General features: G+C 67.6%; 52 protein-coding genes (2 of these 52 running past the window's edge). 28 read left to right on the top strand and 24 right to left on the bottom strand.

The annotated features are described in order from the left end of the window. Positions 1 to 2,639, bottom strand: the 5' portion of a protein-coding gene (carB, locus tag C4N9_RS15120) for a carbamoyl-phosphate synthase large subunit (RefSeq protein WP_109534181.1). 691 nt of this gene lie to the left of the window's left edge; only the first 2,639 of its 3,330 coding nucleotides appear in the window; it begins with the start codon at positions 2,637 to 2,639; its stop codon lies beyond the left edge, outside the window. Between the two features lie 243 nt (positions 2,640 to 2,882). Here carB and C4N9_RS15125 point away from each other — a divergent pair, with 243 nt between their 5' ends. Both C4N9_RS15125 and C4N9_RS15130 read left to right on the top strand, forming a co-directional pair. Then, on the top strand, positions 2,883 to 4,016 hold the full coding sequence (locus C4N9_RS15125) for an aminodeoxychorismate synthase component I (protein WP_109534182.1): 1,134 nt from the start codon (positions 2,883 to 2,885) through the stop codon (positions 4,014 to 4,016). Beyond that, positions 3,977 to 4,582 (top strand): aminotransferase class IV, encoded by a 606-nt coding sequence (locus C4N9_RS15130; RefSeq protein ID WP_245902579.1) that lies wholly within the window; start codon positions 3,977 to 3,979, stop codon positions 4,580 to 4,582. Before C4N9_RS15125 ends, C4N9_RS15130 begins: the two co-directional genes overlap by 40 nt. A gap of 270 nt (positions 4,583 to 4,852) precedes the next feature. Here the strand turns inward: C4N9_RS15130 and C4N9_RS15135 are convergent, their stop codons facing one another. The 4 genes from C4N9_RS15135 to C4N9_RS15150 all read right to left on the bottom strand — a co-directional run bounded on the left by C4N9_RS15135 (position 4,853) and on the right by C4N9_RS15150 (position 9,217). After that, entirely contained in the window at positions 4,853 to 6,007 is a 1,155-nt protein-coding gene (locus tag C4N9_RS15135) for an iron-containing alcohol dehydrogenase (RefSeq protein ID WP_109534184.1), read from the bottom strand. A gap of 130 nt (positions 6,008 to 6,137) precedes the next feature. Next, on the bottom strand, positions 6,138 to 7,505 hold the full coding sequence (locus C4N9_RS15140) for a glutamine synthetase family protein (RefSeq protein ID WP_109534185.1): 1,368 nt from the start codon (positions 7,503 to 7,505) through the stop codon (positions 6,138 to 6,140). A gap of 9 nt (positions 7,506 to 7,514) precedes the next feature. Beyond that, entirely contained in the window at positions 7,515 to 8,348 is an 834-nt protein-coding gene (locus C4N9_RS15145) for an N-formylglutamate amidohydrolase (protein WP_109534186.1), read from the bottom strand. Between the two features lie 104 nt (positions 8,349 to 8,452). After that, a complete protein-coding gene (locus tag C4N9_RS15150; protein ID WP_109534187.1) occupies positions 8,453 to 9,217 on the bottom strand; it encodes a prepilin peptidase in 765 nt (254 codons plus the stop codon). An 83-nt stretch (positions 9,218 to 9,300) separates the two neighbouring features. Here C4N9_RS15150 and gspG point away from each other — a divergent pair, with 83 nt between their 5' ends. From gspG to C4N9_RS15190, 8 genes are read left to right on the top strand one after another with little or no spacing between them, the layout of a single operon-like run. Next, positions 9,301 to 9,795, top strand: coding sequence for a type II secretion system major pseudopilin GspG (gene gspG / locus C4N9_RS15155; protein ID WP_109534188.1), 495 nt, complete (start codon positions 9,301 to 9,303; stop codon positions 9,793 to 9,795). Then, entirely contained in the window at positions 9,764 to 10,279 is a 516-nt protein-coding gene (locus tag C4N9_RS15160) for a GspH/FimT family pseudopilin (protein ID WP_168192255.1), read from the top strand. The genes gspG and C4N9_RS15160 overlap by 32 nt, the downstream gene beginning before the upstream one ends. Continuing rightward, positions 10,264 to 10,644, top strand: coding sequence for a type II secretion system minor pseudopilin GspI (gspI, locus tag C4N9_RS15165; RefSeq protein WP_109534190.1), 381 nt, complete (start codon positions 10,264 to 10,266; stop codon positions 10,642 to 10,644). The genes C4N9_RS15160 and gspI overlap by 16 nt, the downstream gene beginning before the upstream one ends. After that, the gene (locus C4N9_RS15170; protein ID WP_109534191.1) at positions 10,641 to 11,186 is read left to right on the top strand and encodes a PulJ/GspJ family protein; all 546 of its coding nucleotides are present in this window, start codon (positions 10,641 to 10,643) and stop codon (positions 11,184 to 11,186) included. Before gspI ends, C4N9_RS15170 begins: the two co-directional genes overlap by 4 nt. Beyond that, positions 11,183 to 12,049 (top strand): type II secretion system protein GspK, encoded by an 867-nt coding sequence (locus C4N9_RS15175; RefSeq protein ID WP_109534192.1) that lies wholly within the window; start codon positions 11,183 to 11,185, stop codon positions 12,047 to 12,049. The genes C4N9_RS15170 and C4N9_RS15175 overlap by 4 nt, the downstream gene beginning before the upstream one ends. 3 nt (positions 12,050 to 12,052) lie before the next feature. Further along, a complete protein-coding gene (locus C4N9_RS15180) occupies positions 12,053 to 13,222 on the top strand; it encodes a type II secretion system protein L (protein ID WP_109534193.1) in 1,170 nt (389 codons plus the stop codon). After that, positions 13,219 to 13,719, top strand: coding sequence for a type II secretion system protein GspM (gspM, locus tag C4N9_RS15185; protein WP_109534194.1), 501 nt, complete (start codon positions 13,219 to 13,221; stop codon positions 13,717 to 13,719). The genes C4N9_RS15180 and gspM overlap by 4 nt, the downstream gene beginning before the upstream one ends. After that, entirely contained in the window at positions 13,716 to 14,198 is a 483-nt protein-coding gene (locus C4N9_RS15190; protein ID WP_109534195.1) for a hypothetical protein, read from the top strand. Before gspM ends, C4N9_RS15190 begins: the two co-directional genes overlap by 4 nt. 6 nt (positions 14,199 to 14,204) lie before the next feature. Here the strand turns inward: C4N9_RS15190 and C4N9_RS15195 are convergent, their stop codons facing one another. From C4N9_RS15195 to C4N9_RS15210, 4 genes are all read right to left on the bottom strand, one after another. After that, complete coding sequence (locus C4N9_RS15195; RefSeq protein WP_109534196.1) at positions 14,205 to 15,413, bottom strand: type II secretion system F family protein; 1,209 nt, start codon at positions 15,411 to 15,413, stop codon at positions 14,205 to 14,207. Position 15,414: 1 nt separating this feature from the next. Continuing rightward, positions 15,415 to 16,851 (bottom strand): GspE/PulE family protein, encoded by a 1,437-nt coding sequence (locus C4N9_RS15200; protein ID WP_109534197.1) that lies wholly within the window; start codon positions 16,849 to 16,851, stop codon positions 15,415 to 15,417. Further along, complete coding sequence (locus C4N9_RS15205; RefSeq protein ID WP_109534198.1) at positions 16,848 to 18,779, bottom strand: secretin N-terminal domain-containing protein; 1,932 nt, start codon at positions 18,777 to 18,779, stop codon at positions 16,848 to 16,850. The genes C4N9_RS15200 and C4N9_RS15205 overlap by 4 nt, the downstream gene beginning before the upstream one ends. A 61-nt stretch (positions 18,780 to 18,840) precedes the next feature. Continuing rightward, complete coding sequence (locus C4N9_RS15210) at positions 18,841 to 19,818, bottom strand: hypothetical protein (RefSeq protein ID WP_109534199.1); 978 nt, start codon at positions 19,816 to 19,818, stop codon at positions 18,841 to 18,843. Positions 19,819 to 19,986: 168 nt separating this feature from the next. On the opposite strand from C4N9_RS15210, the gene C4N9_RS15215 reads away from it, so the two are divergent. The 3 genes from C4N9_RS15215 (at position 19,987) to C4N9_RS15225 (ending at position 21,702) form a co-directional block, all read left to right on the top strand. Beyond that, entirely contained in the window at positions 19,987 to 20,511 is a 525-nt protein-coding gene (locus C4N9_RS15215) for an outer membrane protein assembly factor BamD (protein ID WP_146195173.1), read from the top strand. 158 nt (positions 20,512 to 20,669) lie between these two features. Further along, entirely contained in the window at positions 20,670 to 21,173 is a 504-nt protein-coding gene (locus C4N9_RS15220; RefSeq protein ID WP_146195174.1) for a hypothetical protein, read from the top strand. 22 nt (positions 21,174 to 21,195) lie between these two features. After that, a complete protein-coding gene (locus tag C4N9_RS15225) occupies positions 21,196 to 21,702 on the top strand; it encodes a hypothetical protein (protein ID WP_109534202.1) in 507 nt (168 codons plus the stop codon). A 61-nt stretch (positions 21,703 to 21,763) separates the two neighbouring features. Here C4N9_RS15225 and C4N9_RS15230 read toward each other — a convergent pair whose 3' ends face one another. The 6 genes from C4N9_RS15230 to C4N9_RS15255 all read right to left on the bottom strand — a co-directional run bounded on the left by C4N9_RS15230 (position 21,764) and on the right by C4N9_RS15255 (position 28,760). Continuing rightward, the gene (locus C4N9_RS15230) at positions 21,764 to 21,985 is read right to left on the bottom strand and encodes a formate dehydrogenase subunit delta (protein ID WP_109534203.1); all 222 of its coding nucleotides are present in this window, start codon (positions 21,983 to 21,985) and stop codon (positions 21,764 to 21,766) included. Then, positions 21,975 to 22,784 (bottom strand): formate dehydrogenase accessory sulfurtransferase FdhD, encoded by an 810-nt coding sequence (gene fdhD, locus C4N9_RS15235; protein ID WP_109534204.1) that lies wholly within the window; start codon positions 22,782 to 22,784, stop codon positions 21,975 to 21,977. The genes C4N9_RS15230 and fdhD overlap by 11 nt, the downstream gene beginning before the upstream one ends. Before the next feature lie 4 nt (positions 22,785 to 22,788). Further along, entirely contained in the window at positions 22,789 to 25,671 is a 2,883-nt protein-coding gene (fdhF, locus tag C4N9_RS15240; RefSeq protein ID WP_109534205.1) for a formate dehydrogenase subunit alpha, read from the bottom strand. Between the two features lie 94 nt (positions 25,672 to 25,765). After that, positions 25,766 to 27,292 (bottom strand): formate dehydrogenase beta subunit, encoded by a 1,527-nt coding sequence (locus C4N9_RS15245; RefSeq protein ID WP_109534206.1) that lies wholly within the window; start codon positions 27,290 to 27,292, stop codon positions 25,766 to 25,768. After that, positions 27,292 to 27,771: a formate dehydrogenase subunit gamma gene (locus C4N9_RS15250; RefSeq protein WP_109534207.1), complete on the bottom strand. Its 480-nt coding sequence runs from the start codon at positions 27,769 to 27,771 to the stop codon at positions 27,292 to 27,294. Before C4N9_RS15250 ends, C4N9_RS15245 begins: the two co-directional genes overlap by 1 nt. 110 nt (positions 27,772 to 27,881) lie before the next feature. Beyond that, positions 27,882 to 28,760, bottom strand: a complete 879-nt coding sequence (locus C4N9_RS15255) for a LysR family transcriptional regulator (RefSeq protein WP_109534208.1) — start codon at positions 28,758 to 28,760, stop codon at positions 27,882 to 27,884. Positions 28,761 to 28,874: 114 nt separating this feature from the next. Here C4N9_RS15255 and C4N9_RS15260 point away from each other — a divergent pair, with 114 nt between their 5' ends. Then, on the top strand, positions 28,875 to 30,020 hold the full coding sequence (locus C4N9_RS15260; protein ID WP_109534209.1) for an aminotransferase: 1,146 nt from the start codon (positions 28,875 to 28,877) through the stop codon (positions 30,018 to 30,020). Positions 30,021 to 30,056: 36 nt separating this feature from the next. On the opposite strand, the gene C4N9_RS15265 is transcribed toward C4N9_RS15260, so the two are convergent. Next, complete coding sequence (locus C4N9_RS15265) at positions 30,057 to 31,247, bottom strand: multidrug effflux MFS transporter (protein WP_109534210.1); 1,191 nt, start codon at positions 31,245 to 31,247, stop codon at positions 30,057 to 30,059. A 158-nt stretch (positions 31,248 to 31,405) separates the two neighbouring features. Continuing rightward, on the bottom strand, positions 31,406 to 33,019 hold the full coding sequence (locus C4N9_RS15270) for a GMC family oxidoreductase (RefSeq protein ID WP_210404050.1): 1,614 nt from the start codon (positions 33,017 to 33,019) through the stop codon (positions 31,406 to 31,408). 162 nt (positions 33,020 to 33,181) lie between these two features. On the opposite strand from C4N9_RS15270, the gene C4N9_RS15275 reads away from it, so the two are divergent. From C4N9_RS15275 to C4N9_RS15315, 9 genes are all read left to right on the top strand, one after another. After that, positions 33,182 to 34,681 carry an AfsR/SARP family transcriptional regulator gene (locus C4N9_RS15275; protein WP_109534212.1) on the top strand — a complete coding sequence of 500 codons (1,500 nt, stop codon included), beginning with the start codon at positions 33,182 to 33,184 and terminating at the stop codon, positions 34,679 to 34,681. A gap of 62 nt (positions 34,682 to 34,743) precedes the next feature. Then, a complete protein-coding gene (locus C4N9_RS15280) occupies positions 34,744 to 35,994 on the top strand; it encodes a cytochrome P450 (protein WP_109534288.1) in 1,251 nt (416 codons plus the stop codon). Further along, positions 35,991 to 37,061, top strand: a complete 1,071-nt coding sequence (locus C4N9_RS15285) for a PEP/pyruvate-binding domain-containing protein (protein ID WP_109534213.1) — start codon at positions 35,991 to 35,993, stop codon at positions 37,059 to 37,061. Before C4N9_RS15280 ends, C4N9_RS15285 begins: the two co-directional genes overlap by 4 nt. A 48-nt stretch (positions 37,062 to 37,109) precedes the next feature. Further along, positions 37,110 to 38,921: a PEP-utilizing enzyme gene (locus C4N9_RS15290; RefSeq protein ID WP_109534214.1), complete on the top strand. Its 1,812-nt coding sequence runs from the start codon at positions 37,110 to 37,112 to the stop codon at positions 38,919 to 38,921. Positions 38,922 to 38,975: 54 nt separating this feature from the next. Continuing rightward, the gene (locus C4N9_RS15295; protein ID WP_109534215.1) at positions 38,976 to 39,572 is read left to right on the top strand and encodes an HD domain-containing protein; all 597 of its coding nucleotides are present in this window, start codon (positions 38,976 to 38,978) and stop codon (positions 39,570 to 39,572) included. Between the two features lie 10 nt (positions 39,573 to 39,582). Further along, positions 39,583 to 41,019, top strand: coding sequence for an aldehyde dehydrogenase family protein (locus tag C4N9_RS15300; RefSeq protein ID WP_210404051.1), 1,437 nt, complete (start codon positions 39,583 to 39,585; stop codon positions 41,017 to 41,019). Further along, a complete protein-coding gene (locus C4N9_RS15305; RefSeq protein ID WP_109534216.1) occupies positions 41,016 to 41,672 on the top strand; it encodes an HD domain-containing protein in 657 nt (218 codons plus the stop codon). The genes C4N9_RS15300 and C4N9_RS15305 overlap by 4 nt, the downstream gene beginning before the upstream one ends. Next, on the top strand, positions 41,669 to 42,430 hold the full coding sequence (locus C4N9_RS15310; RefSeq protein WP_109534217.1) for an SDR family NAD(P)-dependent oxidoreductase: 762 nt from the start codon (positions 41,669 to 41,671) through the stop codon (positions 42,428 to 42,430). The genes C4N9_RS15305 and C4N9_RS15310 overlap by 4 nt, the downstream gene beginning before the upstream one ends. A 9-nt stretch (positions 42,431 to 42,439) precedes the next feature. Then, positions 42,440 to 42,760, top strand: coding sequence for a 2Fe-2S iron-sulfur cluster-binding protein (locus C4N9_RS15315; RefSeq protein WP_109534218.1), 321 nt, complete (start codon positions 42,440 to 42,442; stop codon positions 42,758 to 42,760). A 147-nt stretch (positions 42,761 to 42,907) separates the two neighbouring features. Here C4N9_RS15315 and C4N9_RS15320 read toward each other — a convergent pair whose 3' ends face one another. The 6 genes from C4N9_RS15320 to C4N9_RS15345 all read right to left on the bottom strand — a co-directional run bounded on the left by C4N9_RS15320 (position 42,908) and on the right by C4N9_RS15345 (position 49,927). Continuing rightward, complete coding sequence (locus C4N9_RS15320) at positions 42,908 to 44,905, bottom strand: acetoacetate--CoA ligase (protein ID WP_210404052.1); 1,998 nt, start codon at positions 44,903 to 44,905, stop codon at positions 42,908 to 42,910. Continuing rightward, on the bottom strand, positions 44,902 to 45,756 hold the full coding sequence (locus C4N9_RS15325; protein WP_109534219.1) for an HAD-IIA family hydrolase: 855 nt from the start codon (positions 45,754 to 45,756) through the stop codon (positions 44,902 to 44,904). The genes C4N9_RS15320 and C4N9_RS15325 overlap by 4 nt, the downstream gene beginning before the upstream one ends. After that, on the bottom strand, positions 45,756 to 47,219 hold the full coding sequence (locus C4N9_RS15330) for a biotin carboxyl carrier protein (RefSeq protein WP_109534220.1): 1,464 nt from the start codon (positions 47,217 to 47,219) through the stop codon (positions 45,756 to 45,758). The genes C4N9_RS15325 and C4N9_RS15330 overlap by 1 nt, the downstream gene beginning before the upstream one ends. Continuing rightward, positions 47,216 to 48,574 carry an acetyl-CoA carboxylase biotin carboxylase subunit gene (locus tag C4N9_RS15335; RefSeq protein ID WP_109534221.1) on the bottom strand — a complete coding sequence of 453 codons (1,359 nt, stop codon included), beginning with the start codon at positions 48,572 to 48,574 and terminating at the stop codon, positions 47,216 to 47,218. The genes C4N9_RS15330 and C4N9_RS15335 overlap by 4 nt, the downstream gene beginning before the upstream one ends. A gap of 4 nt (positions 48,575 to 48,578) precedes the next feature. Further along, positions 48,579 to 49,031, bottom strand: a complete 453-nt coding sequence (accB, locus tag C4N9_RS15340; RefSeq protein ID WP_109534222.1) for an acetyl-CoA carboxylase biotin carboxyl carrier protein — start codon at positions 49,029 to 49,031, stop codon at positions 48,579 to 48,581. An 86-nt stretch (positions 49,032 to 49,117) separates the two neighbouring features. Next, positions 49,118 to 49,927, bottom strand: a complete 810-nt coding sequence (locus C4N9_RS15345; RefSeq protein ID WP_168192249.1) for a helix-turn-helix domain-containing protein — start codon at positions 49,925 to 49,927, stop codon at positions 49,118 to 49,120. Between the two features lie 109 nt (positions 49,928 to 50,036). On the opposite strand from C4N9_RS15345, the gene C4N9_RS15350 reads away from it, so the two are divergent. From C4N9_RS15350 to C4N9_RS15365, 5 genes are all read left to right on the top strand, one after another. After that, positions 50,037 to 50,504 (top strand): GFA family protein, encoded by a 468-nt coding sequence (locus C4N9_RS15350; RefSeq protein WP_109534224.1) that lies wholly within the window; start codon positions 50,037 to 50,039, stop codon positions 50,502 to 50,504. 576 nt (positions 50,505 to 51,080) lie between these two features. Next, positions 51,081 to 52,667, top strand: coding sequence for an OpgD/OpgG family glucan biosynthesis protein (locus C4N9_RS15355; protein ID WP_109534225.1), 1,587 nt, complete (start codon positions 51,081 to 51,083; stop codon positions 52,665 to 52,667). Next, entirely contained in the window at positions 52,664 to 52,837 is a 174-nt protein-coding gene (locus C4N9_RS21945) for a hypothetical protein (RefSeq protein ID WP_168192250.1), read from the top strand. Before C4N9_RS15355 ends, C4N9_RS21945 begins: the two co-directional genes overlap by 4 nt. Before the next feature lie 11 nt (positions 52,838 to 52,848). Next, the gene (mdoH, locus tag C4N9_RS15360) at positions 52,849 to 54,642 is read left to right on the top strand and encodes a glucans biosynthesis glucosyltransferase MdoH (protein WP_109534226.1); all 1,794 of its coding nucleotides are present in this window, start codon (positions 52,849 to 52,851) and stop codon (positions 54,640 to 54,642) included. Next, positions 54,629 to 55,882, top strand: coding sequence for an OpgC family protein (locus C4N9_RS15365; protein WP_109534227.1), 1,254 nt, complete (start codon positions 54,629 to 54,631; stop codon positions 55,880 to 55,882). Before mdoH ends, C4N9_RS15365 begins: the two co-directional genes overlap by 14 nt. A 3-nt stretch (positions 55,883 to 55,885) precedes the next feature. Here C4N9_RS15365 and C4N9_RS15370 read toward each other — a convergent pair whose 3' ends face one another. Next, positions 55,886 to 56,217: the end of an ABC transporter ATP-binding protein gene (locus C4N9_RS15370; RefSeq protein WP_109534228.1), read on the bottom strand. Its footprint extends 427 nt past the window's final position; only the last 332 of its 759 coding nucleotides appear in the window; its start codon lies beyond the right edge, outside the window; its stop codon occupies positions 55,886 to 55,888.

The following is a 56,217-nucleotide window of genomic DNA, read 5'->3' on the forward strand; positions in this document are numbered from 1 at the left end:
ATGGCCGAATCGGTCGCCTTGGCCACGAAAGGCACCGTGCGCGAGGCGCGCGGGTTCACTTCCAGGACGTAGATCACCCCGTCCTTGATCGCGAACTGCACGTTCATCAGGCCCACGACGCCAAGTTTCAGCGCCATCTTCGTCGCCTGATCCTTCATCTCGTCGACCAGAGCGGGGGACAGCGAATGCGGCGGCAGGCAGCAGGCGGAATCGCCCGAATGGACGCCCGCTTCCTCGATATGCTCCATGATGCCCGCGACATGCACGGTCTTGCCGTCCGACAGCGCGTCGACATCGACCTCGATGGCGCCGGCCAGATAGCTGTCCAGCAGAACCGGGTTCTTGCCCGAGACGTCCACCGCCGTCCGGATGTAGCGCTTGAGCTGGTCCATGTCGCGCACGATCTCCATCGCGCGCCCGCCCAGCACGTAAGACGGCCGGATCACCAGCGGGAAGCCGATTTTCTCGGCGATGGCAATGGCTTGCTCGTCGGACGAGGCGATGCCGTTGATCGGTTGCTTCAGCCCCAGCTCGTTGAGCATCTGCTGGAACCGCTCGCGGTCCTCGGCCAGGTCGATCGCGTCGGGCGAGGTGCCCAGGATCGGGATCCCTTCGGCGGCCAGTTCGTTGGCCAGCTTCAGCGGCGTCTGGCCGCCGAACTGCACGATCACGCCGTGCAGCGTACCGTTGGTCTGCTCGACCCGCAGGATCTCCATCACATGCTCGATGGTCAGCGGCTCGAAATACAGCCGGTCCGAGGTGTCGTAATCGGTCGAGACCGTCTCGGGGTTGCAATTGACCATGATGGTCTCATAGCCCGCATCCGTCAGCGCGTAGCAGGCATGGCAGCAGCAATAATCGAACTCGATCCCCTGGCCGATCCGGTTGGGGCCGCCGCCCAGGATGACGACCTTCTTGCGGTCCGAGGGGCGCGCTTCGCATTCCACGTCGCCCATCGCGGGGACTTCGTAGGTCGAGTACATGTAGGGCGTCTGCGCTTCGAACTCGGCGGCGCAGGTATCGATGCGCTTGAAGACCGCGTTGACCCCGGCCGAATGCCGGGCCGAGCGGATCTCGACCTCGGGCTTGCCGGTCAGCGTGGCGAGACGGGCATCGGTGAAGCCCATCATCTTGAGCTGCCGCAGCCCGTCGGCGTCACCGGGCAGGCCGTCCTTGCGCACGGCCTCTTCGGCCTCGACGATCTCGCGGATGCGGGCCAGGAACCACGGATCGAATTCGGTGACGTGCTGGATATCGTCATCCGACATGCCGTGGCGCATCGCCTGGGCGATCACGCGCAGCCGGTCGGGGGTCTTCTCGCTCAGCGCCTTCGACAGCACCGCCTTGTCGGGCGCGCCGGGGATATCGATCTCGTCGAAGCCCGACAGCCCGGTTTCCAGCGAGGCCAGCGCCTTTTGCAGCGATTCGTGGATCGTCCGGCCAATCGCCATCGCCTCGCCCACCGATTTCATCGCGGTGGTCAGCTCGGGCGTGGAGCCGGGGAATTTCTCGAAGGCGAAACGCGGGATCTTGGTGACGACATAATCGATGGTCGGCTCGAACGAGGCGGGCGTGACCTTGGTGATGTCGTTGTCAAGCTCATCCAGCGTGTAGCCCACCGCCAGCTTCGCGGCGATCTTGGCGATCGGGAAGCCGGTGGCCTTGGAGGCCAGCGCCGAGGACCGCGACACGCGCGGGTTCATCTCGATCACGACCATGCGGCCGTCTTTCGGGTTGATCGCCCATTGCACGTTCGAGCCGCCGGTCTCGACCCCGATCTCGCGCAGCACGGCGATCGAGCCGTTGCGCATGATTTGGTATTCCTTGTCGGTCAGGGTCAGCGCGGGTGCCACGGTGATCGAATCGCCGGTATGCACGCCCATCGGATCGACGTTCTCGATCGAGCAGACGATGATCGCGTTGTCCGCCTTGTCGCGGACAACCTCCATTTCGTATTCCTTCCAGCCCAGCAGGCTTTCATCCACCAGGACCTGCGCGACGGGTGACGCTTCAAGGCCCGAGCGCACGATGGCCTCGTAATCATCGCGGTTATAGGCCACGCCGCCGCCGGTGCCGCCCAGCGTATAGGCCGGGCGGATGATCGCCGGCAGGCCGATATGCTCGAGATCCAGCATCGCCTGGCTGACGCCGGCATTGATGTCGTATTTGCCGTTGGCCAGCTTGGGCGCGGCCACGATGGTCGCCTTGGGGTTTTCCAGCCCGATCCGGTCCATCGCCTCGCGGAACAGCTTGCGGTCCTCGGCCATCTCGATGGCCTCGCGATTGGCGCCGATCAGCTGCACGCCAAAGGTTTCCAGCACCCCCATATCGGCCAGCGCCAGCGCGGTGTTCAGGCCGGTCTGCCCGCCCATCGTCGGCAACAACGCATCGGGGCGCTCGGCCTCGATGATCTTGGCGACGACTTCGGGGGTGATCGGCTCGATATAGGTGGCATCGGCGAGCTGCGGATCGGTCATGATCGTGGCCGGGTTCGAGTTGACCAGGATGACCCGGTAGCCTTCCTCGCGCAGGGCCTTGCAGGCCTGGGCGCCGGAATAGTCGAACTCGCAGGCCTGGCCGATCACGATGGGCCCCGCTCCGATGATCATGATGGACTTGATATCGGTTCTTTTCGGCATGGCGGACCCTTTCCAGCGCGGCGCACGGGACGTCGGGCCCGGTGCTGCGGATTCGTGCTTCAAGCAAATTGTGCGGGGTTTAGGCGAGCGCGCGCCGCCGCGCAACCCCGGTTCGGCATCGCCCGGGCGGGGGGCTGGACGAGCCGGTGATCGTCGGGGGACGCGGGGTCTGTATCCCGCCGCGCAACCGTGCTACGCGCCGCCGCAGCATCACGCAGGCGCGTTGCCAGTCGCGGAAATCGCATGATCCTCATCGAACACGGTCCGGCGGGACAGCCCGCCCTTTTCGAGCAGGCCGCGCACCTCCTGGTGGCGCGGGACGCGGCAGAACTGCTGCCGGTGCTGGAACGGGCCGAGGCCGCGCGGCAAGCCGGCGCCTGGGTTGCGGGGTGGCTCGCCTACGAGGCGGGATACGCGCTCGAGCCGCGTCTTGCGCCGCTCCTGCCGCAGGGGGCGGGGCCGCTGGCCGTCCTGGGGCTTTTCGAGGCGCCGCGCGACGCCGGCCCGCTTCTGACCCGGGCGGCGTCCGAAGCCGACGAGGCGCAACTCGCCCCCCTCGTGCCGATGATCGACGAGGCCGCCCATGCCCGCGCCATCGACCGGGTGCTCGAGTACATCGCGGCGGGCGATTGCTACCAGATCAACCTCACCTTCCCGCTGACCACCCGGCTGGAACGCGGCACCGCGCTGGGGCTCTACGGTGCGCTCCGGCAGCGCCAGGCGGTGGGCTTCGGCGCGCTGGCCGATCTCGGCGCAGGCCCGGTGCTGATCTCACGCTCGCCCGAATTGTTTTTCCGAACCGAGGGCGCGCGGATCGAAAGCCGCCCGATGAAGGGCACCCGCCCGCGCGCCATCGACCCGGTCGAGGATGCGCGGCTGGCGGAGGACCTGCGCCAATCGGTCAAGGACCGCGCCGAGAACCTGATGATCGTCGACCTCTTGCGCAACGACATCGCGCGCATCGCGCAGCCGGGCTCGGTCCGGGTGCCCGAGCTTTACGGCATCGACAGCTTCGCCACCTTGCACCAGATGTCATCGACCGTTGAGGGCCGGTTGTTGCCGGGCGCGGGCCTGCCCGGCCTGATGGCGGCCTTGTTCCCCTGCGGCTCGATCACCGGCGCGCCGAAAATCCGCGCGATGGAGATCATCCGCGCGCTGGAACCCCATCCGCGCGGCGCCTATTGCGGCGCCATCGGCTGGGCGGGCCCGGACGGATCGCAAGCTTGGTCGGTGGCGATCCGCACGCTGTCGCTCGATCCGGGCGGCGCGATCACCTTGAATGTCGGCGGCGGCATCGTGCACGATTCCACCGCCCGGGGGGAATGGGAGGAGGCGCTGTGGAAAGCCGCCTATGCGGGGCCGGTGATCCCGGCCTGACGCTCTTCGAAACGATGTACTGGGACGGCAACAGCGTGCCGCGCTGGCCGCTGCACCGCGCCCGGCTGGCGCGGGGCGCCGCGGCGCTGGGGTGGCGCCTGCCCGAGGTCACGCCGGCCGGTCCGCCCGAGCCGGCGCGCCTGCGCCTCGCGCTCGATGCCGAGGGGCGGGTCGATTTGCAGGCCGGCCCCTTGCCGCCGGCGCGCGATCTGTGGCGGCTGGGCCTGTCCTCCGAGCGGCTGCACTCGGACGATCCCTGGCTGCGGGTGAAATCGTCGCGCCGCGCGCCCTATGACCGCGCCCGCGCGGCGATGCCCGCGGAACTGGACGAGGTGCTCCTGCTCAATGAACGCGGCGAGGTCTGCGAGGGCTCGATCACCACGCTGTTCTTCGACCGTGGCCGGGGCATGCGCACGCCGCCCCTGTCCTGTGGTCTGCTGCCCGGAATCCTGCGCGCCGAGATGGACGTTCCCGAAGAAGTGCTGCTGCCCGAAGACCTGCCACGCGTGTCGCTCTGGGTCGGCAATGCGCTGCGCGGTCTCTGCCGGGCGGTCTGGGTCGGCTGAGGGCGGCGGGGGGCTTTGCCCCCCGCTTCGCTCCCCCCAGGATATTTGTGGCGTAAAGATGCGCGCGTTTACGCTTTATCAAGATTGCCGCGCGATCATGGCAGAGCGGTACAGGCGGGGACGCCGATGACCGCGCGTGAAGATGGTGACGTGTCCCGTGCGGGCACGTCACTTTTCCGGGCGCGTCGCCTCTCCATCTTTACGCTCCAAATATCCCGGGGGGTGAGGCCGCAGGCCGAGGGGGGCAGCGCCCCCCTTCTGCCGGTCGCGTCAGAGACACGTCTCGAACAGCGCGCGGGTGTTTTCGGCCGTCATGGCGACCGGGTTCCCGCCGCAGGACGGATCCTCCAGCGCCATCGCCGTCAGCGTTTCGAGATCGGGATCCGTCACCCCCAGCGCGGTCAGGTCGGCGGGGATCGACAGCATCTCGCGCAAATCCATCACCGCCGCGCGGAACCCGTCGAAACCGTCTGAAATGTCCAGATAGGCGGCGGCGCGGGCCAGGCGGTCTTCGATGGCGGGGCGGTTGAAATCCAGCACCATGGGCATGACCACCGCATTCGTGGTGCCGTGATGGGTGTTGTAGACCGCGCCCAGCGGGTGGCTCAGCGCGTGGATCGCGCCCAGCCCCTTCTGGAAGGCCACGGCGCCCATCGCGGCGGCCGACATCATGTGACCACGGGCGGTCAGGTCCTCGGGCGTGGCATAAGCGCGGGCGAGGTTCTCGAACACCAGCCGCATCCCTTCCAGCGCGATCCCCTGGCTCATCGGGTGGTAATGCGGCGAGCAATAGGCCTCGAGGCAATGCGCCAGCGCGTCCATGCCGGTGCCGGCGGTGATCGCGGGCGGCATGCCGACGGTCAGCGCGGGGTCGCAGATCGTCACGGCGGGCATGAGCCCGGGGTGGAAGATGATCTTCTTGCGATGCGTCGTGGCATCGGTCAGCACGCCCGCACGCCCCACTTCCGAGCCGGTCCCTGCCGTGGTCGGCACGGCAACGATCGGCGCGATGGCGGCGGCGTCGGCGCGGGTCCACCAGTCGCCCACGTCCTCCAGATCCCAGACCGACAGCGCGGCGGGCTGGCCCGCCATCAGCGCGATCATCTTGGCGAGGTCCAGCGCCGAGCCGCCGCCGAAGCCGATCACCCCGTCATGGCCGCCCGCGCGGTAGGTCTCGATCCCGGCTTTCATGTTGTCTTCGGTCGGATTGGCATCGACCCCGGAAAACACCGCCCGGCCCAGCCCGCCTGCGTCGAGCGCATCGAGCGCCTGCGCGGTGATCGGCAGCGCGGCGAGCGCGCGGTCGGTGACGAGCAAGGGCGCGCGGATGCCTGAAGCGCGGACATGCTGCGGCAGTTCAGCGATCCGGCCGGCGCCGAATTTCACCGAGGTGGGATAGGACCAGTTCATCGGGGGCAGGGTCATCGTGCTTCCTTCGCGGGTTTCCGGATTGGGGCCACAGAGTCGCGCGCCCGTCCAGAGCGGCAGGGCGCGCGCCGGGCTTCGTCCCATCGGCGCGCGTCCGGCGGCACGCGGTCGTGCCGGGCCTTGTGCGTCACGCCCGTTCCAGCCCGCGCTGCAGCTCGAAATCGGTGACGACGCGGTCGGCTTCGGAGAGTTCCCAGCGCGCGGCATGGACATAATGGTCGACGACGTCGTGGCCGAACGCGGCGCGCGCCCAGTCCGAGTTTCCGGTCAGGTCCGCGGCCTCGCGCAGGGTGGCGGGGACTTCGCGCAGGCCGTCCGTGGCGTACATGTCGCCTTTCTGCTCGGGCTCCAGCGCGAGCTTGCGCTCGATTCCGTCGAGCCCGGCTGCCAGCAGTGCCGCGCAGGCGATATAGGGGTTCAGATCCGCGCCGCCGATCCGGCATTCGACCCGCACGCCCTTGGTCCCCGCGCCGCAGACGCGGAAGCCCGCGGTGCGGTTATCGGCGGACCACACGGCCTTGGTGGGGGCGAAGAGGCCCACGCAGAAGCGCTTGTAGCTGTTGACATAGGGCGCGAGGAACAGCGTCAGCTCGCGCGCATGCGCCAGTTGCCCGGCAAGGTAATGCCGCATCAGCCCGGACATGCCGTGCGGGCCGTCCGGATCGGCAAAGGCGGGCGTGCCGTCGAGTGTCCAGAGCGATTGATGCACATGGCTGGACGAGCCCGCGCGGTCGGTCCGGTACTTGGCCATGAAGGTCACGGATTGGCCCTGCGCATGGGCGATTTCCTTGGTCGCGGTCTTGATGATCGCGTGGTTGTCGGCGGTGGCGAGTGCCTCGCCGTAGCGCACGTTGATCTCGGCCTGTCCGATCTCGGCTTCGCCCTTGGTGCATTCGACCGGGATGCCCGCGCCGTAAAGACCGTTGCGCAGGGCGCGCATCAGCGGTTCTTCCTTGGTGGTCTGGAAGATGTTGTAATCCTCGTTGTAGCCGGCGACGGGCTGCAGGTCGCGCGGACCCTGCGCGCGGAAGGTTTCGTAGCTGTTCTCGAAGACGAAGAATTCCAGCTCGCTCGCCATCTTCGCCTCGAACCCCATCGCCCTGGCACGGGCGATCTGGCGCTTGAGGATCGCGCGGGGCGATTGCGGCACGTCCTGATGGGTGGCGTGGTCGAGGATGTCGCACAGGACCAGCGCCGTTCCGTCAAGCCACGGCACCCGGCGCAGGGTGGCCAGGTCGGGTTTCAGCACGTAGTCGCCATAGCCCTGTTCCCAGCTTGCGGTCTTGTAGCCCGGGACCGTCCACATCTCCATGTCGATGGTCAGCAGGTAGTTGCAGCAATGCGTTTCCTCATGCGCCGATTCAAGGAAATGCGCGGCGTGGAAACGCTTGCCCATCAGCCGCCCCTGCATGTCGACGGCGGCCACGATGATGGTGTCGATCGTGCCTGCATCGAAGGCTTCGGCCAGTTGTTCCAGCGTCAGGTTACCGCTCATGGGATCCTCTCATCTCAGCGCGTTCGCCGCGCGCAGGGCCTGCGTCAGGATCGGCGCAAGGCGCTCGGCCATGGCCTTCTGCGCGGGGGCGTCGGCGATCAGGTCGTTGCGGATTTCCAGCATCGTGTTGGGCAACCGCAGGGGGACGGCGTGCAGGCGGATCGTATGCGTCACGTCGCCGGCGGCCGAATAGGGTTCGTTGAGCCGGGTTTCCAGCCCGCTGCCCTGCGCGGCCTCGATCACGGCAAGGCTCAGCGTCGGATCCTCGTCATGGATCACGCCGAATTCCACCCTGCGGGTCTCGCCGTGATAAACCGGGGTGAAGGAATGCACGGCGATCAGCGCGGGGCGGCGGCCAAGCGCCACGAGCCGGGCGATTTCTGCGGCGAGCGAGGCGTGGAAGGGCAGGCAGATCGCCTCGGTCCGGGCGAGCCGGTCGGCGGGGGTCAGGTCGCGATTGCCGGGGATGTCGTGGATTTCCGACCGCGGCGGCATCGCGCCCGGATGATCGGGCGCGCGGTTGAGGTCATAGGCCAGCCGCGACAGCGGCGCCGTGACCAGAAGCGCGCCGCCGGTTTCGGGCGCCAGCCGCGCGGCCAGCCCCCGCGCCAGCCCGGCCGCGCCGATGTCATAGGCCGCGTGCGACAGGCGGGCCGCGTCGCTCAGCCCCAGATCGCCGCCCAGCTGCGGGTATCCCTCGGGCAAGGCGTTCGAGGCATGTTCGCAGATCACCACCAGCCCGGCGGGCGCCGGATCAAGGCCGGGCGTGCCATTGGCGCGCCAATGCTCGACGATGGCGTCGAAACGCGGATGCGAGGTGGTCGACAGGGTATCAGGGGGCATCGGTGGGGCCTTGGTCGGGACGTCCGGGCAGCGTCCGTGCCCGTCGCGGAAGTGTCAAGCATTTGCGGGGCTTTGCCGCCTGTTCATGGCCGAATGCGCACGTCTCAGACGAAACCGGGCAAGAGTGCCACCAAGACCCCCGACAAGGCCAGCGCCGCGCCGAACGGCACGCGCCCCAGCCGCCGCATCGCGCGCCCCTTGCGCCGCGCGCGCAAGAGCGACAGCGCCAGCGTCGTCCCGGCGGCGAACAGCACGACCAGCGGCAGACGCGGCGCGCCCAGCGCCAGTCCCAGCGCGGCCAGCAGGAAGACATCGCCCAGCGCCATGCCCTCGCGCCCGGTGAGGCGGAAATACGCCTCGCGGATCGCCCAGAACACGCCGCCGCCGAGGGCCGCGCCCAGGATCGCGGTGCTGGCGCGCTGGGCCAGGGGGGGCCAGGCGTAGCCATCGCCCGCCAGCGCCACCGCAAGGCCAAGCAGCGCGGCGGCGGCCATCAGCGGCTCGGGCAGGCGAAACCAGCGCAGATCGGCCACGGCGAGCGCCAGAAGCGACCACATCCACAATCCCAGAAGCAGCGCGCGCAGGGGATCGGGGGCGACCCAGGCTGCCGCAACCCCCATCGCGGCACCAAGGATCTCGGCTTGCCACAGGACCGACGGGATCTTCACGCCGCAATGCCGGCAGCGTCCGTTCAGCAAAGGCCATGACAGAAGCGGCACCAGGTCCGCCGCCGCCAGCGCAGTGCCGCAGCCCCGGCAATGCGACCGGGCCGCGACGAAGGGCTCGCCCCGTACCAGCCGCTCGGCCACCAGGGCGGCGAAGGATCCCATCGCCGCCCCCAGAAGTCCCAGAACGATCATCAACCCCATGCGAGCGCTTCCCGTCGCGGTTGCCGAGGCCCCGGCACGGGGATAGGGTCTGAGGAGAGCATTGGAACTCGCAGGTTTCCCGAATGACGTTTCGCGTCCCCTTTAACCCCAAATCGACTTTGTACACCAAGAAAAGACGCCCCGGGCGGCGGTTGCGCCGCGATGCCGGTCTGACGCTGATCGAGCTGATGGTGGTGGTCGTCATCCTTGCGCTTCTGGCCGTGGTGATCGTGCCCCGCGTCATCGACCGGCCCGACCAGGCCCGCGCGGCGCGGGCGCAGTCGGATATCGCGGCGATCGGCTCGGCGCTCAATCTCTACCGGCTCGATACCGGCAGCTACCCGACGACCGATCAGGGCCTTGCCGCTTTGGTCAGCCGTCCGACCGTCGCGCCGGTACCGCAGAACTGGGCTGATGGCGGCTATCTCGAGCGCGTCCCCGAAGATCCCTGGGGCCGCGCCTATCTCTATCTGGCGCCGGGCGTGCACGGGCCCTATGACCTCGTGAGCTATGGCGCGGACGGGCGCAGCGGGGGAACCGGGGCCGATGCGGACATCACCAGCTGGCAGGGCGAATAACGCGGTCGGTGCCGTCCGGGGCGTGACGCTGATCGAGCTTCTGGTCGTGGTGACGATCATGGCGGTGCTGGCGCTGGGCGTCGGCCTGTCCGCCGGGGGGCTGTTCGCGCCGCGCGGCGGCGTCTCGACCGCCGACCAACTGACACAGGCGGATCTGCGGGCGCGCGATGCGGCAGTTCTGGGGCGCGCGCGGATCGGGATCTACCCGCGCCGCGACGGCTGGATCATGGCGCGCCGCGATGACGCGGGGCGCTGGCAGCCCGAGGGTGCGCCGCTTCGCGTGGCCGATGCGCGGCTGACATGGCAGGTCGACGGGCGGCGCTATCTGCCGGGCCTGTCCGAGCCCGGCACGCGCGAGGCGCCGCCCGTGCAATTCGCACCGGATGGCGGCAGTACCGGCTTTTCCCTGCGCGTCGAACAGGGCCGTGACCGCCTTGACTGCGACGCCGAAGCCGGGCGGAGGCTGGAATGCGGCCTCCGATGACGCCCCGCCGGCGCCCGGCCCGGGGGTTCACCCTGATCGAACTGGCGGTCGCGGTGGCGATCCTCGCCATCGGCACCGTCGCGGCGTACCGGAGCTTCGATCAGGCGCAGCGCGGGATCGGCGGGCAGCTGGACCGGACGCTCGCCACCGAGGTCGCGCTCAACCGCGCGGCCGAGCTTCGGCTGGAAGGAATGCGTGCGGGCCGCTCGCTGCCGGGCACCGAACCGATGGGCGGTATCGGCTGGGCGGTCGACGTCACCGAGGCGGCCACGGCGGGTGGCCTGATCGAGGCCACGATCCTTGTGACCGCCGACGAGCGCCCGGGTGCCCGCTATGTCGTCGTCGTTCCCGAGGCGCGGCCATGAGCGCGCGGCGCGGCAACCGGGGCTTCACGCTGATCGAATTGCTGGCCGCGATGGCGATCCTGGCCGTCGTCTCGGTCATGGCGGTTCAGGCGCTGAGCGGCGTGTTCTTCCAGCGCTCGGTCCTGACGCGAGTCGATGACGAGGCGGCGGAGCTGACGCGCGCCCTGTCGCTGCTGCGGCAGGATCTGGAAGCGATCGTGATCGCCGAGCCCGAGGATTCCCGGACGCAGGCCCTGCGGGAGACGCGCGGCACCATAGGCTGGGCGCGTGGCGGGCTGGCGGCGATCCCCGGCGACGGCGCCGGGCGCTTCGGCGCGGTGGAATGGGCGCTCGACGGTGAGTTGCTGACACGGCGCGTCAACCGCGCGGATACCGATCCGCCAAACGAGGCCGGGGCGCGAACTGTCCTGACCGGCGTGACCGCGTTCACGATCACCGCGCTGGGCACGTCGGTGGCGTCCGTCCCCGCCATCGCCAGCGGCTACGAGGCCCGGCTGGAAACCCGCCGCTGGGGCGCCCTGCGCGTCGTGGTGGCGCCATGAGCGCAAGGCGTCCTCCGGGCCGGATGCGCGGCGTGGCGCTGATCCAGGCGCTGCTGATCGTGGCGGCCATCGCGGCGGTCGCGGTCGCGCTGCTGGTGCGCGTGGACCGGGCGCAGGAACGGTTGCAATGGCGCGCGACCTCGGAACAGGCGGCGCTGTACCTGGCAAGCGGCGTCGAATTCCTGCGCAGTTCCCTGCCGCGCGAAACGGTGCATGAAGGACAGGACTGGGCGCAGACACGCGCCCCGCTCGACATCGACCGCGGCACCTTGGGATGGGCGGTCAGCGATCTGCAGGGCCGGTTCAACCTCTCTTTGCTGCAAGAGGACGAAGGCGAGGTTTTCGCCGCAGCCTTTGCCCGTCTCGCTGCCGAGGCGGGGCTGTCCGAGGGGGCGGCCCGCGCGATGATCGACCGGATCGCCGGGATCGAGGGGCCGCTGCCGCTGATCCTGCCCGACCTTCTGGCCGAGGATCTGGACGCGTCGGAGCTGGACGCCTGGGAGACCCTGCGCCCGCAGATCGCCGCCTGGACCGGGCTGCCGATGAACATCAACACATTGCCGCGCGCGGTGCTCGACGCCCTTCTGCCCGAGATCCCCGCCGAGCAACGGCGCCTGATCTTTCAGCGCGTGCGCGACGAGCCGGTCGACGAGATCGACGAGCTGATGAACTGGGCCATGCCGCAATTGGGCGAAGCGGCGGCGCAACAATTGACGGCCCTGCCGCTCTCGGGGCAATCACGGCTGTTCGCCGCCGAACTGGAAGCGCGCCTTGACAGCGTGACTCTGCGTCGGTCAGTTGTGATCGATACCGGCGCGCCCGAGGGCGACAGCGCCGTCCGTTTGTCCTTGCCTGGGCCCTGACGCATGACCGAACCCGCCCCGATACGGCGTCGCCGCGCCTCCGTGCCCGCGCTCTGGCGGATGGGGACGGACACGCCGCCGCCGGCGGGCGCCTTCGTGGCGCTGGTGCCGGGGGCCGATGCGCCGCTGATCGCGCTCAGCCTGCCCGCGACGCTGAAAGGCGCCGCGCGCGAGGATGTCGCGCGACGGCAGGCGCAGGACCGGCTGGGTGGCGGGCTGGATGTGCGCCCCGCGCGGCTGGGCCGGGCCGAGGACTGGAGCCGCGTCGCCGTGGCCGAGCGTGCCGCCGTGCTGCGCTGGCGTGCGGCCATCGGCGCGGCGATGCCCCGCTGCCGGGCGGTCCTGCCCGATTTCCTGGCCCTTCCCGCCGCGCCCGGCCTGTGGACGGTCGAAGCCGACCGCGACGGCGTGCGCGCGCGTCTGGGGCCGGGCGACGGGTTCAGCGCGGAACATGCGCTGGCAGGCAGGATGCTGACGCTGGCGCTGTCCGAGGCCCGCGCGGCGGGCAATGCCCCGCGCGCCGTGCTGCTGACGGGCGAGACCTCGGGCGCCTTCGCCGATCTGTTCGACGGCATCGACATCCTGCGCGACGCCTCGGACCTGCCGGCAGACCGGGCGCCCGCGATCCTGGGCCATGACGAGCTTGCCGTCGATTTCCTGCGCGACCCGCAGGCCGATGCCGACCAGATCGAGACCCGCCTGCGCCGCGTCGTCTGGCCCGCCGCACTGGTGGTGATCGGTGCGCTGTCCTGGGCCGGGGCGCAGGCGCTGGCGATGCGCAACGACCGGGTCGAGGCGCTGGCGCTGCAGGACCGCACGCTGGAAGCGGTCCGGCGCGATATCCTGCCCTCGGGGCCGATCCTGGATCTGGAACTGCAGGTGATGCAGGCCATCGAGCGGCGGCGCAACGCGGGCGGCGATACGGCCGCGCCGGAAACCCCGTTGGAGACGTTGCGCCGCGCCGCGCCGGTGCTGGCCGGGGTCGAGCTGGTCACGGTGTCGATGGCGACGGACGGGCTGTCGGTCGAAGTGCGCGTGCCCGATTTCCAGTCGCTCGACGCGTTGTCCGAGGCGCTGGCCGACGCCGGGATCGCCGCCCGCATCGCGCAATCGGCCACCGATGCCGAAGAGGGTGGGGTCGGCGCGACGCTGGATCTGGAGGCGGGAACATGATCGCGGCGCTCGCCCGTCTCCTCGCCCGTCGTTCGAAGCGCGAGCGCACGCTTCTGGCGCTTCTGGCGCTGGGCGCAGTGCCGGTGGCCTTCGTGGGGCTGGTCGCGCTGCCGCTGATCGAGGCGCGGGCCGCCGCGCGGGCAGAGCTGGACGCCGCGCGCGCGACCCGCGACTGGTACGCGGCCCGTCAGGTCGAGATCGCGGCTTTGCCCGCTCCCGACACCGCCGCGCCCGCCACCGAGCCGCCCGCGCCTGTGGGGCTGGGCGGGATCGAGGCGCGGCTGATCGCGGCGGATCTGCGCGACGCGGTCAGCCAGCTGGCCAATGCGCCCGACCGGGGCGTGCGCCTGTCCTTTGCCGAAGCGCCCTTCGCGGGGGTCATGGATTGGGTCGATGCGCTGGGCGACGGCTCGGGCTACCGGGTCGCGGCGCTGACCTTCGAGCGGGTATCGCCCGGTCTGATCGATGCCGAGATCCGGCTGGAGCCGCTGCGATGATCCGTGCCCTTGCCCTTGTCCTTGGCCTGCTGATCGGGCTGTCGCTGGCCGCGCTCTATGCCGGAACGCTGGGCCATCTGAGACAGGCGAACCTGCCGCTGCCGGGCTGGACCGACACGCTTGACGCCGGCTCGCGGGTGATCGAGGGGCGCGGCACGCTGAACGGTGCGGCGCTGACTTGGCGGGCGACGGGGCTCGACGGGCTGCGGCTGTCGCTCAGCGGCCCCGACTGGCAGGTGCAGGGGCAGGGGATGCCGGGACCGGGCGGGCTTGCCGTTTCGGACCTGTCGGGGGTTCTGCCACTCGGCGTCCTGGGGGCGGGCGAGGGCGCGCTGGTGATCGAGGCGGGCCTGCTGGACGTCGCGTTTGACGGCACGCTGCGCGAGGGCCGGATCGACGGCACCGCGCGCGGGTCGGATCCCGAGGGGGCGGTAACGCTGGTGCACGAAAACGGCGGCTGGATCTTGTCGGCGCGCTGAGCAGGCTCAGCCGTTGACCAGCGCCTGCATGTCGAAAATGGGCAGCAGGATCGCCAGGACGATGGTCAGCACCATGCCGCCCACGATCACCATCGAGGCCGGCTCGATGATCACCGAGACGCGCTTGCGCTCGGTCCTGAGCCAGCTTTCCGCCAGCACCGCCGCGCGTTCCGTCATCGGTCCCAGCCGGGCCGAGGCCTCGCCCGCCTGCACCAGTTGCCGCGCGACGGGATGCAGGAAGGGCAAGCGAGCCAGCGCCTGGCTGACGCTTTCGCCCCGGCGCAGCGCCTCGCCCGCCTCGTCCGCATGGGCGCGGTAGCTGGCGATGTCCAGCACACCCGCCGAGAAGCGCAGGGCCTCGGTCAGCGGCAGGCGGGAATTGATTACCACGGCCAGCGTGCGCAGGTATTGCGCGGCCGAGGCCATGCGCAGGAAACGCCCGATCAGCGGCGTGCGCAGCAAGATCTCGTCGCGCCGGTTGCGCAGCGAAGGGGTGCGGTTGATCGTCATCACCGCGAAGACCAGAAGCACGCCGATCACCAGCTCCAGCACCCAGTTGTCGCGGATCCAGTCGACGATGCCCATCACGGTGACGGTCAGCGGCGGCAGCGGGCGGCCCGAGCCTTCGAACATCGACACGATTTCGGGCGCCACGGTGGTCATCAGGATGGCGCAGACCACCACCGCGACCACGGTCACGAAGGCCGGGTAGATCAGCGCCGAGGTGATCGCCGCGCGGTCGCCGGCGCTGGTTTCCAGATGCTCGGCCAGGGTCTTGAACACGGCGGCCAGATCGCCCGATTGTTCGCCCGCGCGCACGGCGGCGGCGTACCACGCGGGCAAGGCGCCGCCCGCACGGTCCAGCGCATCGGCCATGCTTTCGCCCTGCATGAGGCCCGCGCGGGCCTCGGCGGCGAGCTTTTCGATCCGCGCGGCCCCGGCGGCGCCCTGAACCGCTTCCAGTGCCGCATCCGCGGCAAGCCCGGCCCCCAGCAACACAGACATCTGCCGGGTGAAGACGGCCAGCAGGTCGCGGTCGACCTTGCGCTCGCGCCGGCGGGTTCGGGTCTGTGTGACGGCCTGCGCTTCCAGCGACGAGGGCATGAGGCCCAGCTCGCTCACCCGTTGTGAGGCCGTCGCTTCGTCTTCGGCCACGACCATGCCGCGCCGGCGTTTGCCCTCGGGCGTGTAGGCGGTATAGGCATAGGTGCGCATTTCACGCGGTCTCGCCCAGAACGCGGCGCACCTCGGCGGGCGAGGTCTGGCCCTCGGCCACCAGCGCCAGCGCGGATTGCATCAGCGACGGCCGCTCGCCCGCCGCTTCGCGCAGCCGCACTTCGGATGCGTCGCTGTCGATCGCGGCCCGCAGCTTTTCGTCGATTTCCAGGATGTCATAGACGCCGACCCGGCCGGAATATCCGGTGCCGTCGCAGGCCTCGCAGCCCTGCGCGTGGTGGATCTGCGCGGGGGCGGGGACATTGTGCAGCCGGAACAGCGCGGTATCCTCGGGCGTGGGCGCCTCGGCTCTGGCGCATTTCGGACAGAGCCGCCGCACCAGCCGCTGGGCCAGAACGCCCCGCAGCGTGGCGGAAATCAGGTAGCCCTCGACCCCCAGTTCGCGCAGCCGCACCACCGCCGACAGCGCGGTATTGGCGTGCAGCGACGAGAAAACGAGGTGCCCGGTCAGCGCCGCCTCGCTGGCGGTCTGCGCGGTTTCGCCGTCGCGGATCTCGCCCACCAGGATGACGTCGGGATCCTGCCGCAGGATCGAGCGCAAGCCGCGCGCGAAGGTCAGGCCGATATCGGGATTGACCGGGGTCTGGCTGATGCCGGGCAGGTCGTATTCGACCGGGTCCTCGACCGTCAGGATCGTGCGCTCGCGCCGGTCGGCGAGCCTGAGCAGCGAATAGAGCGTCGTGGTTTTCCCCGAGCCGGTCGGCCCGGTGGCCAGGATGATTCCGTTGGGCAGCGCCGCCAGCCGGTTCAGCCGCGCCGCGTTTTCCGGGGACAAGCCCAGCCGGTCCAGCTCCATCAACCCGCCCGAGCGGTCCAGAAGACGCATCACCACCCGCTCGCCATGATGGCCGGGCAGGGTGGACAGACGCACGTCGATGGCCCGTCCGCCCAGCCTGAGCGCGATGCGCCCGTCCTGCGGCAGGCGCGTTTCGGCGATGTCGAGGCCCGACATGACCTTCAGCCGCGACACGACGCGCTTGGCGGGCACGTCGCGGCGGTCGAAGACGGTCTGCATCGTGCCGTCGATGCGCATTCGCGCGCGCAGGCCGGATTCGTGCGGTTCAAGATGAAGGTCCGAGGCCGAGCCGCGCACCGCCTGCCGCAGAAGCTGGTTCACCAGCCGGATCACCGGCGCGTCCTCGGGATCTTCCAGAATGTCCCGCGCGGTCTGCCTGGTGGTGTCTTCAAGGTCGAAGGCGACTTCCTCGCCCTCTTCGGTGCCGGAATCGTAGAGCCGCGACAGGCGGTGCTGGAACGTGTCCAGGTCCAGCATGTCGGGCGCCAGAGCCGCGCCCGCCGCGCGCCGGGCCGCGCGCAGGCCGTTCATCGTGGCCTCGGGGCCTGCCAGCAGGGTCGTGTCATCCAGCGCGACCTGATTGTCGCGCGCAAAGGCAAGGGGAAGCCGCGCCCCGCTCATTGCCCGACATCGACGTTCAGCCGCGGCGGCAGCGGCGGGAACAGACGGTCGCGCACCGCTTGATCGACATAGGTCTGATCGAAGGGCTGGTTCAGATCGACCCCGTCGAAGGGAAAGCCGGTGCGGCGCACATCGGGGTAAAGCCCGGCATTCGAGCGCGGCATGATCTGGCGGCTGAGCGCCTCGCCCTCGCGCGCGATCTCGCGGGTGATGCGCTGCGCTTCGGTTTCGCTGCGCACGACACGCGGGCGCAACATGATGAGCAACACGCGCTGGCCCTCTTGCACCGAACGCCCGCGGAACAGCTGGCCCACGACGGGAATGGCGCTGAGCCCCGGCACGCGCTGGTTCTGCGAGGTCGAATTGTCCTCGATCAGGCCGCCGAGGATGATCACCTCGCCGTCGCCCACCAGAGCATTGGTCGACAGCCGGCGCCGTGCCGTGATCTCGCCGCCGGCAGCCGAGGTCGAGCCCGTCAGGTTCGACACTTCCTGCGCAATCGCCATGCGCACGGTGGCATCGTCGGTGATCTGCGGCGTCACCGTCAGCGTCAGGCCCACATCCTGCCGTTCGATGGTCTGGAACGGGTTCTCGGCCGAGCCGCCCTCGGTCGAGGAGTACTGCCCGGTCACGAAGGGCACGTTCTGTGCCACGACGATCTCGGCTTCCTGGTTGTTGAGCGTCAGCACGGCGGGGGTCGACAGTAGCCGCGTCGTGCGCTCGCGCGCGATGGCGGTGATGAGCGCGGCGAAATTGCCGTCGTTGTAGCCGATGAAGCCGCCATTGCCGGGATTGGGCGTACCCCCGGCCATGGCCGAGGCGATCAGCGTGATCAGCGACGAGCGTCCGTCCATCGAGAACGAGGTACCGCCGCCGATGGCCTGATTGAGAAGCCCGCCGAACTGCACGGACAGGTCGCTGAAATTCTCGGCCGAAATCTCGAAGATCACCGCTTCGATCAGCACCTGCGACGGGCGCACGTCCAGCGCCTGCACGGCCCGCGCAATCGCCTCCATCCGTTCGCGCGGCGCGGTGATCAGAAGCGAGTTCGATTGCGGTTCGGCCACCACGGTGACGCCGTTGGTGCTGCCTTCGCCCTCTGCGCTGCCGCCCATGGATTCGCGTACCACCTCGGCCAGCTCGGTCGCCTGCGCATAGTTCAGCCGCACCACGCGCGAGGTCGGACCGACCTGCGGACGGTCCAGTTGCATGACAACGCTGCGAACCCGGTCGCGGTATTCCGACGGACCCGAGACGACGATGGCATTGCCGCCCGCATCGGCGGCGACGCTGCCCGCCCCGGTGGTCGAGGGCAGGGCGGTCTGCAGCACGCCGATCAGTTCCGAGGCGACGGCATGGTTCAGGCGGATCGTTTCGACCGAGCGGTTGCTGGCCTGACCCAGCCGGGCGACAAGCTGCTCGATCCGGCCGATATTCTCGCGCCGGTCGGACAGGATCAGCAGCCCGGCCGAGGGCACGGGCGTCAGGATCGCCTCAGGCGGGACAAGCGGCTGGACGACTTCGAAGACTTCGGCCAGATCCTCGGTCGGAACCGGGATCACCCGGGTCACAAAGGCGCCGCCCGCGCGGCTGACCGTCGTGCCGGGCGCCAGACCCGGCGCGGCGCGCATCGGCACGATCCGGTCGATGCCCTCGCCCTCGACAATCGCCAGGCCGTTGAGCTCCAGCACGTTGAGGAAGATTTCGTAGCTTGCCGCCGGGCTGACCGGCACCGGGGCGAAGACCGAGACCGACCCCTGAACCTGCGGATCGATCAGGAAGTTGCGGTTGGTCTGTTCGCTGACCAGCTGGATATAGCTGCGCAGATCGACATCGCGCAGATCCAGCCGGATCTGCGCCCTGACCGCCCCCGCGACCGAGGTCAGCGCAAGAACGGCGACAATAAGAAGGGCGGCAAGTCGGTTCATGGCGCGATTGTTTCCGTATCCTCGGCAGATTCAACGTGAATGGGCAGGTTTCCGCAAAAAATCAACGGCCAATACCCATCAGGCGGCTGTCGGGGGGCTGGGACGGTCCGGCATCGGGAAAGCCGCCATAGGTTTCACCCCCGGGCCCGCCCGGAACGCCATAGGACGGATCGCCCGGATCCTGCGCGTAAGGGTCCTGCGTATAGGGATCCTGAGCGTAGGGATCTTGGGCGTAGGGATCCTGCATGTAAGGATCCTGCGCATAGGGGTCCTGCTGATAAGGGTCCCCGGCATACGGATCCTGTGTGTAGGGGTCGCGGCCATAGCTCTCGCCGCGCCCGAACGGGTCGCGCCTGTCGCGTCCGAACGGGTCCCCGCCCGGAGCCCCCTCGCCGGGCGGTTCGGTCAGGTCGATCGAACGCGATCCGCCGGGGGGGCGCCTTTCCAGCCGGGGACGCGGTTCCTCGTAGCGCGACACATCGACGGGACCGGCATTCTCGGCAAAGTCGATGATCGCCTGTTCGCCGAACACGTCGATCACCAGTCCGTCGCGCGTCACGGCAAGGATTTCGAACCCGTCGGGCAGGATGTCGCCCTGGCGGAAGATCTCGATCCCGTTGCGGCCTTCGACCAGCGCGAAGGCGTCGCCCTCGGCATCGTTGACGATGAGCCCGCGCAGCCGGATCGTCGACAGATCGACGGATTCACGCGGATCGGGCGGGGGCGCGACGGGTTCGGGCTCGGCCGCGACCGGCGTCTCGACCGGCGTTTCGGGAAGCGTGCCGAAAAGCGGGGCCCAGCCGGTTTCGGGTTCCGTGTCCAAGCCGGGGCCCGCAACGCCCGGAGCCGGGGTCGAGGCGACGTCGCTGATCGCGGGCAAGGGCGGGATATCGGGCGCCGGGGCCAGAAGCGCCAGCGCAACGAGGCCCAGCCCGAACCCGGCCACGATCCCCGCCGGAAGCAGCGCCAGCGCCGGTGCCCGCCCGCCGGAAGCGCGGGACGCGAACGCGGCGCGTGCGGTGCCGGTGGCCGTAATCATGCGCGATGAGCCTCTGTTGCCCCAGAATTCTCTGTCCCCCGGTCCGGTGGTCTGCGCAGGGAAGCCCGTCTCAGGGGCGTCGGCGAACCAGTTGAAAACCGAGGGGTGTTTTTCTGGACATTATCAGGCGCACTGCATAGAATGAAATCACAAAAGCAGGTGAGAGTAGTGCTCAGAACCGTCACGTCCAGAAGCGTCCGGCTGGCCTTGTGCTCGGCTCTCGCTCTCGCCAGCTGCGAGGCAGCGGGCACCATGGCGGGGGGCGGTCCGCAATCGGATTACCTGGTGGCGCGGCAGGCGCTGGAAACCGGCAATTACGACATCGCGATCCGCCATTACGCGCGCCTGATCGAAAGCGTCGACGCCAATTCCGCGGCGCGTCTGCAGCTTGAATATGCCCATGCCCTGTTGCGGGCCAACCAGTATTTCCAGGCGATCACGGTGGCCGACGTTCTGATCCAGCGGCATGACGGGTCGATCCGCGCCTCGGCGCTGGCCGTCCGGGGCACCGCGCGCCACGAAGCCGCGCGTGAACGTCTGGCGGCAGGTTTGCGCGACGGCGATACGCGTGCGCTGCTGGTCTCTGCGCAGAACGACATCAACGCTTTCGTCGCGCAGGAAGGCACGCTGGACAGCACCGGCTCGATGCGCGCGCGGGCCAGTCTGATCACGCAGGATCTGCAATCGGTCTGACCTCGTGCCCGAGGCGCCCCGAGGCGCTCCCGGGGCGGGCGTTCGCGGTAACGCCCAAAATTTACCTTAAAATTACGTGAAGCCGTCGAAATTTGGCCGCGATCCGCCACCAGTCTGGCGCCCTGATTTGGGTAGTATCTGGTGACAAGGGTAACGGTATGACGGCAATTTCCCCAAAGGCCCGTTGGCGGGCCTCGTTCCCCGTTTGGGCAAGCCTTGCCCTCGGCGCGGGCGCGGCAACGCCGGCCATCGGCATGACCGAATTGCTGGGCGGCGGCTATCTTGTGGCGCAAAACAACATCTGCGCGCAATTTGGCTGGGCCGGCACGCATCAGGTGCTGGCGCGGCTGCAGCCACAGGGCGCGCCCGGCAATGAACGCAACGTCTCGCAGATGTCGCTGCTGTTCGGTACCGGCACGGTGTCCTTCACTTTCAACAACAACGGCCGCTATCGCAGCACGCAGGTGATCGATACCGCGGCCTATGTCTGGAACGGGCCGGTCATGCCCGCCGATCCGACCATGTCCTTCAGCTGGTACTATTACGGCGACATTCCCGGGCGCTGGGATCAGGAGCTCGATCAACTGATCATGGAATTTTCCAATTTCAACGAGCACGAAGGCTGCGACATGATTGCCTATCTGTCGCTGCATCGTCCCTGAGCCTCAGCAAGGAACCGAGACAATGATCCGACCGATCCGCTTCACCCTGTTCCACCTCGCGCCGATGGCCTTCCTGCTGTTGGTCGTCCTTGCCGTGCCCGCCCGGGCCGAGTTTACCGGCGCGGGCTTCATCACCGATCCCTGGGGATGCGAGGATTACGGCTTTCCGACCCAGACCGAGATGGTGCGCGCGCGCTACTCCGCCCGCGAGATCGACGGCGGCGCCAGCGAACTGGTGCTGAACTTTGCCGTGGGCGGCAGCAACGTGCTGCGCATCTGGAACACGCTCGAGCCCGATAACGGCTGGATGCGGGCCTATGGCAATGTCATCTGGGGGCGGCTTTACAGCATGGGCGCGCAGACCTGGGTCCGCGTGCTGGCGCGCGAAGGCGTGCCCTTCGCGACCACCACCTTCAACGAATACAGCGAACATATCCGCCTGCGGCTGCGGATCACCAATTTCAACGGGATGCGCGGTTGCGGCGTGACGCTGGTCCTGATGCTGAACAACTGGACCAACAATATCTGACCCCGGGATCCGGGGCGACAGACCAAAGGGCGCCGCGTGGCGCCCTTTCTTTCGTTGGGGATCAGGCCGCGGCGGGGCGGCGGATCTGTCCGGCGGCTTCGATCACCAGCGGATGGAACCCGTCGCCGCCCGCATCGATCAGGTCGAAGAACTGGCGGCGCATCCGCGGTTCCCAGAAATCGTTGATATGCGCGGCAAGGCCGGCGACGCCCTCGTCATGCGGCTTCGAGGCCATGAAGGCGGCGATCTGGTTGGCCATGCGGACGATCTTGTCAGCGGACATGAGGCTCTCTCGTCTGGATACGGTCGGAATGGGTGAATAGCTCGAAACGGTCGGGCCGGGCCTGGGCGATCAGCGTGATGCCCAGCTTTTCGGCCAGATCCACTGCCGTGGCGGTGGGCGAGGAGACGGCGATGATCATCGGCGCGCCGATCGCCGCCACTTTCTGCACAAGGTCGATGGAAACGCGCGATGTCAGGACGACCGCGCCCGCGGCTGTAGGGTGCGTGCTGGCACGCACCAATGCGCCCGCGAGCTTGTCGAGCGCGTTGTGCCGCCCGACATCCTCGCGCGCGGCGATCATCCGCGCGCCGTCCCAGAACGCCGCGCAATGCGCGCTGCGCGTGACATCGTGCAGGGCCTGCTGGCGGGGCAGGGCGTCGATGGCGTCCTGCACCTGCGCGGGGACCAGCCGGAAGCCGCCGGGCGCCACCGGCGCCATGTCGCGCATCGCCTGTTCCAGGCTGTCGATACCGCACAGCCCGCAGCCCACCGGCCCCGCCATGACGCGGCGGCGTTCGGTCAGTCGCGCCTCGGCCGCGGCCGAGACCCAAAGCTGCACGTCGAGCCCGCGCGCGGTCTCGACCACGTCGACGCTGTCGATCTCCTCGGGCCGCGCCAGCCCTTCGGTCAGCGCGAACCCATAGGCGAAATCGGCCAGATGGTCGGGCGTCGCCATCATCACCGCCTGCGTGGTGCCGTTGAAGGTCAGCGCAACGCCGACCTCCTCGGGCAGCACGCGGTCGCCCGGCACGATATCCGTGCCGAACGCCAGGCGGGGACGGGGGCGGGCGCCCTGCATGGCCTCACTCGGCCGCCGGCAGGATGCGGCGTGCCATCTCGGCCTGCGCGGCATAGTCTTCCTGCCATTGCGACGGACCGTTCGACGGGCTCACCTGCACCGCCGTCACCTTGTATTCCGGGCAGTTCGTGGCCCAGTCCGAGAAGTCGGTGGTGACGACATTGGCCTGCGTGTCGGGGTGGTGGAAGGTCGTGTAGACCACCCCCGGCGACACCTTGTCGGTGATCGTCGCGCGCAGCGTGGTTTCCCCCGAACGCGAGGCCAGCCGGACGTAATCGCCGTCGCGGATGCCCCGGTTTTCGGCGTCGTGCGGGTGGATTTCCAGCACGTCCTGATCGTGCCAGACCACGTTGTGGGTGCGCCGGGTCTGGGCGCCCACGTTGTACTGGCTCAGGATCCGCCCGGTCGTCAGCAAGAGCGGGAAGCGGGGCCCGGTCTTTTCATCCGTCGCCACGTATTCGGTGCGGATGAACTTGCCCTTGCCGCGCACGAAGCCGTCGATATGCATCATCGGCGTGCCGTCGGGCGCCTTGTCGTTGCAGGGCCACTGGATCGAGTTCTTTTCCTCGAGCGCATCGTAGCTCACGCCCGCGAAGGACGGGGTCAGCATCGCGATCTCGTCCATGATCTGGCTGGGATGGGCATAGTTCCAGTTGGCGCCCATCGCCTGCGCGAACATCTGCGTGACTTCCCAGTCGGCATAGCCGTTCTTCGGCGCCATGACCTTGCGCACGCGGTTGATGCGGCGCTCGGCATTGGTGAAGGTGCCGTCCTTTTCCAGGAAGGACGAGCCCGGGAAGAACACATGCGCGTAATTCGCGGTCTCGTTCAGGAACAGGTCATGGACGATCACGCATTCCATCGCGGCCAGGCCGGCGGCGACATGCTTGGTGTCGGGATCCGACTGCAGGATGTCCTCGCCCTGGCAGTAGAGGCCCTTGAAGGTGCCCTCGACCGCGGCGTCCAGCATGTTGGGGATGCGCAGGCCCGGCTCGTTGTCGATCTGCACGCCCCAGGTTTCCTCGAACAGGTTGCGCACCTCGTCGAGTTTCACATGGCGATAGCCCGGCAGTTCGTGCGGGAACGAGCCCATGTCGCACGAGCCCTGCACGTTGTTCTGGCCGCGCAGCGGGTTCACGCCCACGCCCGGACGACCGATATTGCCGGTCAGCATGGCGAGGTTGGCGATCCCGATCACGGTGGTCGAGCCCTGGCTGTGCTCGGTCACGCCCAGTCCGTAATAGATCGCGCCGTTGCCGCCCTTGGCATAAAGCCGCGCGGCTTCGCGCAGGGTCTGGGCGGGCACGCCGGTCAGCATCTCGGTGGCTTCGGGCGAATGACGCTCTTCGCTGACGAAATCCGCGTAATCCTGGAACTCGTCCCAGTCGCAGCGCTCGCGGATGAAGGCCTCGTCCATCAGGCCCTCGGTCACGATCACATGCGCCAGTGCGGTCACGACGGCCACGTTGGTGCCCGGACGCAGCGCCAGGTGATGGGCCGCCTTGATATGCGGCGCCTCCACCGTCTCGGTGCGGCGCGGGTCGATCACGATCAGCTTGGCGCCCTTGCGCAGGCGCTTCTTCATGCGGCTGGCAAAGACCGGGTGCGCGGCGCTGGGATTGGCGCCGATCACCATGATCACGTCCGATTCCTCGACCGAGTCGAAGTCCTGCGTGCCGGCCGAAGTGCCATAGGTCTGGCCCAGCCCGTAACCGGTGGGCGAGTGGCAGACACGGGCGCAGGTATCGGTGTTGTTGTTCTGGAACACCGCACGGGTCAGCTTCTGCACGAGGTAGGTTTCCTCGTTCGTGCAGCGCGACGAGGTGATCACGCCGACCGACTGGCGGCCATGCTTGTCGATCAGGCCCTTCATGCGGTTCGCGGCGAAGGTCATCGCCTCTTCCCACGACACTTCTTTCCACGGATCCGTGACCTTGTCGCGGATCATCGGGTTCAGGATGCGTTCCTTGTGCGTGGCATAGCCATAGGCGAAGCGGCCCTTGACGCAGCTATGGCCGCGGTTCGCCTTGCCGTCCTTGTGCGGCACCATGCGGACGAGTTCGTCGCCGCGCATTTCCGCCTTGAACGAGCAGCCGACGCCGCAATAGGCGCAGGTGGTGATGACCGAACGCTCGGGCGTGCCGATCTCGACGACCGATTTCTCGACAAGCGTGGCGGTCGGGCAGGCCTGCACGCAGGCGCCGCAGCTCACGCAATCGGACGACAGGAAGCTGTCGGCCGCAGTCCCGGCGGACACGCGGCTGTCAAAGCCCCGCCCCTGGATCGTCAGCGCGAAGGTGCCCTGCACCTCTTCGCAGGCCCGCACGCAGCGCGAGCAGACGATGCATTTGGACGGATCGTAGTCGAAATACGGGTTCGACGTGTCCTTGGCCATGTATTGCGGGTTGGCGTGGCCGTTGTTGCGCGGGCGGAAATGGGTATCCACGGCCTCGTAACGCACGTCGCGCAGACCCACGGCACCGGCCATGTCCTGCAGCTCGCAATCGCCGTTGGCCGCGCAGGTCAGGCAGTCCAGCGGGTGATCCGAGATGTAGAGCTCCATCACGCCCTTGCGCAGGCGCTTGACGGTCTCGGTCTGGGTGTGGACGTTCAGCCCCTCGGCCACCGGCGTGGTGCACGAGGCCGGCGTGCCGTTGCGGCCGTCGATCTGCACAAGGCACAGGCGGCACGAGCCGAAAGCGTCGATGCTGTCGGTCGCGCAGAGCTTGGGAATCTGGATCCCGGCCATCGAGGCGGCGCGCATGATCGAGGTGCCCTCGGGCACGGTGACTTCGAAACCGTCGATGGTCAGCGTGACCTGTTTCTCGGATTTCGAGGCGGGCGTGCCGTAGTCACGGTCGTCCCAGGGAATGATGAAGTCCTTCATTGGGCTTTCCTCCCGTTCGAGGTGGCTGCGGGCTTCGGTTGGCGGTTCAGGATCAGTTCGGATTTGAGCCATTCAACGAGGTCGTTCTGCCGGGTCATTCGGCGGCCTCCTTCGCGGTGGCGAAATCGTCGGGGAAATGCGTGAGCGCCGACAGAACCGGATAGGGGGTGAACCCGCCCAGTGCACAGAGCGAGCCCGATTTCATCGTGTTGCACAGGTCGGTGATCAGCGGCAGGCCCGAGGTATCGCCCGCCGCGACGCGGTCCAGCGTCTCGACCCCGCGCACCGCGCCGATCCGGCAGGGCGTGCATTTCCCGCAGCTTTCGATGGCGCAGAATTCCATCGCGAAGCGCGCCATTTTCAGCATGTCGGTGCTGTCATCGGCGATGGTCAGACCGGCATGGCCGATGAGACCGTCCTTGGCCGCGAAATCCTCATAGGTGAAGGGCGTGTCGAACAGCGCGGGCGGGAACCATGCGCCCAGTGGTCCGCCGACCTGCACCGCCTTCACCGGACGGCCCGAAGCCGTGCCGCCGGCGATGTCCTCGACGATCTCGCCCAGCGAGAGGCCGAAGGCCGTCTCGAACAGGCCGCCGTATTTCACGTTGCCGGCGATCTGCAGCGCCATCGTCCCGTGCGAACGACCCATGCCGTAATTCTTGTAGAACGCCGCGCCGCGATCCATGATCACCGGCACCGATGCCAGCGAGATCACGTTGTTGACGACCGTGGGCTTGCCCATGAAGCCTTCGAGCGCCGGAAGCGGCGGCTTCGCGCGCACCACGGCGCGCTTGCCTTCCATCGAGTTCAGAAGGCTCGTCTCCTCGCCGCAGACATAGGCGCCAGCGCCCACGCGGACTTCCATGTCGAAGCTGTAATCCGATCCCATGACGCGCGGGCCAAGGATGCCTTCGCGACGCGCGATCTCGATCGCCTTCTGGAACTGGCTGATCGCGACCGGGTATTCCGACCGGGTATAGATATAGCCCTTGGTCGCCCCCACCGCGATACCGGCGATGGCCATGCCTTCGATCAGGGTGAAGGGGTCGCCTTCCATCAGCATCCGGTCGGCGAAGGTGGCGCTGTCGCCCTCGTCGGCATTGCAGACGATGTATTTCTGCGGACCGGCGGCGTCGTGCACCGTCTTCCACTTGATCCCGGTCGGGAAGCCCGCGCCGCCCCGGCCGCGCAGGCCCGAATCGGTGACTTCCTGCACGATCTCGGCGGGCGCCATCGACAGCGCGCGTTTCAGGCCTTTCAGCCCGTGATGCAATTCGTAATCATGCAGCGACAACGGGTCGATGATGCCGCAACGCGCGAAGGTCAGGCGCGTCTGGCGCACCATCCACGGCAATTCCTCGGTCAGGCCAAGCGCCTTGGGATGGCTTTCCAGCCCGTCGAACAGCGCGGCCACGTCTTCGGGCTCCATCGGGCCAAAGGCCAGGCGGCCATCGTCGGTGGCGACTTCGACCAGCGGTTCCAGCCAGACCATCCCGCGCGAGCCGTTGCGCACGATGGTGATATCGACGCCGCGCTTGGCGGCTTCGGCGGTGATCGCGTCGGCAACGTCATCGGCACCCAGGGCGACGGCGGCCGAATCAAGGGGGACCCAGATCTTCATCAGCGCGCTCCCTCAAGGATCTTGTCCAGTTTCGCCGCGTCGGCACGGCCCACCAGCTTGCCGTTGACCATGGCCGCCGGTCCGCAGGCGCACAGGCCCAGACAGAACACCGGCTCCAGCGTGATCGCGCCATCCGCGGTCGTGTCGTGCCAGTCGATGCCCAGCTTTTCGCGCGTGCGGTCGGCCAGCGCGTCGGCGCCCACGGATTGGCAGGCTTCCGCGCGGCACAGCTTCAGCACCGTGCGGCCCGCCGGGTTCTCGCGGAAGTCATGGTAGAAGGACATCACGCCATGCGCCTCGGCGCGGCTGATGTTCAGATCCTGCGCGATGATCGGCAGCGCTTCCTGCGGGACATGGCCGAAAGCCTCCTGCACGGCATGCAGGATCGGCAGCAGCGGCCCTTCGAGGTCGCGATGGGCGTTGAGAATGTCGCGCAGGGTTTCTTCGCCTGCAGCGTCAAAGGCGGGTGTGGCTGGCATGTGGCTCCTCCGACCGGATTGACGGTTTCCTACCGGGAAAGCGATTGCCATTCAAATTGTGAATTCCGTTGTTTGATAGATTGTATCTATCGAACACGCGGGCCGCCCGGTCAGGCAAGGCTTTCGACGAAAGCGTCCAGCAAAAGGGTGCGCCGACCGACCGGAGGAAGGATGAAAGCGACATCCGAGATCCCGCCGACAGAGCCCGTCAGCGGGATGCAGCGCAGCGCGCGACCCTGCGCGTAGAACAGCGCGGTGGTCAGCGGCAGGATCGTCGCGGTATCGTGGTCGGTGATGTGGCTGATCAGCGCGATGATCGAGTTCGATTCGATCCTGGGCGCAGTGGCGATCCGCGCATGGGCGAGGTTGCGGTCGATGATCCGGCGGTTCTGCATGTCCGGGGTCAGCAGGCACAGCGAAAACCCGCCCAGCTCCTTCCAGTTCATGCTGTCGGGCAGGTCGGGATCGTCCTGCGTCACCAGCGCGTAGCTTTCCTCGTAAAGCGGCAGGGTCTTGAAGCCGGGCAGCCGGTCCTGTGCCTGATCGGCGCGCGCATAGGACAGGCCCGCGTCGATTTCGAACTCGGCCAGCCGTTCCAGGATCTCGTGGCTGTTGAGCGACAGGATCTGCAGCCGAACGCCCGGATGCTGGGCCAGGAACGGCTGCGTCAGGTCATGGACCGAGGCCAGCGCGGTCGGAATCACCCCCAGCCGCAGCGTGCCCGACAGGCCCTCGCGCGCGACGGCGACGTCGGATTTCAGCGCGCGCGCCTCGGCCACGATGGTCTTCGCGCGGGCAAGGACGCGCTCGCCCTCGGGGGTCAGGCCGATGAACCGCGCGCCGCGCTGCACAAGCTGAACGCCCAGCTGCTGTTCCAGCGACTTGAGGGCCGAGGACAGCGTGGGCTGGGTGACATGGCAAAGCTCGGCCGCGCGTCCGAAATGGCGCTCGCGTGCCAGGGCAATAAGCATTTCAAGCTTGTCGATCATGTGTTTAGCATGCTCCAAACTGAGAGCGGCGGAAAGTGCGCAAGAGCCCGCGCATCAAGGTTTTCCCACCCGGACAACGGGCTACGTGGGGACGGGAGAAAAGAGGAGGGTTGCATGCATATCGAACCGTTCGGGGTCGAGATCTGGATGAACGCATGGGAAACCCAGTGCGAATGGAACCTTGCCGAGACCTGCGTCGACAGCCTGACCATCGGTGAGTTGCTGGAACTCACCGGGGCCAATGCGGACATGCTGGCCCAGCTTCTGCCGATGCGCATGAGCTATGGCGATATCGACGGCTCCGACCGCCTGCGCCGCGCCATCGCGCAGCTCTATGACCGTCAGACGCCCGAGCGGATCATCGTCACCCACGGCACGATCGGCGCGAACATGCTGGTGCACAAGGCGCTGGTCGGACGGGGCGACCGGGTCGTGTCGATCGTGCCGACCTATCAGCAGCACCATTCGATTCCCGAAAGCCTTGGCGCCGATGTCCACCTGCTGCATCTGCGGCCCGAGGATGGCTGGCTGCCCGATCTCGACCGCCTGCGCGCGCTGGTCCGGCCCGGCACGAAGCTGATCGCGCTGACCAATCCCAACAACCCGACCGGCGCGCTCATCCCGCGCGCCATGCTGGACGAGATCGCCGCCATCGCCCGCGAGGCCGGCGCCTATGTGCTGTGCGACGAGGTCTATCGCGGCACCGATCAGGATGGCGACGGGCGCAGCGCGTCGATGGCCGATCTTTACGAGAAGGGGATTTCGACCGCCGGCATGTCCAAGGCGTTCTCGCTGGCGGGGCTGCGGCTGGGCTGGATCGCCGCCCCGCCCGAGGTGATCGCCGCGGTATCCGTCCACCGCGATTACGACACGATCAGCGTGGGGCGGATCGACGATCATTTCGCCAGTGTCGCGCTGGAGAATGCCGAGCGGATCCTCGCCCGCTCGCAGCGCATCACGCGCACCAATCTGCAGATCCTGTCGGACTGGATCGACCGCGAGCCGCTGCTCGACTGGGTGCCGCCGCGCTCGGGCACAACCGCTTTCGTGCGCTACGACCTGCCGCTGACCTCGCAGGAATTCTGTCTCGACCTGCTCGAGGAAACCGGGGTGATGTTCACGCCCGGCTCGGCGCTGGGCGTCGAGGGCTATCTGCGGATCGGTTTCGCCAATTCCACCGAGATCCTGCGCGAGGGACTGGCGCGGACCAGCGTTTTCCTGGCCCGCAGGCCCCGCCCGGGAACGATTTACGCCGCCTGATCGCTCAGGCGGCGCAAGAGGGTCGGCTTGCCGATGTCAGGCGGCAAGCTGGCGCGTCGTCAGCGCGGCGGCCGCGCTGAGGAAGGCCAGGATCCCGCAGCCCGCGATGACGCTGAGCATGCTCACCGCCGAGTTCTCCAGGAACAGGCTGGTCACGGCGATCATCAGGCCGCCGGTCAGCATCTGGATCGTTCCGCCGATCGACGCCGCCAGTCCCGCGATATCGGGATGCGGGTCCATCGCCATCGCCATCGTCGTCGGCAGCGCCAGCCCAAGGCAGGCATTGGCGACGAACAGCCCGCCCACGACCACGGGCAGCGAGGCAAAGCCCGCCCAGCCAACCAGCGCCAGAACCACCGTCGCCGCCGCGAAACCGCTGACCGCGCCCGAGATCACGCGCTCCAGCCCGAACCGGCCGGACAGGCGGCCCGAAAGCTGCGACGCGCCGAAGAAGCCCACGGCGTTGATCGCGAAAGCCAGCGAGAAGCCGGTCGGCGACAGGCCGAATTCGCGGGTATAGACGAAGCTGCCCGAGGCGAGGAAAACGAAGAAGCTGGCCATGCCGAAGCCGCCGATCATCGTCAGGCCCAGGAAGGTCCGGTCCGTCAGCAACCGCCGCGCGCCCGCCCAGATCGCCCGCAGCCGCACCGGCTGGCGCCGCTCGGCAGGCAGGCTTTCGGGCAGCACGAACAGGATCAGCAACAGGCTCAGCACCGAGGCCCCGGCCAGAACGCCGAAGATCTCGCGCCAGCCGCCGAAGGTCATCACCATCGAGCCGGTCAGCGGCGCCAGCATCGGCGAGACCGAGATCACGATCATGATCGCCGACATCATCCGCGCCGCATCGGCGCCCGAGGCCATGTCGCGGATCACCGCGCGCGGCACCGTCATCAGCGTCGCCGCCCCCAGCGCCTGCAGCGCGCGCGCGCCGATCAGGGTGCCGATATTGGGCGCCATCGCCGCCAGAACCGAAGCCACGAGGAAGATGGACACGCCGATCACCAGCGGACGCTTACGCCCCAGCGCGTCGGACATCGGGCCGTAGATCATCTGCGCGATGCCGAAAACCAGGAAATACGCGGTCAGGGTCAGCGCGGCCCCGGCCTCGGTCGTGCCGAGATCGGTGGCGACCTGCGGCAGGGCAGGCAGGTACATGTCGATCGCAAAGGGACCGACAGCGGCGAGAAGCCCAAGCAAAAGGGCCATGCGGAAACGGGGATCGCGCATCGGGAAACCTGTGGATCTGTCGAAATCGGGAAACCCGCGCGCGACGGCGCCCGGGCAAGGGTCCGGGGAATATCGTTTGCATGTGAAACAAGTCAAGGCAGCAGCCGAGGTTTTCGTACCCCGTCTCCGCGGCGCGTCAATTTCCGCGCATCGCCGCTTCAGACCCGGCGGTCGGCCCGGATCATGTCGGCGGCCTTTTCGGCGATCATGATCGCGGGGGCATTGGTATTGCCCGAGACGATACGCGGCATGATCGAGGCATCGACCACCCGCATCCCGCGCAGCCCGTTAACCCTGAGCGCGGGATCGACCACGGCAGCCCCGTCCGTGCCCATCGCGCAGGTCCCGACCGGGTGATACACGGTGCGCGCGTGGCGGCGCAGATAGGCGCGCAGGCCGGGTTCGTCCGTGACAGCCTCGCCCGGGATCACCTCGGTCAGGCCGTGCCGCGCCATCGGGTCTTGCCGCAGGATCCGCCGGGCAAGGGCGATGCCCCGGAGCAGCCGCTCGGTATCGCTGTCGGCCTGCAACAGGCCCAGATCGACCTGCGGGCGCCCCTCGGGGCCTGAGCGCGTCACCGAGCCCCGGCTGTCGGGGCGAAGCACGCAGGTATGCACCGACACGCCATGCCCCCATTCCACCATCCGCCCCCGGTGGCTTTTCAGTCCGGGAATCAGGTGGAACTGGATATCCGGGCGCGGCTCGGCGGGCGATGAGCGCACGAAGCCCCCCGCCTCGACCATGTTCGATGCGAACATGCCGCGCGACCGGGTGACCCAGTTCAGCAGATCCAGCGCCCGGCGCGGCAGCGCGGGCAGCGAGACGCCATAGGCCGCGCGGCTCTGCGTGCGGCAGATCACCATGCAATCCACATGGTCCTGCAGATTGCGTCCGACACCCGGCAAATCGTGCACGGGCGCGCCGCCCCAGCCCGCGATCTCGTCAGCCGGGCCGATCCCAGAGCGCAGCAGGATGTCGGGCGACCCGATGGCGCCCGCCGACAGGATGATCTCGCCCGCCGCCGCGATCCGCATGATCGTTCCATCCGCCCGGCGCCCGAGGACCGCCGTGGCGCGACGGTCGGTGATCTCGATCCGCTCAACCTCGATCCCGGTTTCGATGCGCAGATTGGGCCTTCCACGCACCGGCTTCAGGAAGGCTTCGGCGGTCGAGTGGCGTTTGCCCCCTTTCTGCGTGACCTGGTAGAGGCCCATGCCCTCGGGTTCGGGCGTGTTGAAATCGGCGCAGGCGCCCAGTTGCAATTGCCCGGCCGCGTCCAGGAAATCGGCATCCACGGGCGAGGGGTCGCGCAGGTCCGATACCGAAAGCGGGCCGTCGCGTCCGTGATAGGCATCGTCGAGCGCGGGGTCCGAATTGGCCTCGGACTTGCGGAAATAGGGCAGGACCGAGTCGTAATCCCAGCCCGTGCAGCCCATCGCCGCCCAGTCGTCGTAATCCGCGCGGTGGCCCCGGATATAGATCATCCCGTTGATCGCCGACGACCCGCCCAGCACCCGCCCGCGCGGGATCGAGATCCGGCGCCCGTCCAGCGCGGCCTGCGGGGTCGAGGCATAGAGCCAGTTGTGGCGCCGGTCCTTCGTCAGCACCATCACTCCCAGCGGAACGCGGATCAGCGGGCTGCGGTCCCGTGGCCCGGCCTCAATCAGGCAGACGCGGGTGGCTGGGTCCTCGCTCAGCCGGTGGGCCAGCACGGCGCCGGACGATCCCGCGCCGACGATGACGTAATCGAAGTGTGGTGTCTCAGCCGTCACAGACTCCTCCGCCGGTGCCGCGCATTGTTTCGCAACCCGGCCCGGTGGGGACAGCCTAGGCGCAAGCGCTTTGGTTTTTCTTTGGTATGTGTCGTGAGCTGACATACTCTCCTGAGACAACCTCTCTTTCAGCGGCCCGAAGGAAAGGAAGGGGATGAGGACATGGCCACGCTGCCCGAGTCGACCGCCCAGCACGAGATCAACGCCGCGCTCTTTTGCGGCTTTTCCGACCGGGACTTCATGGTCCGGTCGCTGGCGGCGTGGCCCGAAGGCCGGCTGCTGATCACCGACGACCCGCAGCTTCTGCCCGAGATCCCCGCCGCGCAACGGCTGGCCTATGCCGGGCTGGGGGTGCAGACGCTGCCCTTCGATCCCGAACACGCGCTCGCCAGGCTGCGCGAGGCGCTGGGCGGGCGCGACGGCGTGCAGGCGGTTCTGATCGACATGAGCTGGGCCCTGGTGGCGATGATGGGCGTGGCGGCGGTCGAGCATTGGGGCAACCTGGCCGAGCGTATCGGAGCCGAGACGGGGCTTGCGGTGGTCTCGCTCTACAACCGGCAAAGGCTGATCGAGGAACAGCTTCAATCCGCCTTTCGCGCGCATCAGCAGTTCCTTGCGCCCAGCGGGCTTTATGAAAACCCCTACTGGATGCCACGCGAATTGCTGCGTGAATCCACCTTGGACGAGCAGCTTGGCTTCATGCTGGGACGGGTGGTGCCCGATTTTGCCGGGCAGAGCTTTTTCCGCACTTTCGACAAGGCCGCCGCGCGCGGGGCGTCCCCCGACTGGGTGGACCAATCCGCGCCGCTTCTGGCCATGCCGGGGCAACGCGATCGGTGGCATATCCATTGCCTGGGTCCGCTGCGTGTCTTCGTCGAAGGCTACCGCGAGGTCGACTGGCAGACCGCGGGCAGTGCGCCGCGCAAGACCAAGACCCTGTTCGCCTATCTGCTGAACGCGGGCGAAAAGGGGGCCCATGCCGACCAGATCGGCGAGTTGCTGTGGCAGGGGACAGAATCGGAGAAGACCAAGCGCGCGCGGCTGCACCACACCGTCGCGATGCTGCGCAAGACGCTGGGCAGCGCCGATGCCGTCTTGCGGATGGGCGATTACTACCGGCTGAACGTCCCGCCCGGAAGCCTTGTGGATATCACCACCTTCGAACAGCTTTGCCGCCGCGCCCTGTCGCTGGCCCGGCACGGCAAGGAGGACGCGGCCTTCGCGGTCTATTTCGAGGCCGAGCGGCTTTATGCGGGCGATCTCTTCGCGGATCTGCCGCTCGATTACCTCGCCACCGAAACCGAGGACTGGATCATGCCGCGCCGCACATGGCTGCGCGAAATGGCGATGCGCGTGCTCTACGACCTGTCGAAACTGCTGCGGCGCTACCGTCGCCATGCCGAGGCGCTGCACTGGTCGCAAAAGGCCATCGCGATGGATCCGACCAGCGAGGCCGCCAATGCCGAAGCGATGCGCGTGTTCCACGCGATGGGTCGCCCCGCGGCGATGCACCGCCAGTATCGGCAATACCGCAAGGCCATGGCCAGTCTGGGCGAAGACAGGGAAGGCGTTGAAATCAGGGCGGTTTATGACGAGCTGTGCCGCTCTCTGGACCGCCTCACGCCCGGCCAAAGAAAAACCAAAGAACTGGCCATACGCTGATTCGCATGCTCGCCACCCGCCGCTATCGGTGTCAGGGTCGGCGCGTCTGGGAGGATATCGACATGGAAACGATGGACGGCATTTTGCCGTCGGACGGCTTTGATCCGTTCGACCTGAACCGGCCTCATGCCCGGTGGGAACAGTTCCGCAAGGAAGAGCCGATTTTTTATCACGAGCCTAGCGGTTACTGGGTCGTGTCCCGTTTCGACGACATCAAGGCGATCTTCGACGACTGGAAGACCTTCAGCTCGGAGAACGCGCAGAAACCCATGCGGCCGATGTCGGAGGCCGGGCGGCAGATTCTGAAAGAGGGGGGCTTCACGGCCTATTCCGGCCTGACCGCCCGGGTCCCGCCCGACCACACCCGCATCCGCAAGGTCGCGCAATCGTGCTTCGGCCCGCGCCGCTTCAAGTCGATCGAGCCGCAGATCGAAGAGATCGTGAAGACCCATCTCGACAAACTAGAAGCGGCGGGCCGCGACGGCAAGCCCGTCGATTTCTGGGACATCGTCGCCTACCCGGTGCCCGCGCATGTGCTGTTCACGCTGATGGGCATCCCCGACAGGGACGTGCCGAAGATCAAGCAATACGGCGCCAGCCGGGGCAAGATGACGTGGTCGGACCTGTCGGACGAGGAAATGATCCCCGTCGCGCATGACATGGTAGCCTACTGGCAATACATCCACGACCTTCTGGACATGCGCCGCGACGCGCCGGGCGACGATTTCCCCTCGGATCTTTTGCGGCTTCAGGCCGAAGGCGCCGACATCTCCAACGAGGAGATCGCGGGCGTCCTGTACTCGACGCTGTTCGCGGGGCACGAGACAACCTCGACCTTCATGGGCAATTACGTCATCGCGATGATGCAGAACCCCGAGGCCTGGGACGCGATCAAGGCCGATCCGTCGCTCATTCCCAACGCGGTCGAAGAGATGCTGCGCTATATGCCGTCGGTCGTGGGCTGGCGGCGCAAGGCTCGGACCGAAGCCGTGGTTGGCGGCGTCCGGCTGCCCGCCGGCGCCGAGGTGCTGATGATCACCGGCTCGGCCAACCGTGACGAATCGCAGTTCCCCGATGGCGAAAAGCTGGACATCACCCGGCAGAATGCCCGCACGCATCTGAGCTTCGGCTACGGGATCCATTACTGCCTTGGTTTCCAGCTGGCCAAGATGGAGGGCGCGGTCTTGCTGCGGCAATTGTCCGAGCGCTTCCCCGACCTGTGCCTCGCGCCGGGATTCGAGGCCGAGTACCACCGCAACATCACCTTCCGCGTCCCGACCTCGGTGATGGTGCAACTGGGTGGCGCGGCATGAAGACCGACGGCAGGTACACGCTGAGCTTCGATGCGATCGGCAAGCACGATCTGGCGCGGGTCGGCGGCAAATGCGCCTCGCTGGGCGAGATGACGCAGGCAGGAGTCGCGGTGCCGCCGGGTTTTGCCGTGACGACCGACGGCTATCTGGCAATGCTGGAACAGACCGGGCTCAGGGCCGAGATCGAGCGCCATCTGCACGGCGTCGATCCCGAGGATTTCGACGCGCTGGACCGCGCGGCGCAGGCGATCCGCATCCGTATCCGCGGCCACAGGATCCCGTCCGAGGTCGAGGCCGCGATCCGCGATGCCTATGCCTCGATGGGCGGGGATACGCCCGTCGCCGTGCGCTCGTCCGCCACGGCCGAGGACCTGCCGGATGCCAGCTTCGCGGGCCAGCAGGACACCTATCTGTGGGTGCGGGGCGCGGACGCGGTGGTCGAGAAGGTGCGCGATTGCTGGGCCTCGCTGTTCGCCACCCGTGCCGTCGCCTACCGCGAAAGGAACCGCATCCCCCATGCCGACGTGAACATGAGCGTGGGCGTGCAGAAGATGGTCAACGCGCGCGCTGCCGGGGTGGCGATGTCGCTGGACCCGGTCAATGGAGACCGCACGCGGATCGTCATCGATGCCAGCTGGGGGTTGGGCGAAATGGTCGTCTCGGGTGTCGTGACGCCCGACAATTACAGCGTCGAGAAGGTTCTGATGGAGATCATCGACCGCAAGATCAGCGACAAGCATGTCGAGCTGATCGGCGATGCCGAGCGGGGCGAAACCGTCGAGCGCGAGGTCGACGAGGCCCGCCGGGCGACGCCTTGCCTGAGCGATGCGCAGGTGATCGCCGTGGCGCAGCTTGCCAAGCGGCTGGAGAAACAGAATGGCTGTCCGCAGGACGTGGAATGGGCCATCGACGCCGATCTGCCCGACGGCGAGAACCTGCTGGCGCTGCAATCGCGCCCTGAAACCATCTGGTCGCAGAAGAAGAAGGACAAACCCCGCAACCCCTACGCGACCGGAATGATGAGTATCGTCGGAACCTTGAACAATCCCTACGGCTCGAAGCGCTGAGCGCGGGCCGAAGGGGCGAGTATCTGTGCCATTCAGGGAGGATCGAGAATGGACGCGCAAACGCCGCTGTTTCCCAGCGCCTATGACATGAAGGCGCCGGCCGGCGCCGAAGGCTGGGAAAGCATCTATCCTTATTACGTGCTGTTCAGACCCGAGAAACGCGCCGAGGAGGACGGCAAGTTCTGGTTCTGCAACAGCCAGCACTGGCCGACGCCTTTCCGTCCCTTCGATACGATCATGGTCGATTTCGCCACCAAGGGGCTGGGCCAGTACAACACCCGTCACCTGCTGGTACCGCCCGCCAATGGCGTCGATTACCGCATCCTGAACGGCTACGTCTATTTCTCGCCCATCGGTGTCGCGCCCGAGGATATCGAGGCCCGGATCCCGCAATTCCTGGAGCGGGCGGGTCATTACTACATGAATTGGGACGCGTTGCTGGCCAACTGGAAGACCAAGGTCATGGCGGCGATCGAAGAGCTCGACGCGATCCAGTTCGAACCGTTGCCCGAGGTGGTCGATGTCGATTGGGTGAAAGAGGGCAGGGGGCTCGACAACACCTATGATCTGTTCAACCGCTACGACGACGCGATCCGGCTGTGCTACAAGATCTGGCAATACCATTTCGAGTTCCTGAACCTCGGTTACGCGGCCTATCTGGATTTCTTCGGCTTCCTGAAAGGCGAGTTTCCGCAGATCCCCGATCAGGCCATCGCGAAGATGGTTCAGGGCGTCGACAGCGAGCTGTTCCGCCCCGATGACGAGCTGAAGAAGCTGGCGAAGCTGGCGGTGGAAAAGGGTCTGTCGCCCGTGTTCGAGAGCGACCATGTCGACGTGATCCTGGCCGATCTGGCGACGAAGCCCGGCGGCAAGGAATGGCTGGCCGCGTGGGAGGAAGCCAAGGATCCGTGGTTCAATTTCACCAGCGGCAACGGGTTCTATTCGACCGACAAGTACTGGATCGACCATCTCGACATCCCGATGACCTATCTGAAGGACTACATCAAACGCATCGAGGCGGGCGACGAGATCATGCGCCCGACCGACAAGCTGCTGGCCGAGCGGGACCGCATCACCGCCGAATACCGCGAAATGATGGATGACGAGGCGCAGGCGGTCTTCGATCAGAAGCTGGGCCTGTCGCGCACCGTGTTCCCCTATGTCGAGGACCACAATTTCTACATCGAGCATTGGGCGCTCGGTGTGTTCTGGCGCAAGATGCGGCAGCTTTCGAAGCTGCTCATGGATCAGGGCCTGTGGGACAGCGAGGACGGCATGTTCTTCCTGTCGCGCAACGAGGTCCGCGACGTGCTGTGGGATTACTCTGCCGCCTGGGCCATCGGTACCAGTCTTCAGGGCGCGACCCACTGGCCGGAAGAGATCCGCCGCCGCCGTGGCATCGTCGATGCGCTGGCCTCGCAATCGCCGCAGCCCGCGCTCAACAACCCGCCCGAGGTCATCACCGAACCCTTCACCATCATGCTCTGGGGCATCACCAGCGACTCGATCAAGCGCTGGGTGGGCGAGGGCTCGACCGATGGCGCGCTGCACGGCATGGCCGGGTCGCCCGGTGTGGTCGAGGGCGTCGCGCGCGTGCTGCGCTCGCCCGACCAGCTGGGCGAGCTGCAGAAGGGCGAGATCCTTGTCACCCCCGTGACCGCGCCGTCCTGGGCGCCGGTCTTCGGCAAGATCGGCGCGGCGGTCACGGATATCGGCGGGATGATGAGCCACGCGGCCATCGTCTGCCGGGAATACGGCCTGCCCGCCGTCACCGGCACCGGCAATGCCTCGTCGCGGATCAAGACGGGGATGCGGGTGCGCGTGGACGGCAATGCCGGCACCGTGACGATCCTTGAATGACTTCAAGGGGGCCGTTCCGGCGGCCCCCCGACTGTCCCGCCTGCGGAGTTTCCGATGCCTGCCGACCTGTCGCGCTATGATGCCGTCTGGCGCGCCGCCGAACCCTACATGCGCGCGCGCAAGAACGATGTGCATATCCCGCTGTCCTTCGCGTGGTGCGTGAAATTGCTCGACCATTTCCCCGAGGCCGACCGCGATGTCTGCCTGCTGGCGATCCTGCTGCACGATATCGGCTGGTGGGCCATCGACATGGACGAGATCCTCGAGCAGGGGTTCCGGTCCGGGAATATCCTGCAATCCGATGTCCGCTACCGGCACGAGGCCGAAGGCGTGCGGCTGGGAACCGAAGTGCTGCAACAAACTGGCTGGTCCGACGCCATCATCGCGCAGGTCTGCGAGATCATCGACGGCCACGATACCCGCCCCGAACCCCGCCATCTGAACGACCGCATCGTGCGCGACAGCGACAAGCTGTGGCGCTACGAGGTGACGGGCACCGCCGTGGGCTGCGACTGGTTCGGGGAGACGCCGGTCCAGAACTGCGACCGCAACGAAAAGGTGCTGCCGAAATTCGAAACCGAACCGGGCCGCGCCATGGCCGAGGCCGAGCTGGCCAGGACCCGCGCGCTTTTGCTGGCGCATCTGCTTTAGGGGGCTGCGGATGGAGATGTTCATCGACGGTCTGTCTGTCCCTGCCCGGTCGGGCCGGCGCATGACGGTCACCGACCCGACGACGGGGCAGGCGTTCGAGACCGTGCCCCTGGGCGGGTCCGAGGATGCTGATGCCGCCATCGTCTCGGCCATGCGGACCTTCGAAGGCTGGAAGCGCGTGCCGATGACCGAGCGCGCGCGGCTGCAGAAAGCCTGCGCACAGGCGATGCGCGAGAACGCCGAGAGCATCGGCGCGGTCCTGCAGCGTGAACTGGGCCGCCCGCTGGCGGGGTGCGTGAGCGAGATCGCGCGCTCGGCCGACCTGCTCGACATCTATGCCGAAGAAGGATTGCGCCTTCGGGCGGCGATGCCGCTTGGATCGGCCCCGGGCGAGCGGATCGTCATCACCCGCGACCCGGTGGGCGTGGTCGTGGCGATCACGCCTTTCAACTACCCGATCACGCTGTTGATGTTCAAACTCGGCGCGGCGCTGATCGCCGGCTGCCCGGTCGTCGCCAAGCCCAGCGAGGAAACGCCGCTCTCGACCCTGATGCTGGCCCGGCTGTTCCACGACACGGGTCTGCCCGCGGGCCTGTTCAACGTCGTCACCGGCGACCGCGCGCTGGGCGAGGCGCTGGTCGCGCATCCGGTGCCGCGCAAGGTGGCGTTCACCGGCTCGGTCCCGGCGGGCAAGGCCATCGCCGCCGCCTGCGCGGGCACGATGAAGCGCGTCACGCTGGAGCTGGGCGGGCATTCGGCGGCCATCGTCTGCGCCGATGCCGATCTGGACCGCGCCGCGGCTGCCATCACCCGGCACGGCTTCGCCAATTCCGGGCAGTTCTGCTACCGCGTCAACCGCGTCTATATCGAGCGCCCGGTCTACGACGCGATGCTGGAGCGGCTCGCCGCTGGGGCCAAGGCGCTGACGCTGGCCCCGGCGGGCGGGCAGGGGGATCTGGGCCCGCTGGTCAACGACCGCATCTTCGCCAACAGCGAAAGCCAGATCGCCGACGCCCGGGCGAAGGGCGCGCGTATCCTGACAGGCGGTACGCGGGCCACGGGGCCGGGCTATGACGCTGGCTGCTACCTGCCCCCCACGCTGATCGCCGAGGCCACGCCCGAGATGCTGATCATGCAGGACGAGACCTTCGGCCCGGTCATCGGCCTCGCCCCGGTCGACAGCCCCGCCGAGGCGCTGCGGCTGACCAACGAGTCACGCTTCGGGCTGGCTGGTTTCGTCTTCACCCGCGATCTCGCGACGGGGCTGGCGCTGTGCGAAGGGATCGAGGCCGGGTCGGTCTGGCTCAACGATATCCGGCGCTCCAGCCATCATGTGCCCTTCGGCGGCATGAAGGAAAGCGGCCTTGGTCGCGAGAAGGGGCGCTACGGCGTCGAAAGCTACCTTGAATACAAGACGATGTATCTGAGCTGGGAGGAAGCGCTGTGACCCCCGACGAAACCTTTCTGCCCCGCGACCTGCCGCTTTGGCACGAGGCCCGGCCCTATCTCGACGTGCGCAACAACGACGAACACACGATCGTCGCCTATGGCCTTGCGCGCGCGCTTCTGGCGCAGATCCCCGAGGCCGACGACAGCGTCGTCCTGCCCGCCATCGTGCTGCATGACGTGGGCTGGAAACGCATCCCCGAGGACCTGCTGCTGCTGGCCATCGGGCGCAATCCCACACGCAAGGACCTGGTCCGCGAACACGAGCTGCACTCGGTCGAAATCGCGCGCGGGATCCTTGAAAAGCACCGGCCCGAGGGCGTGGATATCGACGCGGTTCTGGCGGTGATCGACGGCCACGACACGGTGAAAGAGGCCAAGGATATCAACGACGCGGTGATGAAGGATGCCGACAAGGGCTGGCGTACCACGCCGCACGGGATGCGCACCATCGCGGGCTGGTACGACGTGCCGGTGACCGAGATCCTGCACATGCTGCGCGAGCGGTCGAACCCGCTCATGCTGACCCCGCAGGGCCGCGCCATGGCCGAGGCGAACACAGCCGCCGTCTGGGCCGAGGAATCGATCCGCCGCTATCTGGGCCACGGCCCGACCTATACCCGCCTGAAACCCAGCGAAGGATCCGGATCGTGACCGAGATAAGCCTGAACGGAAACCGCGTCCTCGTCACCGGCGCCGGGGCGGGGCTGGGCCGCGCCTTTGCGCAGGCCTTTGCCGGGGCCGGTGCGCGGGTCGTGGCGGCCGACATCAATCGCGCCGGGGCCGAGGAAACCGCCGCCCTCATCGTCGAGCAGGGCCACGAAGCCGTCGCTGCCGAGGTCGATGTGACCAAAACCGCCTCGTGCCGGGCGCTGGTGGAAACGGCGCAGAGCGCGCTGGGCGGGATCGACACGCTGGTCAATAACGCCGCGCTCTATGCCGGGCTCGAACGACGCCCCTTCGAACAGATCGACGAGGATGTCTGGGACCGGGTCATGGCGGTGAATATCAAGGGCGTCTGGCAGATGACCCGCGCGGTATCGGGCGCGATGCGCGCGGGCGGCGGCGGCTCGATCGTCAATATCGCTTCGGCCACGGTGTTTTCGGGCTCGCCGATGTGGATGCACTACGTCGCCTCGAAAGGCGCCGTCATCGCCATGAGCCGCACCATGGCGCGCGAGATGGGGCGCGACGGGATCCGCGTCAATGTCATCGCGCCGGGCTTCACCCTGACCGAGGCGAGCCTCTCGCTGATCGAGGATGCGGCGGCCTACGGCATCGACCGCGCCGCGCTCAGGCGCAACGCCGAGACCGGAGACATCACCGGCGGCGCGCTGTATCTTGCGTCGTCCCTGTCCTCGTTCGTGACCGGTCAGACGCTGGTCATCGACGGCGGCAAGCAATTCATCTGAGAGGGATCCATGGTCAAAGTCACCTTCATCGAGGAAAACGGCACGAAGCGCGAGATCGACGCGGTGCCCGGCGACCCGCTGATGTATGCGGCCCGCGACGCGGGCGTCGAAGGGATCATCGCGGAGTGCGGCGGCTCCGCGATGTGCGCGACCTGCCATTGCTACCTGCTCGAGGCGCCCAACGGTCCCTTGCCCAAACCGCAGCCGGCCGAGGCCGACACGCTGGAATTCATGGCCAACGAACCGCGCGCGGTATCGCGGCTGACCTGCCAGGTCACCGTGACCGAGGCGCTGGAGGGCGCGGTGTTCCAGGTGGCGACAGGGCGCTGAGCCGGGCATCGACGGACGGCGTTCGCCCGGCGGCGCGGCGGGCGATGAGCGCGGATTTGAGTATTTGAAGCAGAATGAAAGGGCTAGCGCGCGCGGGGGCGCCGCCGGTGGGGGGCGCCGCCGCTGTGGTCTGTCGGGCGGGGCGCCTCAGGCCGAGACGCGCGCCGCGGCGAAATCGGCGAACCAGTCCAGCGCGGCGGGGTTCTTCGTCGCGTCGCGGCTTGCCACCTTGTCCACCGGCTGACCCAGCAGCAGCTTGCGCACCGGGACCTCCATCTTCTTGCCGGTCAGGGTGGTCGGGATCTCGGGCGCTTCGACGATCTCGTCGGGGACGTGGCGCGGGCTGCGTTCCGAGCGCAGGCGCTTGACGATCTCGGCGCGCTTGGCGTCGTCGAGCGCAGCGCCCGGGTGCATCTGCACGAAAAGCGGCATGTAATAGCCGCCCTTGCCGTCCTCGATGCAGATGATCAGGCTGTCGGCCACGCCCTCGATCCCCTCCATCGTGCGATAGATCTCGGCCGAGCCGATGCGCACGCCGAACCGGTTGAGCGTGGCGTCCGAACGGCCCAGCACGTAGCTGCCGCCCCGCGCGTTGAAGCGCACGCGGTCGCCATGGCGCCAGATGCCGGGATAGGTGTCGAAATAGCTGTCCTCGTAGCGCGCGAAATCCTCGTCGCCCCACAGAAACAGCGGCATCGAGGGCATCGGCTTGCGGATCACCAGCTCGCCCACCTCGTCGATCACGACCTTGCCGTCTTCATCGAAGGCGCAGGCGTCGCAGCCCAGCGCGGGCGCCTGGATCTCGCCGGCGCGCACGGGCAGCAGGATCGTGCCCGCGAGGATGCCGCCGCAAACTTCGGTGCCGCCCGATTGCGTGGTCGCGAACAGGTCTTTCTTCACGCCCTCATGGATCCAGGCGAGGATCTCGGGCGTGGCGGGCGAGCCGGTCAGGAACATGCTTTTCAGCGCCGAGAGGTCGTAGTCCCTCCCCGGCACGATGCCTTGCTGGCGCACCATCGTCATGAAGGTGGGCGAGACGCCGAAATGGCTGACCCTGGTGGCTTCGATGATCCGCCAGAGCGCGCCCGCATCGGGGTAGGTCGGGTGTCCGTCATAGAGCGTGGCCTGCCCGTTCAGAAGCGGGCCGTGCATCAGCGTGTTCCAGACCATCCAGCCGGTGGTGGAATAGCAGAAATACGTGTCGCCAGCGCCCAGATCGAGCCCGAAGGCCGCGTTCTTCAGATGCTCCAGCACGATGCCGTGATGCGAATGCACGATCGGTTTGGGCAGGCCCGTCGTCCCCGAGGAGAACAGCGTCCAGAGTGGGTGGTCCGAGGCGACGCGCTCGAAGGTGAAATCCTCGCGCGCGACCTCGGGCCCGCCAAGCATCGCGTCCCAGTCGATCACCTCGCCGTGGAACTCGGGCGCCTTCGCCGCGCCGGGCAGGTAATCGAGCATCACCAGTGTCGTCGCGCTCGGCAGGTGCGACAGGATCCGGCTCAGATCGCCGGTGCGGTCGAAATCCTTGCCGCCGTAGCGGTAGCCGTTGACCGCGAAGACCAGCTTGGGCTCGATCTGGCTGAAGCGGTCGATCACCGTCTGCGGCCCGAATTCGGGCGCCGCCGTGGCCCAGGTCGCGCCAAGGGACGTGGCGGCCAGCATGGCGATCACGGTTTCGGGGATGTTGGGCATGTAGGCGACGACACGGTCGCCCTTGGTCACGCCCATCTGGCGCAGGCGGGTGGCGAGCTTGCGCACCTGTCCGCCGACCTCGGCCCAGGACATCGCCGCGAGCGGGCGGGTTTCCGAGCAATGATGCAGCATCACGCGGGACGGATCGCCGGTGGCTTCGTGGCGCAGGACCTGTTCGGCGAAGTTCATCCGCGTGCCGGTGAACCAGCGGGTGCGGGGCATGGGGTCGCTGGTGACGACCTCTTGCAAGTCGCCGTCCATCTCGATGCCGAAGAAGTCGCGCACGGCCTGCCAGAACCCGTCAAGATCGGTGACCGACCAGTGATGAAGCGCGGCGTAATCGTCGAAGACATGGCCCCGTTCGGCCAGGAAAGCGAGAAAATCGGTGACGACGGCTTTTGACAGCCGGTCGTCCGATGCTTGCCAGAGAATATCGCCTTCGGTGACCATCATGCCCTCTCCTCGGTCTTTGTCCGCCTCGCGAACCAGGGCTGGTCGGCGAAGCCTTCGAGTGACGCGAGCACCACTTGCGCGCGTTCGTCAGAGGGGTACCCTTTGAACCCGTCGGCGTCCACTACCCCGGTGGTGACGCCGACGCAAAACGCCCCCGCCCTGCGGCCCATGCGGATTTCCAGCTTCGGGTCGTCGCCGACGATGACCATTTCCTCGGGGCGCGCGCCGGTCAGCGCGCTGACGATGTCCAGCCCCGCCGCTTCGGGCTTGCCGAAGACGGTGACGGGCACGCCGGTGGCATTGGTCAGCGCGGCGGCGATGGCGCCCGAAATGCCCAGCAGCTTCTTGCCGCCCGCGCCCGCGAAATAAGGCGCGACCGAGCCCGCATAGGGTTTCGCGCCGTTCCACACGGCCTGCACCACCGCCTCGACCTGCTCGGCGTTGAAATCCTTGCACCAGCCCAGCAGCACGGCATCGACCTTGGGCGCGTCCTTGGTGGGGGCGATGACCTCGATCCCGGCCTCTTCGACGGGGACGGTCGTGCCCTCGGCGCCCATCACCATGAGGCGCGTATAACCCATGGCCCTGAGCGCGCGGGCCGCGACGGCGGCGGGGGTCAGGACGTGACCGGGCTCAAGCACCAGGCCAGCCTCGGCCAGCGCCGGATAATAATGCGCGGGCGGAAAGAAGGTGCCGTTGGTATAGGCCACGACGGGCAGGCCCATCGCCTTGCAATCGGCCAGCGCCTGCACGGCGCCGGGCAGGGCGGTATAGGTGCCCTTTTCCTTGTCCATCAGCGCCAGCGTGCCGTCGATGTCGAAGACCACGGCCTTGATCGGGTGCGTGTGCATCACGGGCTTCCTTTCAGTTCCAGTTTCAGCCCCGGCTTTTCGATCCGGATCGCGCCCAGACCCTTGCGCGCGGTCAGTTCCTTCATCAGATGCAGGACGGGCCGCGATTTGGGGTCATAGCCGCGACGCGCCGGTCCGGCGGCGACCATGGCGTCTACTTGGTCCGCGGGCATGACGGCGCGCAAGAGAAATTCCTCGTCGCTGTAGCCGGAGCCGATCTTCGCGCGCAATTCGTCGAGCGAGCCCATCTGCGGCTCTTCCTCCAGTTCGCGCGCGCGTTTGGTGTCGCGGATCCGCGCCTCGACATGCTTGTCCATCGGCATCGCGGGCTGGCCGAAACGGCCCAGCACATAGCGCGTCACCTCGTCGGGGATGGTCTTGTAGCGCTCGCCCTGCATGACGTTCATCAGCGCCATGGTGCCCACGACCTGCGAAAAGGGCGTGACCATGATCGGATAGCCCAGCTCGGCGCGCACCTGCTCGACCTCGTCCAGAACCTTGGGCAGCAGGTCGAGCCTGCGGATTTCCCCCAGCTGGCGCTTCATCGTGCCCATCATCCCGCCCGGCATCTGGTGGCGGAAATAGGCGCGGTCGAATTCGCCGGGCTGACCATGGACCAGCCCCTCGGCGGCGACCAGCGCCTCGAAATAGGCATCCATCTGCGCGACGGCCTCGTCATCGACATCGACCGAATGCCCCAGATCGCGCAGGTTGCCGATCACGGGGGTGGCCCAAGGCTGCGCGGTGCCGTTAGCTGCGCCTTTGGCCGCCGTGTGCAGGGTCGTGGCGCCCAGCGGGGCGGCTTCGAGATAGCTGAAGGGCGCGAGCCCGATCGTGGTGTGGGAATGGAATTCCAGCGGCACCGCGCCCATCACCGCCTTCAGCGCCGGGATCAGGGTTTTCGCCCGTTCTGGCGTGACCAGCCCGCCGGGGTCTTTCAGATACAGCCGGTCGAATTGCCCGGTCGCGGTCAGCTTGCGCGCGGCTTCGGCGAAATGGGCGTCGTCATGCAGCGGCGACAGGGTGAAGGTCAGCGCTGCGACGATCTGGCTGCCGCCCGCGCGTCGGGTGATGCCCGCCATGTTCAGCATCGCGGGGACGTTGTTCATCGGGTCCATGATGGCGAACCGGCGAATGCCGTTCTTGACCAGCAGCCGGAAGGCGAATTCCATCAGCTCGTCCGAGGCCACTTCCCACGAGATGAAGCGCATTCCCGTCGTGAGGAATTGCAGCGGCGTTGTCGGGCAGGCCTCGGCCATCAGGCGCAGGCGTTCCCACGGGTTTTCCTTCTTGAAGCGCACCGCGACGCCCATATGCGTCGAGGCCAGGAAGTCTATGGCGTGGAAGCCCACGCGCTCCATCACCGGGGCGATCTGCAGCATCATCCCGGTATCGAGACCCGTGGCCCCCCAGTTCGACTGATTGCCGTCGCGCAGCGTCGTGTCGATCAGCTTGATGCTCATGCGTTTTCTCCCGTTCCGGCCAACAACTTGCCGAGGTAGGTGGTATCGACGCCGCCCTTGCGGAACGCGGCATCCGACAGGATCGCGCGATGCAGGGGGACGTTGGTGGTGATGCCGTCCAGCACGCAGACATCGAGTGCGGTGAGCATCCGCGCGATCGCCTCGTCGCGCGTGGCCCCCCAGGTGATCAGCTTGGCCACCATCGAATCGTAATAGGGCGGGATCATCGCGCCGGGCAGCATATGCGTGTCGACGCGCAGACCGGGCAGGGCGGGAAACCATGCCTGCGTGACCCGTCCGGGCGAGGGCCTGAAATCCTGCGCCATGTCCTCGGCGTTCAGCCGGCATTCGACGGCGTGGCCGCTCGGGCGGATATCGTCCTGGGTCAGCGTCAGCGGCTTGCCCTCGGCAATCGCGATCTGCAGGGCGATCAGGTCAAGGCCGGTGATCGCCTCGGTCACCGGATGCTCCACCTGCACCCGTGCATTCATCTCGAGAAAGTAGAATTCCGAACGCTCGACATCGACCAGAAACTCGACCGTCCCCAGCGAGCGATAACCGATATGGCGCGCATAGCGCACGGCCGCGTCCAGCAGGCCCCGCCGCAGTTCGGGGGGCAGATGGGGCGCGGGCGCTTCCTCGACCACCTTCTGGTAACGGCGCTGGACCGAGCAGTCGCGCTCGCCCGCGTGAAGGATCGTGTCGCCGTCCGACAGGATCTGCACTTCGACATGGCGGCCCACGGTGACGAAGCGTTCCAGATAGACGCGCGAATCGCCAAAGGCCGCTTCGGCCTCGGCCATGGCCATGTCCAGCTGGGCGGGCAGCGATGTCGCGTCGTCGACGCGCTTCATCCCCTTGCCGCCGCCCCCCGCGACCGCCTTGATGAGCAGCGGAAAGCCCACCTTGTCGGCCAGCACCGTCGCGTCGTCGAGCGTCTCGACCGTGCCGCCCGGCACCACCGGCACCCGCGCCGCGACCGCGTGAGAGCGCGCGGTCAGCTTGTCGCCCACCGCCGACAGGTTGTCGGGCGACGGGCCGATGAAGATCAGGCCCTCATCGGCGCAGGCCTGCGCCAGGTCGCGATTTTCCGACAGGAAGCCATAGCCCGGGTGCACGGCGTCGCAGCCGGTGCCCCTCGCGGCCTCGATCACCGTGCCCACGCGCAGATAGCTGTCCTTCGAGGGCGCCGGTCCCAGCACCACCGCGCGCGTGGCCAGTTTCGCGCCCAGAGATTCGGTATCGGCCGCCGAGACGCCCAGCACCGTTTCCAGTCCAAGGGCGCGCGCGGTGCGGATGATGCGCACGGCGATTTCGCCGCGATTGGCGATGAAGATACGCTTGATGTCCGGCATGGGATCAGGCCGGGCGGACGCGGATCAGGCACTGGCCATGCTCGACCAGCTCGCCATTGGGCGCGGCAATTTCCGTCACCGTGCCGGCGATGCCCGCCTCGACCGAGTTCATCAGTTTCATGACCTCGATGATGCCGATCACCGTGTCGGCCTGTACCGTGTCGCCCGGCTTGACGAAGGGAGCGGCGCCGGGGCGGGGGGCGTGCCAGAAGGTGCCCAGCAGCGGGGCCGGAACCTCGGTCCCGCCGCTCTCGGGCGCGATGGGCGCCGCCACCGGCTCGGACGTTTTCGCGGCTGCGGGCGCGGGTGCAGGGGCGGCCACCGGCGCGGACGGGTTCGCCCCCCGGCGCCGCAATTCCAGCTTCAGATCGCCCATCTCAAGCTTCAGTTCATCGAATTCCGATCCGTCGACCAGCTTCAGGATCTCGTCGATATCGGCGCGTGTCAGCTCTGCCATAGGCTCCTCCCGTTTGACCGGAAGACTAGAGGCGAGGCGGCTTCGACGACAATCTGGCGGCGCCGAAGGTTTCACATGGTGAAACCCTAAGGCCGTTTGGCCAACAGGTCGGCCACCGCCTCGGCCGCCTCGCGGACGGGCCCCGCGAACCGCGCGGCTCCGCTCTCGCGCCCGTGGACCCGGCGGCTCCAGGTGATGTTCAGCGTCCCGGGCACATGGCTGCCCAGCAGGATCGGCACCGCCAGCGATTCCCGCCCGTCATCGGCCTGCGCGCGGCCCCGGTCGAAATCGCCCCCGAAATCGGGGTCGCGCAGCCCGTAGCCCTGCGCTTCGGTCTCGCGCATCAGATGGGCGATGTAATCGGGATTGCGCGCCTTGGCGTCGCCCGCGTGTTCCGAGCGTCTGAGCGTCTCGAGGATCGCTTCGCGCACAGGCGGCTCGCAAAACGTCACGAAGGCCCGCCCCGAGGCCGAGCGCAGCATGTTCACCCGGAACCCGACCGGGCCCAGCGGGATCTGGTCGAAATAGGCGCGCGAGGCGTTGGTCTCGATCACCTCCATATGCGTGAGCCGCGGCACGGCCAGGACCGAGGGCCACCGGATCCGGTCCGACAGACGCTCAAGCAGCGGCGAGGCGGTTTCGACCAGCGCAAGCTCGCGGTCCATGCGGCCGGCCTGCTCGACCAGCGAATAGGACGGCACATAGGCGTCGTCGGCCATCCGCTGCCAGACCATGCCCCGCTCGCGCAGGGTTTTCAGGATGCGCAGGATCGTCGCCTTGGGCAGGCCGGTCTGCTGGTGCAGCGCGTGCAGGGTCAGCGCGCCCGAGCTTTGCAAAAGCTGCAGCACGTCGAGCCCGCGCGCGAGGGCCCGGATGGTCTTGACGGCGTCGGCCATGTTTATCCCTGCCGGTTGCCGCGGCAGGCTAGGGCGCGCCCGATGCGCTGACAAGCGTCTTGCCCGGTCGCGGGATGAGGGGCAGGTTACGCCAAGGGGAGGATTGGTCATGGACGCATTTCACGACGGCGGTTGCGCCTGTGGCGCCGTGCGGTACCGCGTGCACGGCACACCGGAAAAGGCAGCGATCTGCCATTGTCGCTATTGCCAGCTGCGCACCGGCTCGGCTTTCGGCGTCTCGGTCTATTTCCGTGACGAGGCGGTCGAGATGCTCTCGGGCGAGCTGAAGGATTACAGCTTCCGCACGGAATCGGATCGCCGCTTCACCCAGCGCTTCTGCCCTGAATGCGGAACCACCCTTGTTTGGTCGCTCGAGGTATTCCCCGGCCTGACCGGCATCGCCGGCGGCACCTTCGATCCGCCGACCTTCTGGTACGATATCCGGCGCGAGGTCTATGCCCGGTCGCGCGCGCCCTTCCTTGCGCCCAACGACGCCATCGCGTCCTTCGACACGTCGAACAGCCATAATCCCGTCCTGGTCGAGAAGCCCTCGCGCGTGGGCGGGAAAGGGCAATAGCGGGGCGGAGCGCGGATGCGGGCGGGGCCGGTCGCCCGGCGGGACTGGCCCGCTTTTCCTGCGCAACTTCAAACGGTAAGCCAAGCGTTGCCAGTCGCCGCCACGGGCGCTTGATGGGGTCTTGCGCAGAACGCGGCGGCAGCATAATTCATCATCGTTGGTCGCGCGTTCCGCCCGGTCAGCTGCCGCGCGCAGGCCAGCAGACGCTGTCCGCGCCTCCGGTCACGACGCAGATCTTTTCTTCGGGGCCTTCCATGCCGTCTGCCATTCCGTGTCCTTTCCGACTCTCCGCTGATGCCCTCATGCCGGGCGGATCCTGCCTGCGCAGCAAGAAGGCGGAACGCATCGCGGCGCCTTAATTCGCAGCGGAATATGAACGCGACGCAAGGAAACAGAGCGTGAACCGGATTCCCGCTTGGCGGGATTTCGCCACGCGGAACTCAACAGCTCTTTCCTTTTGCATCTGCAAAACCATGATCAACCCCGGTCAGTGAACTTTTACGGAGTCCCGGATTGAAGCCCTTGTCTGAAGCCGCTTTGGCGGCGCCGCTTCGGTTGCAAAACAGCCGCCGTCAAATGCTTGCCGGACTGGCCGGAACGGTTGCGTCTCTGGCGATGCTGCGCGCGGCGCCGGCGCTGTCTCAGGAAACTCCGGACACCGAATCGCCAGCGCCTGAGTCGCAGGCCCCGGCACCCCAAGCGCAGGCTTTTTCCTTCGACTGGCTGACCGACCGGGTGCGCGAGGCCAGCCTGGTGGAACCCGCGCCTGCCGAACAGGTCGAGGGTTTCCTGTCCGACCTGACCTATGACCGCTACCAGATGATCCAGTTCCGCACCGACCACACGCGCTGGTCCGATCCCGGCCAGCGGATGCGGTTGCAGGCGTTCCATCTGGGCTGGCTGTTCCGCGAGCCGGTGCATGTCTACGAGATCGTCGACGGCACGGCGCAGCCCCTGGATTTCTCGACCGCCGATTTCGAATACCGGGGCGAGCTGGCGGACGAAGTCCCCGCCGATGCGCAGCTTCCGGGCGTGGCGGGCTTCCGCCTGCTGGCCGCGCTGAACCGCGCCGACCATTTCGACGAGGTGATCTCTTTCCTGGGCGCCAGCTATTTCCGGGCGCTGGGGCGGGGCAATGTCTATGGCCTGTCCGCGCGCGGGCTGGCGGTGAATACCGGTCTGTCCGACAGCGAGGAATTCCCGCGCTTCATCGATTTCTGGCTCGAGCGTCCGGCATCGGACAATGCGCCGATGACGGTCTATGCACGGCTTGAAAGCCGGTCGGTCACCGGCGCCTATCGCTTCGTCATCACCCCCGGCGACACGACCGAGGTCGAGGTGACGGCGCGCATCTTCCTGCGCAGCGATATCCGCCAGCTGGGCGTGGCGCCGCTGACCTCGATGTTCATGTTCGGCGGTGCCGATCCCGACGAAACGCAGGATTTCCGTCCCGCCGTCCATGACAGCGAATACCTCGTGCTGAACATGCGCAGCGGGGAAACCAATGTGCGCGCGCTGAACAACCCGCCGCGGCTGGCCTCGTCCTATATGGGCGTGCAGTCGCCGCAATCCTTCGGTCTGGTGCAGCGCAGCCGGTCATTCGAGGATTATCTCGATGCCGAAGCGCATTACGAACGCCGCCCCTCGTTGATCGTCGAGCCGATCGGCGACTGGGGGCAGGGGACCATCCGGCTGATCGAGATCCCCTCGGCCTTCGAGGGCAACGACAACATCGTCGCCTATTGGGTGCCCGACCGGCCGACGCGCCGCGGCGACTCCTTCGAGGTGGGCTATCGCCTGCTCTGGGGCGGCGAGCCGAGGGGCGCGGCCAATCCCGAACTTGCACAGGTCTTGCGCACCCGTGCCGGAATCGCGGGCGTCGCGGGCGCCGAAATCGATCCGAACATGCGCAAATTCGTCATTGATTTCAAAGGCGGGCTTCTGTCGGAACTTTCCGCCGAGTCCGACGTTCAGCCCGAGGTCAGTACCGGACGCGGCGAATTGGTCGGCACGGTGCTCAGCAAGATCAGCGGAAGCGATACCTGGCGGCTGGTGCTGGAAGTCAGGGCGGATCCCGGCTCGGTCGTGGAACTGCGCGCGGTGTTGAAGGGTTATGACAGGACGCTTTCCGAGACGTGGCTGTACCAATGGGTGCGAGAATGAAACCGGAACTTGAACTGACATCGCAATCGGATCTCGACATCGTCGAGGCCGCGCACTGGCTGCCGCCGCAGGCGCCGATGGAGATGCCCGAGCAACAGCTCGAGCGTCCGCGCGTCCGGCTGGGTGGCCGGCGGTTCTTGCCCTCTCTCATCTTTCGTCAGCGCGTCTGAGGCAGCGGTTCATGCGCAAACCGCTTGCCCCGGATACCCGCACCGTCGTGGTGCGCAGCCTTGCGATCACCCTGTCGGTGGTCGCGGCACTGTCGGCGACGGTCCTGCTGGCCGAAGCAGCGATCCAGGACGGGCTGGATGCATGGGACGTGGTTCGCTCGGCGCTGATCTTCATCACCACGGCCTGGCTGGCCTGGGGCGCGTCGCTGGCCTTCACGGGCCTTCCGGGCCGTGCCCTGCGCGCGCAGGACGAAGCGCCGCGCGCCCCGCAACCGCCGACCGTGGTCCTGGTGCCGATCTGCAACGAAGACCCGGTCGCCACCTTCGCCCGCATCGCCGCGATGGACAGCTCGAGCCGCGCAGCCGGTATCCGGGCCGATTTCGCCATCCTGTCGGATACCCGCGACGAGGCCGCCGCGCTGAAAGAGCGCCACGCCTATGTCCGGCTGCTGGAGGAAACCGGCGGGCAGGGGCGGATCTTCTACCGGCGCCGCAGCTCGAACCGGGGGCGCAAGGCGGGCAATATCGAGGAATTCATCCGCACGTCCGGCGGCGCTTACGAGTTTGCCGTCATTCTTGACGCCGACAGTCTGATGGAAGGCGCGACGATCCGCACGATGATCGCGCGGATGCAGGCCGACCCCCGGCTGGGCCTCTTGCAGACGCTGCCGCGCGTGATCGGTTCGCGTTCGCTGTTCGGGCGGGCGATGCAATTCGCCGCCGCGTTCCACGGCCCGGTCTTTACCCGCGGCCTTGCGCGGATGCAGGGGCATACCGGTCCGTTCTGGGGCCACAACGCCATCGTCCGCGTGCGGGCTTTCGCTGAAAGCTGTGCGCTGCCGGAACTGACCGGACGGCCCCCGTTCGGCGGCCATATCCTGAGCCACGATTATGTCGAGGCCGCGCTTCTGGCCCGCGCCGGCTGGTCGGTGCGCGTCGACGGGGCTATCGAAGGCTCGTACGAGGAAGGCCCCGACAACCTGCTCGCCTATGCCCGCCGCGACCGCCGCTGGTGTCAGGGCAACCTGCAGCACATGCGTCTTCTGACCGCGCCCGGCCTGTCGGCGTGGAGCCGGTTCGTCTTCGTGCAGGGCATTTTCGCCTATCTGGTGTCTCTGCTCTGGGGTGGGTTCATGCTGGCCTCGATCGCCGCTACGCTGAATGCGCCCGCGCCCGACTACTTCCCCGAACCCCATGCGCTGTTCCCGGTCTTTCCCTCGGACCGCTCGAAAGAGATCACGGCGCTGGTCTTCGGCATCGCCGGGCTTCTGGTCCTCCCCAAGGTGGCGATCTGGACCGGGGCGGCGCTGTCCGGCCGCGACCGGGGGTTCGGCGGGACGCTGAAAGCCGGGCTGTCGGTTTTGACCGAGATCGCCCTCAGCTCGGTCATCGCGCCCGTCATGCTGATGTATCAGAGCCGCTCGGTGTTGCAGGTCCTGTCGGGCCGCGACGGCGGCTGGCCCGCCAATCAGCGCGGCGAGGGTCGGCTGCGCTGGCGCGACGGGGTGCAGGCGGGGCTGTGGATCTCGGCGGTGGGCGCGGTCACGCTGCTGGTCGCATCGAGCGTGGCGCCCGACCTGGCGCCGTGGCTGTTGCCCGTCTGCCTGCCGATGCTGGCCGCGCCCGCGCTGATCACGCTGACCTCGCGCCGTCTGGGCCGCAGCCTGTTCGACATCCCCGAAGAGCGCGACATGCCCGACATCGTGCGGCTCTACACCGTGACGCATGCGTCGTGGCAGAACGGCGCACAAGGCAAAGCCCGGCAAGCGACGCCTGAAACCGGGGTCGCCGATGTCGCCCTCTGACACCAAGCTGGTCCGGTTTCCGGGCGCTGCCCCGGCCCGTCGCCCGCGCGATCCGCGCATCGATGCGTTTCGCGGCGTGGCACTGGTGATGATCTTCGTCGATCACGTGCCGGGAAACCCCTACGAGACGCTGACGCTGCGCAACTGGGGCTTCTCGGATGCGGCGGAATCCTTCTTCGTGATGTCGGGTATCGCCGCCGGGCTGGCCTATAGCGGGCGCTTCACCGGCGAGAACCGCGCGCGCAATGGATGGTGGGCGGCGGTCAAGCCGATGTGGATGCGCGCATGGACGCTTTATCAGGCGCAGATCCTGCTGACCCTCTGGGCCATCGCGATTTTCGCGGCGGGGGCGATCCTGTTCAACCTTCCCGAGCTGCTTGAGAAGATCAACCTGCGGCAGGTTTTCGGTAACACCGCCGAGGCGCTGATCGGTATCCCGCTGATGACGCATCAGCTGGGCTATGTGAACATCCTGCCCGCCTATGCAGTGCTGCTGTTCTTCGCCCCCCTCGCGATGCTGCTGGGACATTGGCGGCCCTGGGCGCTGGCGGCGGCGTCGGTGGGGCTGTGGTTCGCGGCGGGCTGGTGGCGGCTCAACCTGCCCAATTTTCCCAATCCGGGCGGATGGTTCTTCAACCCGGTGGCATGGCAGCTGGTCTTCTTGGTGGGGCTGCTGATCGGCATGGCGCTGCGGCGCGAACAGCGCTTCGTCCCGAAAAGCCGCGTTCTTCTGGCTTTGACGGCGGGGTATCTGCTGCTGGTCGTGGCGTGGAAATACATCCCCGCTCTCGGCGCGTTCATGAACCATCAGATGGCGCGGCTGGGCGGGCTTGGCGTGCCGTTTCATATCGTTTCGCATGACAAGACCTTCCTGTCGCTGCCCCGCCTGCTGCATGTTCTGTCGATGGTCTATGTGCTGTCCTATTTCGACGTCGTGCGCCGCCTGACCGCGATGGGCTGGGCCGCGCCGTTGCGGCTGATGGGGCGGCAGGGGCTTCTGGTCTTCTCGGCGGGAACCGCGATGTCGCTCGCCTTTCAGGTCGTGATGGACGGCTATGGCGACCCGGTGTGGATGGCGTGGGTGCTGCCCCCACTCGGCATCGCGCTGAGCATTGCCGTTGCGGCGCTGGCCGAATGGCAGGCGCGCCTGCCCGGCAAGGCACAGGCCGCGCAAGCCGCCGAGCCCGCACCACCACCCGGCCGCGACTGGATGCGCGCGCAGCAGACGCCCGCCGAGTAAGGTTCAAACCGTCCCGAGATAGGCCTTGATCACCCCGGGATCGTTGAGCACAGCCTCGGGCGCGCCATCGGCCAGCGAACGCCCGTAATCGAGCACATGGATCCGGTCGGCAAGGTCGGCGACCATCTGCATGTCATGCTCGATCCAGATCATCGCGATGCCCAGCTCCGCCTTGGTCTTCAGGATGTAATAGGCCAGATCCTCGCGCTCTTCGCGGGTCAGCCCGGCCGAGGGTTCGTCAAGCAGCAACAGCGACGGACCCAGCGCCAGCGCGCGGGCGAAACCGACGAGCTTCTGCGTGCCATAGGGCAGGTCGGTGACGGGCGTGTCGGCCA

The sequence above is a fragment of the Pararhodobacter marinus genome (genome assembly GCF_003122215.1).
Lineage (GTDB): Bacteria > Pseudomonadota > Alphaproteobacteria > Rhodobacterales > Rhodobacteraceae > Pararhodobacter > Pararhodobacter marinus.

What these genes read in the sequence shown, in the direction of transcription:
- C4N9_RS15170 (WP_109534191.1), top strand. Translation starts at nt 10,641, where the DNA reads ATGAGCGCGCGGCGCGGCAACCGGGGCTTCACGCTGATCGAATTGCTG.
- C4N9_RS15225 (WP_109534202.1), top strand. Translation starts at nt 21,196, where the DNA reads ATGATCCGACCGATCCGCTTCACCCTGTTCCACCTCGCGCCGATGGCC.
- C4N9_RS15205 (WP_109534198.1), bottom strand. Translation starts at nt 18,779, where the DNA reads ATGAACCGACTTGCCGCCCTTCTTATTGTCGCCGTTCTTGCGCTGACC.
- mdoH (WP_109534226.1), top strand. Translation starts at nt 52,849, where the DNA reads ATGCGCAAACCGCTTGCCCCGGATACCCGCACCGTCGTGGTGCGCAGC.
- C4N9_RS15190 (WP_109534195.1), top strand. Translation starts at nt 13,716, where the DNA reads ATGATCCGTGCCCTTGCCCTTGTCCTTGGCCTGCTGATCGGGCTGTCG.
- C4N9_RS15300 (WP_210404051.1), top strand. Translation starts at nt 39,583, where the DNA reads ATGGAGATGTTCATCGACGGTCTGTCTGTCCCTGCCCGGTCGGGCCGG.
- C4N9_RS15345 (WP_168192249.1), bottom strand. Translation starts at nt 49,927, where the DNA reads ATGGCCGACGCCGTCAAGACCATCCGGGCCCTCGCGCGCGGGCTCGAC.
- C4N9_RS15320 (WP_210404052.1), bottom strand. Translation starts at nt 44,905, where the DNA reads ATGATGGTCACCGAAGGCGATATTCTCTGGCAAGCATCGGACGACCGG.
- C4N9_RS15275 (WP_109534212.1), top strand. Translation starts at nt 33,182, where the DNA reads ATGGCCACGCTGCCCGAGTCGACCGCCCAGCACGAGATCAACGCCGCG.
- C4N9_RS15285 (WP_109534213.1), top strand. Translation starts at nt 35,991, where the DNA reads ATGAAGACCGACGGCAGGTACACGCTGAGCTTCGATGCGATCGGCAAG.
- fdhF (WP_109534205.1), bottom strand. Translation starts at nt 25,671, where the DNA reads ATGAAGGACTTCATCATTCCCTGGGACGACCGTGACTACGGCACGCCC.
- C4N9_RS15175 (WP_109534192.1), top strand. Translation starts at nt 11,183, where the DNA reads ATGAGCGCAAGGCGTCCTCCGGGCCGGATGCGCGGCGTGGCGCTGATC.
- gspM (WP_109534194.1), top strand. Translation starts at nt 13,219, where the DNA reads ATGATCGCGGCGCTCGCCCGTCTCCTCGCCCGTCGTTCGAAGCGCGAG.
- C4N9_RS15255 (WP_109534208.1), bottom strand. Translation starts at nt 28,760, where the DNA reads ATGATCGACAAGCTTGAAATGCTTATTGCCCTGGCACGCGAGCGCCAT.
- C4N9_RS15135 (WP_109534184.1), bottom strand. Translation starts at nt 6,007, where the DNA reads ATGACCCTGCCCCCGATGAACTGGTCCTATCCCACCTCGGTGAAATTC.
- C4N9_RS15210 (WP_109534199.1), bottom strand. Translation starts at nt 19,818, where the DNA reads ATGATTACGGCCACCGGCACCGCACGCGCCGCGTTCGCGTCCCGCGCT.
- C4N9_RS15295 (WP_109534215.1), top strand. Translation starts at nt 38,976, where the DNA reads ATGCCTGCCGACCTGTCGCGCTATGATGCCGTCTGGCGCGCCGCCGAA.
- gspI (WP_109534190.1), top strand. Translation starts at nt 10,264, where the DNA reads ATGCGGCCTCCGATGACGCCCCGCCGGCGCCCGGCCCGGGGGTTCACC.
- C4N9_RS15325 (WP_109534219.1), bottom strand. Translation starts at nt 45,756, where the DNA reads ATGCACACGCACCCGATCAAGGCCGTGGTCTTCGACATCGACGGCACG.
- C4N9_RS15195 (WP_109534196.1), bottom strand. Translation starts at nt 15,413, where the DNA reads ATGCGCACCTATGCCTATACCGCCTACACGCCCGAGGGCAAACGCCGG.
- C4N9_RS15355 (WP_109534225.1), top strand. Translation starts at nt 51,081, where the DNA reads ATGCTTGCCGGACTGGCCGGAACGGTTGCGTCTCTGGCGATGCTGCGC.
- C4N9_RS15125 (WP_109534182.1), top strand. Translation starts at nt 2,883, where the DNA reads ATGATCCTCATCGAACACGGTCCGGCGGGACAGCCCGCCCTTTTCGAG.
- C4N9_RS15150 (WP_109534187.1), bottom strand. Translation starts at nt 9,217, where the DNA reads ATGGGGTTGATGATCGTTCTGGGACTTCTGGGGGCGGCGATGGGATCC.
- C4N9_RS15330 (WP_109534220.1), bottom strand. Translation starts at nt 47,219, where the DNA reads ATGAGCATCAAGCTGATCGACACGACGCTGCGCGACGGCAATCAGTCG.
- accB (WP_109534222.1), bottom strand. Translation starts at nt 49,031, where the DNA reads ATGGCAGAGCTGACACGCGCCGATATCGACGAGATCCTGAAGCTGGTC.
- C4N9_RS15200 (WP_109534197.1), bottom strand. Translation starts at nt 16,851, where the DNA reads ATGAGCGGGGCGCGGCTTCCCCTTGCCTTTGCGCGCGACAATCAGGTC.
- C4N9_RS15145 (WP_109534186.1), bottom strand. Translation starts at nt 8,348, where the DNA reads ATGCCCCCTGATACCCTGTCGACCACCTCGCATCCGCGTTTCGACGCC.
- C4N9_RS15250 (WP_109534207.1), bottom strand. Translation starts at nt 27,771, where the DNA reads ATGCCAGCCACACCCGCCTTTGACGCTGCAGGCGAAGAAACCCTGCGC.
- C4N9_RS21945 (WP_168192250.1), top strand. Translation starts at nt 52,664, where the DNA reads ATGAAACCGGAACTTGAACTGACATCGCAATCGGATCTCGACATCGTC.
- C4N9_RS15280 (WP_109534288.1), top strand. Translation starts at nt 34,744, where the DNA reads ATGGAAACGATGGACGGCATTTTGCCGTCGGACGGCTTTGATCCGTTC.
- gspG (WP_109534188.1), top strand. Translation starts at nt 9,301, where the DNA reads ATGACGTTTCGCGTCCCCTTTAACCCCAAATCGACTTTGTACACCAAG.
- C4N9_RS15220 (WP_146195174.1), top strand. Translation starts at nt 20,670, where the DNA reads ATGACGGCAATTTCCCCAAAGGCCCGTTGGCGGGCCTCGTTCCCCGTT.
- C4N9_RS15315 (WP_109534218.1), top strand. Translation starts at nt 42,440, where the DNA reads ATGGTCAAAGTCACCTTCATCGAGGAAAACGGCACGAAGCGCGAGATC.
- C4N9_RS15180 (WP_109534193.1), top strand. Translation starts at nt 12,053, where the DNA reads ATGACCGAACCCGCCCCGATACGGCGTCGCCGCGCCTCCGTGCCCGCG.
- C4N9_RS15160 (WP_168192255.1), top strand. Translation starts at nt 9,764, where the DNA reads ATGCGGACATCACCAGCTGGCAGGGCGAATAACGCGGTCGGTGCCGTC.
- C4N9_RS15140 (WP_109534185.1), bottom strand. Translation starts at nt 7,505, where the DNA reads ATGAGCGGTAACCTGACGCTGGAACAACTGGCCGAAGCCTTCGATGCA.
- C4N9_RS15265 (WP_109534210.1), bottom strand. Translation starts at nt 31,247, where the DNA reads ATGCGCGATCCCCGTTTCCGCATGGCCCTTTTGCTTGGGCTTCTCGCC.
- C4N9_RS15230 (WP_109534203.1), bottom strand. Translation starts at nt 21,985, where the DNA reads ATGTCCGCTGACAAGATCGTCCGCATGGCCAACCAGATCGCCGCCTTC.
- C4N9_RS15365 (WP_109534227.1), top strand. Translation starts at nt 54,629, where the DNA reads ATGTCGCCCTCTGACACCAAGCTGGTCCGGTTTCCGGGCGCTGCCCCG.
- fdhD (WP_109534204.1), bottom strand. Translation starts at nt 22,784, where the DNA reads ATGCAGGGCGCCCGCCCCCGTCCCCGCCTGGCGTTCGGCACGGATATC.
- C4N9_RS15290 (WP_109534214.1), top strand. Translation starts at nt 37,110, where the DNA reads ATGGACGCGCAAACGCCGCTGTTTCCCAGCGCCTATGACATGAAGGCG.
- C4N9_RS15260 (WP_109534209.1), top strand. Translation starts at nt 28,875, where the DNA reads ATGCATATCGAACCGTTCGGGGTCGAGATCTGGATGAACGCATGGGAA.
- C4N9_RS15335 (WP_109534221.1), bottom strand. Translation starts at nt 48,574, where the DNA reads ATGCCGGACATCAAGCGTATCTTCATCGCCAATCGCGGCGAAATCGCC.
- C4N9_RS15245 (WP_109534206.1), bottom strand. Translation starts at nt 27,292, where the DNA reads ATGAAGATCTGGGTCCCCCTTGATTCGGCCGCCGTCGCCCTGGGTGCC.
- C4N9_RS15350 (WP_109534224.1), top strand. Translation starts at nt 50,037, where the DNA reads ATGGACGCATTTCACGACGGCGGTTGCGCCTGTGGCGCCGTGCGGTAC.